Source organism: Streptomyces sp. NPDC031418, from assembly GCF_055581605.1.
The window spans coordinates 168,067-215,727 of sequence record NZ_JBVIJC010000016.1; the positions used below are offsets into that span (position 1 = coordinate 168,067).

At 73.4% G+C, this 47,661-nt stretch carries 39 protein-coding genes (1 of these 39 only partly in view); 16 read left to right on the forward strand and 23 right to left on the reverse strand.

Annotated features, from left to right (window positions below; all coding sequences use genetic code 11):
- Positions 1 to 4,054: the 5' portion of an SDR family NAD(P)-dependent oxidoreductase gene (locus ACZ5CZ_RS24430; RefSeq protein ID WP_468945936.1), read on the reverse strand. 3,713 nt of this gene lie to the left of the window's left edge; the window shows 4,054 of its 7,767 coding nt (coding positions 1-4,054); the start codon lies at positions 4,052 to 4,054; its stop codon lies beyond the left edge, outside the window.
- 210 nt (positions 4,055 to 4,264) lie between these two features.
- Positions 4,265 to 5,671, reverse strand: a complete 1,407-nt coding sequence (locus ACZ5CZ_RS24435) for a cytochrome P450 (protein WP_385845732.1) — start codon at positions 5,669 to 5,671, stop codon at positions 4,265 to 4,267.
- Positions 5,672 to 6,271: 600 nt separating this feature from the next.
- Here ACZ5CZ_RS24435 and ACZ5CZ_RS24440 point away from each other — a divergent pair.
- The 4 genes from ACZ5CZ_RS24440 (at position 6,272) to ACZ5CZ_RS24455 (ending at position 10,819) form a co-directional block, all read left to right on the forward strand.
- Positions 6,272 to 7,984, forward strand: a complete 1,713-nt coding sequence (locus ACZ5CZ_RS24440; protein WP_468945939.1) for an AfsR/SARP family transcriptional regulator — start codon at positions 6,272 to 6,274, stop codon at positions 7,982 to 7,984.
- Between the two features lie 89 nt (positions 7,985 to 8,073).
- The gene (locus ACZ5CZ_RS24445; protein WP_468945941.1) at positions 8,074 to 9,132 is read left to right on the forward strand and encodes an aromatic ring-hydroxylating oxygenase subunit alpha; all 1,059 of its coding nucleotides are present in this window, start codon (positions 8,074 to 8,076) and stop codon (positions 9,130 to 9,132) included.
- 71 nt (positions 9,133 to 9,203) lie between these two features.
- The gene (locus ACZ5CZ_RS24450; protein ID WP_468945943.1) at positions 9,204 to 9,386 is read left to right on the forward strand and encodes a hypothetical protein; all 183 of its coding nucleotides are present in this window, start codon (positions 9,204 to 9,206) and stop codon (positions 9,384 to 9,386) included.
- Complete coding sequence (locus tag ACZ5CZ_RS24455) at positions 9,383 to 10,819, forward strand: MFS transporter (RefSeq protein WP_468945946.1); 1,437 nt, start codon at positions 9,383 to 9,385, stop codon at positions 10,817 to 10,819. Before ACZ5CZ_RS24450 ends, ACZ5CZ_RS24455 begins: the two co-directional genes overlap by 4 nt.
- Positions 10,820 to 10,839: 20 nt before the next feature.
- Here ACZ5CZ_RS24455 and ACZ5CZ_RS24460 read toward each other — a convergent pair whose 3' ends face one another.
- Positions 10,840 to 11,511, reverse strand: a complete 672-nt coding sequence (locus tag ACZ5CZ_RS24460) for a hypothetical protein (protein ID WP_468945948.1) — start codon at positions 11,509 to 11,511, stop codon at positions 10,840 to 10,842.
- A 247-nt stretch (positions 11,512 to 11,758) separates the two neighbouring features.
- Between ACZ5CZ_RS24460 and ACZ5CZ_RS24465 the strand changes: the two genes are divergently transcribed.
- Positions 11,759 to 13,039, forward strand: coding sequence for a DUF1266 domain-containing protein (locus ACZ5CZ_RS24465; protein WP_385845724.1), 1,281 nt, complete (start codon positions 11,759 to 11,761; stop codon positions 13,037 to 13,039).
- Here the strand turns inward: ACZ5CZ_RS24465 and ACZ5CZ_RS24470 are convergent.
- From ACZ5CZ_RS24470 to ACZ5CZ_RS24490, 5 genes are read right to left on the reverse strand one after another with little or no spacing between them, the layout of a single operon-like run.
- Positions 13,032 to 14,810, reverse strand: a complete 1,779-nt coding sequence (locus ACZ5CZ_RS24470) for an ABC transporter ATP-binding protein (protein ID WP_468945951.1) — start codon at positions 14,808 to 14,810, stop codon at positions 13,032 to 13,034. The genes ACZ5CZ_RS24465 and ACZ5CZ_RS24470 overlap by 8 nt on opposite strands.
- Positions 14,807 to 15,232, reverse strand: a complete 426-nt coding sequence (locus tag ACZ5CZ_RS24475; RefSeq protein ID WP_468945954.1) for a lasso peptide biosynthesis B2 protein — start codon at positions 15,230 to 15,232, stop codon at positions 14,807 to 14,809. Before ACZ5CZ_RS24475 ends, ACZ5CZ_RS24470 begins: the two co-directional genes overlap by 4 nt.
- The gene (locus tag ACZ5CZ_RS24480) at positions 15,229 to 15,483 is read right to left on the reverse strand and encodes a lasso peptide biosynthesis PqqD family chaperone (RefSeq protein WP_385845720.1); all 255 of its coding nucleotides are present in this window, start codon (positions 15,481 to 15,483) and stop codon (positions 15,229 to 15,231) included. The genes ACZ5CZ_RS24475 and ACZ5CZ_RS24480 overlap by 4 nt, the downstream gene beginning before the upstream one ends.
- Positions 15,484 to 15,519: 36 nt before the next feature.
- A complete protein-coding gene (locus ACZ5CZ_RS24485) occupies positions 15,520 to 17,367 on the reverse strand; it encodes a lasso peptide isopeptide bond-forming cyclase (RefSeq protein WP_385845719.1) in 1,848 nt (615 codons plus the stop codon).
- Positions 17,368 to 17,401: 34 nt separating this feature from the next.
- Positions 17,402 to 17,512, reverse strand: a complete 111-nt coding sequence (locus ACZ5CZ_RS24490) for a keywimysin-related RiPP (RefSeq protein ID WP_184966700.1) — start codon at positions 17,510 to 17,512, stop codon at positions 17,402 to 17,404.
- A gap of 479 nt (positions 17,513 to 17,991) precedes the next feature.
- Between ACZ5CZ_RS24490 and ACZ5CZ_RS24495 the strand changes: the two genes are divergently transcribed.
- The gene (locus ACZ5CZ_RS24495) at positions 17,992 to 18,633 is read left to right on the forward strand and encodes a methyltransferase family protein (RefSeq protein ID WP_468945957.1); all 642 of its coding nucleotides are present in this window, start codon (positions 17,992 to 17,994) and stop codon (positions 18,631 to 18,633) included.
- A 28-nt stretch (positions 18,634 to 18,661) separates the two neighbouring features.
- Here ACZ5CZ_RS24495 and ACZ5CZ_RS24500 read toward each other — a convergent pair whose 3' ends face one another.
- From ACZ5CZ_RS24500 to absR1, 8 genes are all read right to left on the reverse strand, one after another.
- Positions 18,662 to 20,077, reverse strand: a complete 1,416-nt coding sequence (locus ACZ5CZ_RS24500) for an amino acid permease (protein WP_385845716.1) — start codon at positions 20,075 to 20,077, stop codon at positions 18,662 to 18,664.
- Between the two features lie 188 nt (positions 20,078 to 20,265).
- Positions 20,266 to 20,925 carry a GntR family transcriptional regulator gene (locus ACZ5CZ_RS24505; RefSeq protein ID WP_385845715.1) on the reverse strand — a complete coding sequence of 220 codons (660 nt, stop codon included), beginning with the start codon at positions 20,923 to 20,925 and terminating at the stop codon, positions 20,266 to 20,268.
- A 60-nt stretch (positions 20,926 to 20,985) separates the two neighbouring features.
- Positions 20,986 to 21,987 (reverse strand): proline racemase family protein, encoded by a 1,002-nt coding sequence (locus tag ACZ5CZ_RS24510; protein ID WP_468945961.1) that lies wholly within the window; start codon positions 21,985 to 21,987, stop codon positions 20,986 to 20,988.
- 15 nt (positions 21,988 to 22,002) lie between these two features.
- A complete protein-coding gene (locus ACZ5CZ_RS24515) occupies positions 22,003 to 22,914 on the reverse strand; it encodes a dihydrodipicolinate synthase family protein (protein WP_468945964.1) in 912 nt (303 codons plus the stop codon).
- Between the two features lie 33 nt (positions 22,915 to 22,947).
- Positions 22,948 to 24,360 (reverse strand): FAD-dependent oxidoreductase, encoded by a 1,413-nt coding sequence (locus ACZ5CZ_RS24520; RefSeq protein WP_468945966.1) that lies wholly within the window; start codon positions 24,358 to 24,360, stop codon positions 22,948 to 22,950.
- Complete coding sequence (locus ACZ5CZ_RS24525; protein WP_385845710.1) at positions 24,353 to 24,655, reverse strand: (2Fe-2S)-binding protein; 303 nt, start codon at positions 24,653 to 24,655, stop codon at positions 24,353 to 24,355. Before ACZ5CZ_RS24525 ends, ACZ5CZ_RS24520 begins: the two co-directional genes overlap by 8 nt.
- Positions 24,652 to 25,842: an NAD(P)/FAD-dependent oxidoreductase gene (locus tag ACZ5CZ_RS24530; RefSeq protein ID WP_385845708.1), complete on the reverse strand. Its 1,191-nt coding sequence runs from the start codon at positions 25,840 to 25,842 to the stop codon at positions 24,652 to 24,654. The genes ACZ5CZ_RS24525 and ACZ5CZ_RS24530 overlap by 4 nt, the downstream gene beginning before the upstream one ends.
- A gap of 226 nt (positions 25,843 to 26,068) precedes the next feature.
- Positions 26,069 to 27,154: a beta-glucuronidase AbsR1 gene (absR1, locus tag ACZ5CZ_RS24535; protein ID WP_468945970.1), complete on the reverse strand. Its 1,086-nt coding sequence runs from the start codon at positions 27,152 to 27,154 to the stop codon at positions 26,069 to 26,071.
- A 94-nt stretch (positions 27,155 to 27,248) separates the two neighbouring features.
- Here absR1 and ACZ5CZ_RS24540 point away from each other — a divergent pair, with 94 nt between their 5' ends.
- Together ACZ5CZ_RS24540 and ACZ5CZ_RS24545 are read left to right on the forward strand one after the other, a co-directional pair.
- The gene (locus ACZ5CZ_RS24540) at positions 27,249 to 28,970 is read left to right on the forward strand and encodes a LuxR family transcriptional regulator AbsR2 (RefSeq protein WP_468945973.1); all 1,722 of its coding nucleotides are present in this window, start codon (positions 27,249 to 27,251) and stop codon (positions 28,968 to 28,970) included.
- A 17-nt stretch (positions 28,971 to 28,987) separates the two neighbouring features.
- On the forward strand, positions 28,988 to 29,119 hold the full coding sequence (locus ACZ5CZ_RS24545) for a hypothetical protein (RefSeq protein ID WP_468945975.1): 132 nt from the start codon (positions 28,988 to 28,990) through the stop codon (positions 29,117 to 29,119).
- Positions 29,120 to 29,297: 178 nt separating this feature from the next.
- Here the strand turns inward: ACZ5CZ_RS24545 and ACZ5CZ_RS24550 are convergent, their stop codons facing one another.
- Positions 29,298 to 31,901: a CHAT domain-containing protein gene (locus ACZ5CZ_RS24550; RefSeq protein ID WP_468945978.1), complete on the reverse strand. Its 2,604-nt coding sequence runs from the start codon at positions 31,899 to 31,901 to the stop codon at positions 29,298 to 29,300.
- 85 nt (positions 31,902 to 31,986) lie between these two features.
- Between ACZ5CZ_RS24550 and ACZ5CZ_RS24555 the strand changes: the two genes are divergently transcribed.
- From ACZ5CZ_RS24555 to ACZ5CZ_RS24565, 3 genes are read left to right on the forward strand one after another with little or no spacing between them, the layout of a single operon-like run.
- Entirely contained in the window at positions 31,987 to 33,408 is a 1,422-nt protein-coding gene (locus ACZ5CZ_RS24555; protein ID WP_468945980.1) for a S8/S53 family peptidase, read from the forward strand.
- Positions 33,405 to 34,043, forward strand: coding sequence for an RNA polymerase sigma factor (locus tag ACZ5CZ_RS24560; protein ID WP_385846245.1), 639 nt, complete (start codon positions 33,405 to 33,407; stop codon positions 34,041 to 34,043). Before ACZ5CZ_RS24555 ends, ACZ5CZ_RS24560 begins: the two co-directional genes overlap by 4 nt.
- Positions 34,040 to 34,525, forward strand: coding sequence for a hypothetical protein (locus ACZ5CZ_RS24565; RefSeq protein WP_385846246.1), 486 nt, complete (start codon positions 34,040 to 34,042; stop codon positions 34,523 to 34,525). Before ACZ5CZ_RS24560 ends, ACZ5CZ_RS24565 begins: the two co-directional genes overlap by 4 nt.
- 6 nt (positions 34,526 to 34,531) lie before the next feature.
- Here ACZ5CZ_RS24565 and ACZ5CZ_RS24570 read toward each other — a convergent pair whose 3' ends face one another.
- From ACZ5CZ_RS24570 to ACZ5CZ_RS24595, 6 genes are all read right to left on the reverse strand, one after another.
- Complete coding sequence (locus tag ACZ5CZ_RS24570; protein ID WP_385846247.1) at positions 34,532 to 35,749, reverse strand: cytochrome P450; 1,218 nt, start codon at positions 35,747 to 35,749, stop codon at positions 34,532 to 34,534.
- A 56-nt stretch (positions 35,750 to 35,805) separates the two neighbouring features.
- Complete coding sequence (locus ACZ5CZ_RS24575) at positions 35,806 to 36,585, reverse strand: N-formylglutamate amidohydrolase (protein ID WP_468945985.1); 780 nt, start codon at positions 36,583 to 36,585, stop codon at positions 35,806 to 35,808.
- A gap of 139 nt (positions 36,586 to 36,724) precedes the next feature.
- Entirely contained in the window at positions 36,725 to 38,947 is a 2,223-nt protein-coding gene (locus tag ACZ5CZ_RS24580) for an NADP-dependent isocitrate dehydrogenase (protein ID WP_385846249.1), read from the reverse strand.
- A gap of 99 nt (positions 38,948 to 39,046) precedes the next feature.
- Positions 39,047 to 39,451, reverse strand: coding sequence for a DUF4186 domain-containing protein (locus tag ACZ5CZ_RS24585; protein ID WP_385846250.1), 405 nt, complete (start codon positions 39,449 to 39,451; stop codon positions 39,047 to 39,049).
- A complete protein-coding gene (locus ACZ5CZ_RS24590; RefSeq protein WP_468945989.1) occupies positions 39,451 to 39,765 on the reverse strand; it encodes an SHOCT domain-containing protein in 315 nt (104 codons plus the stop codon). The genes ACZ5CZ_RS24585 and ACZ5CZ_RS24590 overlap by 1 nt, the downstream gene beginning before the upstream one ends.
- Before the next feature lie 34 nt (positions 39,766 to 39,799).
- Complete coding sequence (locus ACZ5CZ_RS24595; protein ID WP_385846252.1) at positions 39,800 to 40,258, reverse strand: DUF6325 family protein; 459 nt, start codon at positions 40,256 to 40,258, stop codon at positions 39,800 to 39,802.
- A 436-nt stretch (positions 40,259 to 40,694) separates the two neighbouring features.
- On the opposite strand from ACZ5CZ_RS24595, the gene ACZ5CZ_RS24600 reads away from it, so the two are divergent.
- From ACZ5CZ_RS24600 to ACZ5CZ_RS24620, 5 genes are all read left to right on the forward strand, one after another.
- The gene (locus tag ACZ5CZ_RS24600; RefSeq protein ID WP_468945992.1) at positions 40,695 to 41,930 is read left to right on the forward strand and encodes a hypothetical protein; all 1,236 of its coding nucleotides are present in this window, start codon (positions 40,695 to 40,697) and stop codon (positions 41,928 to 41,930) included.
- A 247-nt stretch (positions 41,931 to 42,177) separates the two neighbouring features.
- Positions 42,178 to 44,790 carry a winged helix-turn-helix domain-containing protein gene (locus ACZ5CZ_RS24605; protein WP_468945994.1) on the forward strand — a complete coding sequence of 871 codons (2,613 nt, stop codon included), beginning with the start codon at positions 42,178 to 42,180 and terminating at the stop codon, positions 44,788 to 44,790.
- Between the two features lie 104 nt (positions 44,791 to 44,894).
- Complete coding sequence (locus ACZ5CZ_RS24610) at positions 44,895 to 46,523, forward strand: MFS transporter (RefSeq protein ID WP_468945996.1); 1,629 nt, start codon at positions 44,895 to 44,897, stop codon at positions 46,521 to 46,523.
- A 16-nt stretch (positions 46,524 to 46,539) separates the two neighbouring features.
- A complete protein-coding gene (locus ACZ5CZ_RS24615) occupies positions 46,540 to 46,737 on the forward strand; it encodes a hypothetical protein (protein WP_468945999.1) in 198 nt (65 codons plus the stop codon).
- 135 nt (positions 46,738 to 46,872) lie between these two features.
- Entirely contained in the window at positions 46,873 to 47,517 is a 645-nt protein-coding gene (locus tag ACZ5CZ_RS24620) for an HdeD family acid-resistance protein (RefSeq protein WP_468946002.1), read from the forward strand.
- The last annotated feature ends 144 nt before the right edge of the window (positions 47,518 to 47,661 follow it).

Here is a 47,661-nt window from a genome sequence, read left to right on the forward strand (position 1 = left end):
CGATGGCGCCTCGCGCCACCGCGGACTCCAGGATGCTGCTCACCGCGGCCGCCATGTAGTGCGCGCTCAGCTGCCGGGACCGTTCCATGTGGCCGTCGTAGCCACGGTCCCGGAACGCGTCGTCGAGCCGGGTGATGACCGGGCCGCACTCGTCGATGACGCGGGCGGGCGCGGGGAGCGGAGACGGGGTGCCGGGCAGCGCGGTCATCCGCGGGCGTGCCTTGAGCTCCTCGGTGTACAGCTCGGGCGCGGGAGAACCGCTGTTCTCGATGCGCCGCGCGTACACGTCCTTCAGGTCGAGCAGGACCGTTCCGTCGGTGTCGCACACGGTGATGTCGGCCATGAGCCCGGTCTCGGTGACGGACGTCAGCCGCAGGTACGCCATGACGGTGGCGGGCAGGGGACCCCAGACGCGGACGCTCCCCATCGACACCGGCAGGTGCGGGACGTAACGCTCCGCGGAGCCGGTGACCACGTGGGCGGAGAGCGGCAGCATCGCCTGGAGGCAGCCGTCGAGGAGGACGACACGGGCCTGGTGCTCGGCGTCGGCGAAGTGATCCGTACGAAGCTGCGCCAGGCCTTCGCCGTCCTGGACGGACAGCCCTGCCAGCACCTGGAACGCCGGCCCGTAGTGGAGCGACACCGCGGTGCAGGCCCGGTAGTGGTCGGACGTGTCCACGGTTTCGGTGAGGCGGCCGGCGAGAGCGGCCACGTCCACCGGGGCGGGCCTGGCATCGGCCAGGCCGCGCCACCGCCCGTTCACGTGCTGGACGGCCTCGATGTCCGCGCCGGTGTGCCCGGCGACGACGAAGGTTCCGTCGGGACGGACGGTAGTGGTGGTGCGTACCGGAGCCGAGCCGGGATCGCTGGGCAGGGCCAGCGACCTGATCAGCGACACGTCGAGCAGTTCCACGGGGCCGCCGGACACCTCGCGGGCCGCCGACAGCGCCATGTCGAGAAAGCCCGTGCCCGGCATGAGGACGGCCTCGCCGACCTTGTGATCGGAGATCCAGGCCGCGTTCTGCTCCCGGCCCCACGTCGGGTCGGCCCCGAGCAGGCGCCGGCCCAGCAGCGGATTGGACGGAGCCGGCTGCGTCACCGGCGCCATCTCGTGGTCGGCCCACCACGAGGGGTCGCCCAACTGGTAGCGCCGGCGCTGCCACGCGTAGGCCGGGACGTCCACGACGCGGCCGCCCTGCGGGAAGAACCGGTCCCAGTCCAGCTGCGCACCGGCCGCGACCGTGTGCAGCACGGTGCCGGTCAGAGCCTGCGGGCCGGCGTTGATCCGGGTCAGCGTCGGCGCCACCTCGACCGAGGCTCCCGCGTCGACGGCGATGCGGCGCAGGTAGCCGCTGAGCGCCGGGTGCGGGCCGACCTCGACCAGCACGTCACAGCCGTGCTCCGCGCCGATGAGCGCCTCGACCGCCGCGGCGAACTGGACCGGTTCGCGCACGTTGCGCCACCAGTAGTCGCCGTCCATCTCATGGTCCGCGAGCGCGCGGCCGGTGACGGTGGAGACCATCGGGATCTCGCCCTCGCGGGCCTCGAGCTGTCCGAGGCCCTCCAGCAGCGGGCCGCGGACGGCGTCCATGGCCGGGCTGTGGAAGGGGTAGTCCAGGCGCAGGAACCGGAAGGACACGCTGTCGCGAACGCAGCGCTCCTCGATGGCCTCCAGCGTGTCGCTGTCCCCGGCCAGGGTGACGTCGTTGCCGGAGTTGACGGCCGCGACCACCACACGCTCGCTCGCGCCCATCTCGTCGAGCATCCGCTGGGCCTGCGCGGGCGACAGCGCCACGGCCGCCATCCGCCCGGTGCCGAAGGTGGGTGCCTGGGCGAGGCTCCGGTACGCGATCACGCGACAGGCCTGGGTGCGGTCCAGGATCCCGGCGCAGTAGGCGGCCGCGACCTCACCGACGCTGTGGCCCGCGACCGCGTGCGGGAGCACGCCCCGCTCGCGCAGCGACATGATCAGGCCGGCCTGGAGGGCGAACAGCATCGGCTGCGCCACCTCCGTCAGCGCCCACCGGCCGTTGTCCGGCGTCGCCATCTCCGCCTCGACCGACCAGCCCAGCAGCGGTTCCAGTTCGCGGCTGACGGCCTGGATCTCGGCGGTGAAGGCAGCGTCCTGCCCCAGCAGTTCCGCACCCATCCGCGGCCACTGGGTACCGTTGCCGCTGAAGATGAACCCGACGCGGCCCCGGGCCGTGCTGGTGGCCGAAGCCGCCTCGTCCGAGGCGCCCTTCTCCGCCATCTCGCGCAGTGCCTGGGCGGCCGCTGCGCCGCTGGAGGCCAGCACGGCGGTGGACAGCTCACGGCGCTCGCGCCGCAGCGCCGTGGTGAACCCGACGTCCACCAGGGCGGAATCGTCCAGGCCCTCCAGGTAGGAGGCCATCGTCAGCGCCGACTCCCGCAGCGCCGCCTCGGTCCGGCCGGTGACCACCACCGGCACGGCCGTGGCCGGCCGCTCGGTACCCGAAGCCCCGTCCCCGACGGTCTCCGGGAACTCCAGCACCACGTGCGCGTTCGCGCCGCCGATACCGAAGGAGTTGACACCGGCGATGCGCCGCGCGCCGGGCTCGCCGTCCAGCGGCTGCATCTCCGTGACCGGGTTCAGCCCCAGTGCGTCGAAGTCGATCGCGTGGTTCAGGGGCTGCGCGTGCAGGGTGGCGGGCACCTGCTGCTTGCGCAGGACCAGCATGGCCTTGAACAGACCCGCCATGCCGGCTGCCGCCTCGAGGTGCCCCAGGTTCGACTTCACCGAGCCGATCGGCAGCGGCTTGCCCTGGCGCCGCCGTCCCAGAACCCGCCCGAGAGCCTCGCACTCCGTCGGGTCGCCCGCCGCCGTTCCGGTTCCGTGCGCCTCCACGTACGACACCTGGTCGGCGTGCACACCGGCCTCGGCGTACGCGCGCTCCAGCATCGCCGCCTGGGCGTCCGCGCCGGGCATGGACATACCGAGGGTGCGCCCGTCGGAATTGACCACCGACGACCTGATCACCGCGTGCACCCGGTCACCATCGGCCAGAGCACGGCTCAGGGGCTTCAGGAGCACCACGCCGGCGCCCTCCGACCGGACGAAGCCGTCGCCGTTGTCGGAGAAGGAGTGACAACGCCCCGTCGGGGAGAGCATCGACGCCTGGCTGGACATGACGTGTCCGCCCGGGCCGAGGACCAGGTTCACACCGCCGGCCAACGCGGCCTCGCAACGGCCCGAACGGACCAGCTCGGCCGCCAGGTGCAGGGCCGTCAAGGACGACGAACACGCCGTGTCCACCGTGTGGGAGGGCCCGTGGAAGTCGAACAGGTACGACATCCGGTTCGCCGCGCTGAACGCGCCCGTACCGGTGGGGGCGAACGAGTTCAGCACGCCGGGACGTCGGGTCAGCAGACCCCAGTAGTCCTGCACGGTCAGCCCCATGACGACACCGACGTCCGCACCGGCCAGCAGCCGCGGATCGATGCCTCCGTCGTCGAAGGCCTCCACCGCGCACTCCAGCAGCAGCCGTTGCTGCGGATCGATCTGACCGGCTTCCTTCGGCGATATACCGAAATACTCCGGGTCGAACCCCCACACGTCGCCGACAATGCCGGCCGCGTCGGTGTACGACTTCCCCGGTCGCGGCCCGCCCTCTGCAACAAAATCATCGGTGTTGAACCGGTCACCGGGTACCGACGTCACAAGATCCTGGCCACCGGACAAGGCCTCCCACAACCCGTCCAGTGTGGTGATTCCCCCGGGGAGACGGAGTCCCACGCCGACCACCGCAACAGGCTCGCCCGACCCCGGTGCCGTCTCCGCACTACTCATGTCGCCTCGTTCTTTACTCACCATTACTGCGTCTGCCTTTCGCGTATTTTTTTCCGCACGCGTGACCGCTCGCGATTTTTTGTATGGGTGATCGCTCGCGTTTCCGAACAGGGGGATCCTGTAGTTGTTTACGCGGCTGCCGGTATCTCGGACACTCGTATTGGTCCCCGTGCTGAGGGGACCGGTAACCACCGAAGAGTAAAATGATCCGGATGTGGCGAAACCCGATTCACCGCACGCAGTCATACCCGCAGTGCGGCTACGTGAACTAGTTCGCTATGGAATACAGCGTTGCCGGAATGGGGTCGATATTCCCCGGAAGCCGTGGAGGCTTTTGCGCCCCAGGGCACGGGCGAGCCGGGCGATCGGCTTGCCGGTCTCCCTGGGCGACAGGATCTGCCTCGCTCCGGGCGGCAGAACCTGTCTGGCTGTGTCGAACGGATCCGTGCGTTCGCGCTATGCCGTGCGCTGTGATGCGGTCCTGGCACGCAGGCGCATCTTGAGATGACGCGGTCCCATGGAGGGGGTGACGGCCGGGGGCTTCTGGCCGGGAATGGTTTCCAGCCGCCAGCGGGAGGCGATGTCCGTCAGCGCCAGTACGGCCTCGATGATGGCGAACTGGTCGCCGATGCACTTGCGTGCGCCGCCGCCGAAGGGCAGGTAGGCCTTGTTGCGCGGTGCCGCGTGCAGCGCTTCGGCGTCCCAGCGGTCGGGGTTGAAGACGTCGGGGTCGGTGTAGTAGCGCGCCTGGCGGTGGACGGCGTAGGAGCTGTACGCGATGGTCGTCCCGGCCGGGATGTCGTAGCCGCCCAGGTGGGTGTCCGCCGTGACGATCCGGGTCCAGATCATCCCGGCCGGCGGGTACAGCCGCAGCGTCTCGGTGATGATCTGGTGCGCGACCTTCAGGTCGGGCACGTGCTCGTAGGACACCGGCTTGCCGTCCAGGACCCGGTCGGTCTCGTCCCACAGCCGCTGCTGGATATCCGGGTTGGTGGCGACGAGGTAGAGCGCCCAGGACAGGGCGATCGCCGTGGTCTCCGAGCCCGCCACCAGGAAGGTGAGGACCTCGTTGCGGAGTTCGGCGCTGCTCAGACGCTCGCTCTGGCCGTCGGCCGGGCACTCGGTGTCGCGGGACGTCAGGAGCGCCGAGAGCAGGTCCCCGTGGTCCTCGGAGCTGACCTGGGCCTTGTCGATGATGTCGGCGACGGTGCTGTGGAGTCCGGCCACAGCCCGCTGATAGCGCCGGTTGCCGGGGGTCGGGATCTGGTTCAGCGCCGCCGGCATGAAGGTCTGCCGGTACGTCGCGTGCAGCACCTCGATGGCGTCGCTGACCGTCTGACGCAGGTCCTCCGCCGACACCATCCCGCCGAGCATCGCCTGCAACATGTTGTGCATCGTCAGGCTGAGCATTTCCGACGGCATGTCCAGGACCTGACCGTCACGCCACGGGCTGGTCCGCAGGGTTGTCCCCTCGGTCATGGCCTGGGTGTAGCCGGGAAGCCGGTTGCGGTGGAACGCGGGCTGTACCAGTCGGCGCTCGCGCCGGTGCATGGAATGCGGGCAGGTCACCAGACCGTCGCCGAACACCTCCCGGGCCTTGTCGAACAGCAGACCGCCCTTGTCGTAGACGCGGTCGTTGAGAAGTACCTGCGAGATCAGCTCGGGGTCACAGACGAACACCGCCTTGAGCGGGCCGACGTTGATGCGCATCATGTCGCCGTCCGCGACCAGCGAACGCAGGAATCCCCTTGGATCACGGAGTGCCTTCACTGCGTGACCCACGACCGGGAGGCCGCCGGGCGCCACAGGAACGCTGTTACTGGGATCTGTGGTGGTCCTCTTGTCCGCAACCACGTTGCGCATGCGATTCCCCCAGGTGCGTCAAGTCACATTCAGGCCCATCCGAAAAGAGGGCCGATAATGAACGATCGAGTGTTTTATTGATGCGACGTAAATGAGCGCCTTTCGCGGCCGTCAGACTATCAGCCTGCTCGCGACGGGGCCGTGACGCAAACGTGATCGCAGCGTGATCTCGCAGGTCAGCGCGGTTTTTGTGGGGCGGGTCCGGCCGATCGTTCAGTCCACGGCTCACCCCGGGATCGCCTGGGCGGCACCACGAAAATGACTCTCCGGTCACAATTACAGACAAAGATCACATACGTATCCCTAAATATGATCCCGGCCACAAAGCAGAAATCGCCGTCGGGACTTGACGGCAATCGCCAAAATAATGATTTAATAACATCGTGCGTCCGAGGGCTGAGACGCTTCATGGCTTCATGTCGGTGAGAGCTGCTACTCGGGCAAGGAGGGGACGTGCAGTTCGCAATCCTTGGTCCAGTCGCGATGCGTTGTGCGAACGGCGATCCCTGGCCCATTACGAGACCGCGCCAGCGGAGCACCTTGGGAATTCTTTTACTTAACAGCGGGCGTCGCGTTAATAAGGGATATCTCGCGGAGGCGTTGTGGGGCACCGACCTGCCCAGCGATCCGGGTGGCGCGCTGCGCAGCAACCTCTACGGTCTGCGCAAGGCGGCTCCGATCAGGGAGCGCCTGCACACGGGCCCTGACGGCTATGGTCTCGCGCTGCGCGAAGGCGACGTGCTGGACCTGCACTGCTTCCAGGGCCTGGCCCAGCAGGCGCGGGCGGCCCAGCTGCTGGGCGACGTGGACGACGCCGCCCGGCTCTTCCAGCGCGCCCTGGACGCCTGGGCCGACCCGCCGCTGGCCGACATCCCGGCCACGCCGATCATGCAGCCGGTCATCTCGGAACTGCTCGAGCACCGCCACACGGTCCAGGAACAGCTGGTGGACGCGCGACTGGCCCTCGGCCAGCACCATGAACTGCTGCCGCTCCTGATGTCACTCACCACCGCGCAGCCACTGCGCGAGCGACGGTGGGAGCAGCTCATCCTCGCCCTGTACCGGTGCGGCAGGCGGGCGGAGGCGCTGGACACGTTCACCCGGGCGCGCCGGCTTCTCGCCGAGGACTACGGCATCGACCCCGGCGGCCCGTTGCAGCACCTCCAGCAACTCATCCTGGCGGGCGACCCGATGCAGTCCCTGTCGCTGCCCGTTCCGCCGCAGCGGGTCCAGGCCGAGACCGCGCGGGAGCCGCGCCCGCAGAGCCACGAGGTCCCCCGGCCCCCGGTCGACATTCCCCATCAACTCCCCGCCGAACCCCGGCACTTCATCGGGCGCAAAACCGAACTCGGAGTGCTCACCGACCTGGCGAACGAGATGTCGCCGGTCGGCTCCTCCCCGGTGGTTTCCGTGCTGTGCGGCGCCCCGGGAATCGGCAAGACGGCCCTCGCCCTGCATTTCGCCCATAAAGTCGCCGACCGATTCCCCGATGGGCAACTGTACATAGATCTGGGTGCTTTCAGCCCGGCGGCCGATTCGGTGAGTATTCAACAAGCGATCCGGTCCGTCCTCGCCCCGCTGATCCCGTTGCCGGAGCCGGACACGATGACCCCGGCGGCCTATGTCAACCTGTACCGGACCGTCCTCGCACAGCGGCAGATGCTCATCCTGATCGACAACGCGTATGACAGCGCGCAGGTGCAGCCCCTGATCCCGGCCGCCCCGCAGGGCATGGTGGTCATCACCAGCCGCCGCAAACTCACCGGCCTGGTGACCTCGCACGGCGCCCATCTGACCACCCTGGACGTGCCCTCCAGGGCCGAGGCGGAGACCCTGCTCACCAGCAGGCTGGCCGCCGACGGCCTCACCGTCGACAGCGCCTCCCTGTCGGACGTGACCGAGGCCTGCGCACGGCTGCCCCTGGCGCTGGTGATAGCGGCCACGCGAGCGGTCGCACGGCCCATGGTCCCGCTGCGTCACCTGGCCGAGGAACTGGAGAGCGAGCAGAATCGGCTCGACGTGCTGCGCGGCGGCCGCACTTCGGGGGACATCCGGGCGGCCTTCTCGTGGTCGTACGAGCGTCTGACGAGCGCCGAGGCGCGCATGTTCCGCGTGCTCGGCGCACACCGGGTACGCGACATCACCGCCGCCGACGCGGGCCGGCTGGCCCACGTGCCGGCCTTGGAGGCGTTGCAGTCGCTCACCGGGCTCGCCTGCGCGCACCTGGTCCGGGAGTACGCCCCCAAGCGGTACCACTTCGACGACCTGATGCGTATCTACGCCGCGGAGAAGGCGAGGGAGACAGAAGACTGACCGCTGGACAGCACGACACCGAAGCGACTGCTACGAGCGCGGTCGCCGCCCGGGTGGCGGCCGTCGGCAAAGGGACTTGGAGGAAGACCGTGAACAGCCACACGCTGGCCAGGCTCCGAGAGCGAGTGTGGCCGGGAGCCGTTCCGTCGGGGACCGACCCGGTCAGGGGAGAGGCGGACGGGGCGCCGCTGCCGTACCCGTCGGGATGGTTCTCCCTGGCGCTGTCCCGTGAGGTGCCGGCCGGCGCGGTGGTGAAACGCCGCTTCATGGGCCGCGATGTCGTCCTCTACCGCACCAGGGCCGGCGTCCTGCGGGTCGTGGATGCCCACTGCCCCCACCTGGGCGCCCACCTCGGCGTCGGGGGAGTGGTCGAGGGCGAGCATCTCGTGTGCCCGTTCCACCACTTCGCCTTCGACGTCGAGGGATCCTGCGTCAAGGTCCCGGGCGGAACCCCGCCCCGGATGACGCTGGGGCAGTACACCGTGCGCGAGCGGGGCAAGGTCATCTATGTGTGGCACGGCCATGATGCCGCGCCGCCCGCCTGGGAGCCCTCGGAGATATTCGACGACAGGTTCACGCCCGTCGCCTCCTGGAGCACGCTCCTGGCCTCGCATCCCCAGGAGGTCATGGAGAGCTTCGTCGACTACGAGCACCAGGGGGTCGTACACAACGTCTCCCTTCAAGAGGCGGCCCCGCCGGTGGAGGAAGGGCCGTTGCTGCGCATCTCCTTCCGGGCGGACATCGCGCTCTCCGTCGGCCTGGCGACCATCAAGGTGGAGCAGGGCCTGGCGCTGTCCGGCCTCGGCCTGGCGTCGGGCGAGGTGACGCTGGATCAGGTCGGACTGAGACTGGGCGTCCTGCTCACGGCGACCCCCGTCGGGCCATGGCAGACGTACCTGCGTGTGGTCATCGTGACGAAGGACGCCGCGCACGCGGATTCCTCCCGGCTCTGGAAGGCCGCCTCCCTGTCCTGGTCCACGGTCGCGGGACAAGCGCTCGTGCGGACCATCGCCCACCAGATGCGCCAGGACGCCAGGATCTGGAACGCCAAGCGGTACGAGCCGGACCCCGTGCTCGCCCCCGGGGAGAGCGCCATCGGCCACTACCGCCGCTGGGTGCGCCAGTTCTACCCCCCGGACACCGTGTGACAGCCGACGGACACCGAGGCGGGTCCGATGATGCGTTGACGGCGGCTCGCTCCGGGACCTACGGTCCGCGCATGATCCCCATACCCACATTAGCGGCCGTGCCGCGTCCGGCTCCCCGTCAGGTGACGATGCCCTCACGGCCCCGCGTGGGCTCGCCGTCGCTCCGCCCCGGCTTCGCCGCCAGCGGCGACCCCGAGGTCCGCGACTCGGTACGGATCAACTTCCACCACATCACGACGGGGGCCGGCCGATGAACACGACCCGGGAGCGCTCCGAGGCACGGCTGCTGGTCCCGTCCCTGGTGTTCATCGCCCTGGTCGTGTCGGCAGTCGCCAGCCTCGGCGCACCGCTCATCACCAGCGTGGCGACCTCGTTCCGCGTCTCGCTCGACAGCGCGCAGTGGACCCTGACCATCGCGCTGCTGAGCGGCGCGATCGCCACGCCCGTCCTCGGCCGGCTCGGAGCCGGCCCGCACCGACGTGCCACGATCCTCGCCACGCTGGCGGTCGTCGTCGTCGGCAGTGCGCTCACCGTGCTGCCCCTGCCGTTCGCGTGGCTGCTCGTCGGCAGGGCCGCACACGGCATCGGGCTCGGTCTGACGGCGCTGATGATGGGCGTGGCCCGCGACCATCTCCCCGAGGAGCGCAGCGCGGGCACCATCGCCCTGGTCTCGGTGGTGTCCATCATCGGGGTCGGCGTCGGCTACCCGCTCGCCGGGCTGCTCACCGAGTGGGGCGGGGTGCGCGCCGCCTACGGCCTCGGTCTGGTGGTCACGATCGTCGCCTTCCTGGCCGCCTGGCGCTCCATACCCGAAGCACCTGAAGGCCGTGCGGCCCATGTGAACACAACGGGCGCGCTCCTCCTGGCGGGTGGACTGTTCCTCGTCCTGTTCCTGGCCGGCGAGAAGAGCCTGTGGAGCCATCACCTCGCCGTGGCGGTGGTCCTCGCGCTCGTCGCCGTGCTCCTGCTCTGCGTCTGGACCGTCTCCGAACTGCGCGCCGAGACGCCCCTGGTCGATGTGCGGGCGCTCCGGCACCCGGTGGTGGCCGGAGCGAACGCCGCCATGTTCGTCGGCGCGATCGGCATGTACATCCTGTTCACGCTCATCTCCCGGTACGCGCAGACGCCACACAGCGCCGGATACGGCTTCGGGCTCGACACCTTCGTCGCCGGGCTGGTGCTCGTGCCGTTCTCCGTGCTCGGGTTCGTCGCCGGCAAGCTCACGCCTCGGATGCGCGAACGGATCGACGACCCCTGGCTCCTGGCCGGCGGCGCTGTCGTCATCGCCGCCGGGTTCGTCCTCTTCGCCACGGCCCGGTCGCACCTGGCCGAGCTGTTCCTGGCGATGAGTGTGCTGGGCCTCGGCGTCGGCAGCTTCTCGGCCGCCACGCCCGGCGTCATCCTGGCCGTCACCCCCAAGAGCGAGACGTCCAGCGCCATGAGCATCAACTACGTCATGCGCAGCGTCGGGTACTCACTCGGCAGCGCCATCGGTGGCCTGGTCCTCGCCGCCGGCACCGACAGCGGCCGTGTCTTCCCCCACGACAGCGCCTACACCACGGCAGCGTGGGTCGGCATCGCCGCGATGGCGATCACGGCGATGGCCAGCCTCGTCCTAACCCGCCAGCGCTCGCCCGAGGCCGAACCGGCCGTCGCCCCGGCCGACGCGCCGAGCCGCAGCCGGTAGGGCCCATGACCCGCTCGTGGTTACGGCGTGTAGACCTGTTCCAGGGAGTGGATGGCGCCGTCGTCGCCCGTCGCGTACTTGAAGACCAGTCCGGAGTTCGGGTGCGCCTTGATCCAGTCGACCAGTTCCTGCACACCGATGCGCCGGTTCTTGCTGCCGGCGACGATGGGGTTGGTGGCGGTGACGTAGGCGGCCTGGTCGAGGGCCCAGCGGCTGTCCTCGCCGGTGACGACGAACGGCGTGCCGTCGGAGTCCTTGCCGGGGCATCCCCACGCCCCGTGCTGGATGACGAGGTTGACCTTGCCGGTGCCGGCGGGCAGTTCCTCGACGCGGTAGACGGCGATCTCGTCGGGGTCGACATGGTCCGGGTCCGGTGCCGTGCTCGCGCAGCCGGTTGCCGGTGCCGTGGGCGTGGCGGAGCCGGGTGTCTTGGCGGCGGGCTTCGCCGCGGGCGTTGCGGTACCGCCCGCACCCGGCGTCGCGGTCGACGTGGGAGCCGCGCTCCCCGGGCCGCCGGTGCCTCCTGTGGCCCCGCCCTTGTCGCCGCCGGGCGTCCGGCTCGCCGTGGCGGAGGTGCCCGGTGAGTGCTCTGCTCCCGCGGTGGAACCGTTCCCCTGGCAACCGGTGAGCGCCGCGGCCAGTGCGGCGACGGTGAGCGCGAGGGCGGCGGGTCTGAGGCGCTGCGTGTTCATGTCGGGACGTCCCCCCTGGTCAGAGGCGGCCATGTCGGCCGCGCAACGGTCGGACAGTAACAACGCCGCAGCTCAGGCCGCATCACCGGAACGTCTCGTGTCACGGACTCCGGACAATGCCGTCACCGGGCACGGACCATGTGACGTGCACCGACGTCCACCCCGCCGAGGCCGTCGGCGGTGCGTCTCCTAACATGACCACGCCAGTCAAGTCGCCTCAGCGCGCCGAGAGTTGAAAAGGGTGAACATGTCGTTCGGTCCGCCATCCGCCGGGTTCGGGCCCGCGAGGCCGCATCCGCCGACTCCACCCGCCCCCTCCCCGCAGGTCTGGACTCCGCCGACCGCTGTCGAACAGGCCCTCTTCGAGGCCAAGTCACGGGAGGACTGGGCGGCCTACTTCGACACACTCGCGGACAGCCGGCTGTACTTCGAGATACGGCGCGACGGCGCGGACGCCCGGCCGAGCCGGACCATCCCCGTCTTCGGACACGATCCCCGGGTCGCCGGCGGCCGGATCTGGCCCGTGTACACGGAGGGCATGCTGCCCGTGCCGGACCCGCAGCGGGTGCTCGACTGGCAGAGCCTCGACTGGTTCGCCCGGGTGTGGGAGCCCAGCGATCCGCCCGTGATCGTGGTCAACCCGGGCAGCCCCTGCGAGGCGTTCCTGCCCTCCGCGCCGCCGCACTCGGCCGCCTGGGCGCAGCACACGGCCGAGGGCCCGCTGAACCGCGCGAGGGTGCGCACACTCCGGTTCGGCGGGCCCCTGGAGGGCCCCGTCGCTCAGGGGCTCGCCTGCGGCGCGCTGCTGGTCGTGCGGTACGGCTTCCCCTGGAACGCGATGGCGTATCACGGCAACGGCTATCCCCAGGAACGCCGGACCCTCCAGGAGTGGTGGGGCGTCACCAGCCGGGAGGAGTGGCAGGAACAGCAGCGCGCCCTGCTCGACCCGGACGGCGCCAACCCCGTCTGGGAGTTCGCCCTCGGGCTGCGCCGTACGATCGCCCGCGACTTCGGCGGCCATGTCGACACCGCCTACTGGCGGGACGCGGTCGCCAGGGTGCTGCGGGCCCGTACGGGCGGCGAGACCGTCCTCACTCCGGACGGCGTCACCACCACGCCCGCCGTCCCCGAGGCGGAGACGGAGGCACGGATCAAGGGGGTTCAGCATCTCGTCGGGCGCATCACCCGCTACGAGGCACGCTTCCGGGCCGACGGGATCCTCGACGAGAACCGGTTCGTCACCTCCGTGGACGCCTGGAACTTCGGGCGGGCCTCGGGCATGGCCCGCTGGGGACTGGGCTCCCGGTACTGCTCCCTCCAGGAGGCCGAGGCCGCCGTCATCGAGGCGGGCCGGGCCTCCGCGCGGTCGTACAAGTCCTGGCGGGACTTCGCCGCCGGCTACATCCTGGGCCGCTGCCTGCACTTCGACGACGAGGAGTTCGGGGAGTGGTACACCGACATGGTCGACCTGCACCGGCTCCTGATGTCCGACCCGGACAGTCCGTGGCTCACCGTTCCCTTCAAGTGACGGGGGCCGGGCGCAGCATCTGGGCTCTGGCCAGGCTGCGGTAGACCGGGCTGGTGGTCAGCAGGTCCTCGTGGCGTCCGCAGGCCGTGACGCGGCCCTCGTCCAGGACGACGATCCGGTCCGCGTGCTGGACCGTGGAGAGCCGGTGGGCGATGACGAGGACCGCGCATTCCTCGGTGACGTCCCGCAGGGCGGCCGTGAGCGCGGCCTCGTTGAGGGCGTCGAGATGCGAGGTGGGCTCGTCCAGGAGCAGCAGGGCCGGGCGGGTGAGCAGGGCGCGGGCCAGGGCGACGCGCTGGCGTTCACCGCCGGACAGGGTGGCCCCGTGCTCGCCGACGGCGCCGTGCAGTCCGCCGGGCAGCCGCTCGGCCAGCTGCTCCAGCCGGGCCAGCCGGACCACCCGGCGCACCTCGTCGTCCGTGGCGTCCGGGCGGCCGTAGGCGATGTTGTCGTACAGCGTGCCCTGGACGACCTGGCTGCCCTGGTCGACCAGGGCGAGCTGGTTCCGGCAGGCGGCGCGGCCGAGGTCCGGCGCCGGGTGCCCGTGGAAGCGCAGCAGCCCGCTGTCGGGCTCGTAGAACCGGGCGATCAGCGCGAACACCGTGCTCTTGCCCGCCCCGGAGAGGCCGACGAGCGCGACCTGGTGCCGCTGCGGCACGGTGAAGGAGACACCGCGCAGCACCGGCCGGCCCGGCCGGTAGCTGAAGTGCACGTCCTCCAGCGTGAGGGCGGGGACGTCGGCCTGGGGCCGGGAGAAGGGCGGGGCTGCGGGCCCGGTGGGCTCCACCGGCAGCTCCAGGGTCTCCTCGATCCGCAGCTGGGCGCCCATGCCCCGCTGGATCAGACCGACCGCGCGGAACACCGACGACAGGGGCACCACGAGGTAGGACGCGTACAGCAGGAACGCGACCAGGTCGCCCAGCGAGTGCCCGCTGCCGTGCACGCGCAGCCCGCCGATGACGAGGACCAGCAAAAAGGAGCCCTGTACGGCGAGTTCCACCGCGCTGCTCATCACCGCCGCGAACCGCGCGGCGCGCACCCCGGCCGCGCAGGCGTCGTCGACCCGGGCCCCGATGCGGGCCGCCTCGCGCGATTCCGCGCGGTACACCCGGACCATGGGCAGGGCGCCCAGGGCCCGTTCGAGGTCGGCGGCGACCGCGCCCACGGACGTCTGCATCCGCTCGGCCGCGCTGCGGATGCCCTGGAGCAGCAGGGTGACCACGGCCGCGGCGGTGGCCACGGTCGCGGCGACCAGCAGGAGCAGCAGCGGGTCGAGCCACGCCATCAGGGCGAGCGCGCCGGCCGCGACCAGAGCCCCGGTGACCAGGTCGACCAGGGCCTGGGCGACGACCTCGCGCAGCAGGGTGGTGTCGGCGGTCACCCGCGCGATCAGATCACCGCCGCGCTGGTGGTCGTACTCCCGCATCTCCAGCCGCAGCAACCGCCCCACCAAGGTGTGGCGCAGCTGGCGTACGACGCCTTCGCCCGTCCGCTCCAGCAGGAACCGGCCGACGGCGCCGGTCGCGGCCTCCGCGGCGAACAGGGCGGCGAGCAGCAGCAGCGGCGGCCACAGCGGCTGCCGCCCGCCGCTCGCGTCCACCACCCGCTTGGCCAGCAGCGGCTGGGCGAGCCCGAGCGCCGACGCCGCCAGCGTCAGCACGGTGGCGGCGGCGATCGCCCCGCGGTGCCGGCCGGCCAGCCGCCAGACGGCGAGGACCGCGGCCCGCGTGGACCGGCCGGTGGTGGCACCGCGCTCGGCGCTCGCCGTCATCGGGGGACCGGGCCGACGGAGATCATCCGGGCGAAGTAGTCGTCGGGCAGGTCCTCGCCGACCGGCCGGCCCTCCGCCTCGATCCAGGCGTGGGCGGTGAAGGGCGGGACCACGCTCGCCCCCGTGCACCAGGTCGGCCAGCTGCCGCCCAGCCGGCACAGCAGGGCGGCGCCGAGGGAGCGCGGCAGACAGCCCTTGGGGCTCGCACAGCGCAGGCTCACCGCGCACAGGGCGTCCCGGGCGCCCTGTGCCTGGTCCGCGGTGGCGGGCCCGGCGCCCCGGCGCAGCAGCTGGAGGGCGGCGCGGATGCGGCGGGGCGGCAACAGGGCCAGCAGCAGGGCCGGGAGGAGGACCAGGCGGGCGGCGAGCCGCCGGCCGAGCGGAACGTCGTACGGCCGTTGCAGGGCGCTGGGCGTGCTCATGCGGCCAGCCCGCCGGCGCGCAGCTGCTGCACCAGCGCGAAGACGTCGGCCCGCGCCCGGTCGGCGTCGACGTCGAACGCCTCGGTGACCGCCGCGGCCGCGGCCGCCTCGTCACCGCCCGCCATGAGGGTGTCCACGACCAGGGTCGCGGTCGGGTTCAACTCCCAGTACTCTCCGGTGCGTTGGTCGAGGAGGACGGTGCCGTAGTCGGTCTTCGCGGTGCAGACGTCGGCTCCGAACCGCAGTGCCATGGCGGTGCTCCCTTTCGTTCGGCTTCACGTCACGGTTCATGCGAGGGCGCTGCGGCCCGTACGGTCCAGCGCGCGCAGCCACACCTCCACGGCGATGGTCGAGTAGAGGACGGCCTCCCGCAGCTGACGGGTGGCGGGCCGTTCCGCCAGGCGGCGCAGCGCGGCGGCGTCGACCAGCCCCAGTTGGGCCAGCCGCGAGTCCTCCCACAGCGCCATGAGGTCGCCGCGGTGGCGGCGCAGCCCGTCGGCCGCGTCCATGGCGGCGGCCGCCTTGGTGGTCCGGCGCAGGCACTCCTCGGGTACGACACCGTGCATGGCCTCGGTCAGCAGCGGCTTGTACCGCCAGGGCGAGACGCGTTCCTCGGGACGCACGGCGAGGCAGGTCTCGATGACCCGGTCGTCCAGGAACGGTGAGGCCATGGGGAGCCCGTGGCGGGCGGCCATGTGGTCCCACTGCCGGACGATGCGGGTGCAGTCGCGGATCTGCTCCAGGTCGGTGTGCAGTCCGCGGTCCGGGTGCAGGGGCTGTGCCTGCCGGGCGGCCGTCCGCAGCGCGGTGCGGGCCAGCTGCTCGGCCTCGGGGGTGACCCAGCCGAACAGCCGCGGGCTCATACCCCAGCCCAGGCTGGTGGTCACCGTCGGGGGCAGCGGGTCGCGCAGCCGGTGCTCGGCGTCCGCGAGCCAGGTGCCGTACGGCCGGGAGTCGGCCAGGGCGCCGAGCAGCGGGCCGAGCGGCCACTGCCACAGGGCCCGGAAGCCGCGCAGCTGCCGCAGGGCGAACAGCGGGCGGCGGCGCGCCAGCCGGTGGTAGTACGCCTCGGAGCACCAGGCCACGTGGTCGCCGCCGATGCCGGTCAGATGCACCCGGCTGCCCCGCTCGGCCAGTGCGGGCAGATGGTGCAGGACCCGGGCGCGGTCCATGACACCGATGGTGGGCTCGTCCAGTACGTCGTCGATGCCGAGCAGTCCGGTGTAGACGAGGGGGGACTCCTCGGGGTCCCAGACCACGTGCTCGACGTCCGGCAGGGCGGCGGCGGCCCGCCGCGCCCAGTGCAGATCGGTGTCGGCCGGGTCGCGGCCCGGCCAGGTGGACGCGATGACGCGGGCCGGCGAGCGGTCGGCGAGGAAGCAGACGGAGGTGGAGTCCAGCCCGCCGGAGAGGTCGCAGCTGACGGTGGAGCCGGGCCGGGTGCGGGCGCCGACGGCCGCGGTGAGGGCCTCGCGGACCCGGGGTGCGGCGGTGCGCAGGGGGACGACGGGCTCCGGCGGGGTCCACCAGCGGGAGTGGCGGAAACCGGTCCCGTCCGGGTCGAGGATGAGTGCGTCGTGCGGGGCGACCGGGGTGACACCGGGCCACAGCGGCGCGTCGGACAGGGGGTGCGGGACCGGCCACAGCAGTCGTACGGCCAGCTGTTCCCGGTCGGGTTCGGCGCCGAGGGCGCGGGCCAGCAGGTCGGCGCGGGTCGCTGCCACCCGGGTTCCGGCGAGCCGGGCGTGCCAGACCAGCCGGAGGCCGGAGGCCGTGCCCTGCACCCGGATCCGGCCGTCGAGGGCGGCCACCAGGTGACAGCTGCCGGACAGCGAGCGTGCCCACGCGTCCAGGGCGGCGAGGTCCCGCAGGGAGCGCGCCACCCGCTCCAGTTCGGTGGCGGTGGCGGAGACACAGCCGACGAGGGCGAGGGTGGCGGGACCGACCCGCGCGCTGACGATCTCCTGGTCGTCCCAGTGGCCGACCAGCCAAGGCCGGCCCGAGGGGTGGTCGAGGGTGCGGGTGCCGGGGCGGGCGAGCGAGCGGGCCACGGCGGCCGCGTCCGCGCGGTCTGCGAAGACCGCGAAGTGCGTGGCGCCGGGGCCCGTTCCCGCCGTTACGTGCGGATCAGCCATGAGGTCGGTTCAGGACCGTCGTCCGGCTGCCGGTTCAGTTCTTGCTCAGGATGAGACGGTCGTTGCCGGAGCGCTGGAGCAGTCCGGTCTCCTTGCGGAAGGAGCCCAGTCGGACAAGGGTCGGCGCTTCGTATGCCTTCTTCATGCCTTGTTCTCCTAACGGGGTGTGGTCCGCCCGCCGAGGGGCGGCTCCTCACCAGGTAGCCGGGGTTCGGGGTGGCGTCGCAAGGCGGAGAAGAACAGTCATATTGTCGGGAAATGGCGGCTCTTGAGGCTCTGTTCGAGTGCCGAGCGCATGCCCTGTGCCGACTCGGGAGCGGCAGCGGGCGAGGGACGGGGCGTGGCGGAACGTTTCCAGGTGGGCCGGACGCCGGCGGCGCGCCCGGGCTTCCGGCGGAGCGGCGGGGGAGCCGCCGGGGGCGCTCCGGGGCCGGGACGCAAATCCGGACGGCCCGGTTCCGGCGGGTGTCGCCTGGTGCGCCCCACTGCCGGCCGGCCCGGGCCGCCCGGTCCTCGTCGTTCGCCCGCCGCGTCCTCTCCACCCGTGGGTGGAGTCGGACGGCAGGTTCTCCATCGACCCGTGGGTGCTGGTGATCCACTGCGGCCGAGGAGCAGTCTTGACGCATGGCCTCTCTGCACACGGCACTCGCCGTGACCATCAGTGTCTGCGCCGCGGTCTTCGTCGTGGCGTGGATCGTCGGCGCCGTCTACTTCGGTGGGCGGCGGTCCCGTGCCCCCGACCGGTGGCGCGGCCTGGGGCGCGAGCTGCCGCGCCGGCTGCTGCTGATCGCGGGAGTCTTCGCGTTCTCGGTGCTGGTCAGACATACCCAGGGCTTCTGGCGCCGGCTGGAGTACTGGCAGCCGGGGCTGGCGGTGTTCGGGGCCCTGCTCGCGATCGCCTCCACCGCCCTGCTGCTGTGGGCCCGCTGGGTCCTCGGCACCATGTGGGCCAGCGTGCCGACGGTCCAGGAACACCACGAGCTGCGGACCGACGGCCCCTATCGGCTGGTCCGCCATCCCATCTACACCGGGCTGCTCGGCCTGATCACCGGCGCCATGCTCGGCTTCGGCTTCGGCGTATGGGCGGGCGCCCTGGCGGTCGCCGTGCCCTGGCTGCTGCGGCGGGTCCGGGTCGAGGACGCCCTGATGGCCGGCCGGTTCGGCGCCTCCTACGACGCCTACCGCGCCGAGGTCCCGGCCCTGTTCCCCCATATACGCATGGGCTCCGGGACCGGCCCCGGCCACGCCGGCACCGGGGCGCGGTAGCCCGGCGCCGGCGTGGCCGGGGAGGCGGCTACGACTGCTGGAGCTGCTGCTGCCGCTGCCGTCGGGCGGCCAGCACCGCGTAGACGATCACCCCGACGAACAGGAACAGCACACCCTGGTACACCGCCGCATAGCCGGCCCCGGCCATCAGCCAGATCGAGAAGGCCGCGGCCACCGCCGTGATCACCGAGTCCCGCAGCAGCCGGCCCCGGTCGACGGAGCCGGGGCGGCCCGAGACCAGATGGAAGATCTGGGCGGCGGTGGCCAGCAGGTACGGCACGGTCGCGGTGAACGTGGTCACGAGGACCAGGACGTCGAAGACCTTCGCCGACCCCGAGAAGTAGTTGTAGGCGGTGAGCAGGGAGGAGAGGACCACCGTGACGGTGACACCGACGATCGGCACGCCCCGGCTGCGGCGCGCGAAGGCGGCCGGGAAGAGACCGTCCCGGGCGGCCGCGTACGGCGTCTGGGCGCTCAGCAGGGTCCAGCCGTTGAGGCAGCCGGTCATGGACACCAGCGCGGCCAGCGCCACGGCCGTACCGCCCCAGGCGCCGCCGACCATGGTGTTCACGGCGTCGGAGAACGGCGCGGTGGAGGACACCAGACGGTCGTGCGGGACCGTGCCGAACACGGACAGCGTGCCCAGCAGATACACCAGCGCGGCGCCGGCGGTGCCGATGACGGTGGCGCGCCCCACGTTCCGGCGGGCGTCCCTGACCTCGCCCGCGCTGACCGCGGCGGACTCCACCCCGAGGTAGGAGAAGAGCAGCAGGGCGGCGGAGGCGGACACCGCGCCGACCGCGCTGTGTCCGCTGGAGTTGAACGGGCCGAGCCGGGAGGGGTCGAAGAAGAACAGTCCGCCGACGGCGACGAGCAGCAGCGGCACGAACTTCAGCACCGTGGACACCAGCTGCACGGCGCCCACATAGCGGGTCCCGGCGAAGTTGGCGAGCGCGGGCAGCCATTGCAGGGCCAGCGCGGCCAGGCACGCGGTCCACCGGTGGTGGTTGACCGGGATCAGCACGTCCAGATAGCCGACGGCGGCCACGGCCAGCGCGGCGTTGGACACCCAGGTGGTGATCCAGTACGCCCAGGCGGCGAGGAATCCGGCGAAGTCGCCGAACGCCTCGCGGGCGTAGACGTAGGGCCCGCCGGTGCGCGGGTCGCGGGCCGCGAGGCGGCCGAAGACCAGGGCGAGGGCGATGGCCCCGACGGTCAGCACGCCGAAGGCGACCAGGCTGACCGTGCCGAAGGGGGCGATGGAGGCAGGGAGGAGGAAGATGCCACCGCCGATGATGTTGCCCATGACCAGGGCGGTGGCGACGGGCAGCCCGAACCGGCGGGCATGGCGGCTGGCGGTGGTGCCGTGGGGGTCCCCGGCGGAGGCCGTGGGGAGCTCCGTAGGGGCCGGAGCCGACTGCGGGACGGTTCCCGTGCTGTGCATGGGTGCTGCGCCTCTCATGGAACTGACGTTCCCGGGATCGCCGGGACGCGCCCATGGTCGGGGATGCCCCGGTCTGGCTCAAAATCGCCGCTTCTTGTCCCGCGAAGCCCGCTCGACCAGGGAAAAAACGTGGTGGGGCAGGTCCCGGGCCGCGAGATGTCCTGCGGCGCCGCGCGGTGGCCCGTCCGTCACTCCGACGCTGCCCACAGGCTCCTGACGTGCCCGAGATGCCGGGTCATGACCGCCTGCACGGCCTGCTCGTCGCGGTCCAGCAGGGCGTCGAGGAGTTCCAGGTGCTCCTCGGCCGAGGCGAGCAGCCGGCCCGCCTCGACCAGCGCGGTCAGACCGTAGAGCCGGGAGCGCCCCCGCAGATCGGCGACGACCTCGACCAGATGGGCGTTGCCCGCCAGGGCGAGCAGGCCCAGGTGGAAGCGGGTGTCGGCCTCGACATAGGCGATCAGATCGCCGGCCGCCGCCGCGGCGACGATCTCCCGGGCCGCCGGGCGGAGCGCCTCCAGCGAGACCCGGTCCGCGGTGCGGGCCAGCCCGGCCACGGTCGGGATCTCGATCAGGGCGCGGATCTGGGTGTACTCGTCCAGCTGCTGGTCGGAGACGGCGGTCACCCGGAAGCCCTTGTTGGGCACCGTGTCGACCAGCCCCTCCTTGGCCAGGTCCAGCATCGCCTCGCGCACCGGGGTCGCCGAGACACCGAAGCGGGCGGCGAGCGAGGGTGCCGAGTAGACCTCGCCCGGCCGCAGCTCGCCCGCGATCAGCGCGGCGCGCAGCGCGTCGGCGACCCGCTCCCGGTAGCTGCTCCGCCGGCCGCCCAGCCGGGGGAGCGCGGGCATCCCGGCATCCCGCCCCTGTTGTGCCATGTCACGCATCACCCGGTGAGTCTAGAGGACACCTCAGAGCACGAACCCCTGCGGAAACGGGTCGGTCGGGTCCAGGAGGTACTGGGCGGTGCCGGTGATCCAGGCGCGGCCGGTGAAGCTGGGCAGTACCGCCGGGATGCCGGCCACCTCGGTCGTCCCGAGCAGCCGGCCGGTGAACCGGGTGCCGATGAAGGACTCGTTCACGAACTCGGTGTCCAGCGGGAGTTCGCCGCGTGCGTGGAGCTGCGCCATGCGTGCGCTGGTGCCGGTGCCGCACGGGGAGCGGTCGAACCAGCCCGGGTGGATGACCATGGCGTGCCGGGAGTGCCGCGCGGTGGCCCCGGGGGCGTAGAGGTGGACATGGTGGCAGCCGCGGATGGAGGCGTCCTGCGGATGCACCGGCTCCGCCGCCGAGTTGATCGCCTCCATCAGGGAGAGCCCGGCCGCGAGGATGTCGTCCTTGCGCGCCCGGTCGAAGGGCAGCCCGAAGGAGTCGAGCGGCAGGATGGCGTAGAAGTTGCCGCCGTAGGCCAGGTCGTAGCGGACCGTGCGGCCGTCGGACAGGGTGATCTCGCGGTCCAGGCCCGCGGCGAACGACGGGACGTTGCGCAGGGTGACATGCCGGGCGGCGCCGTCCTCCACGGCCACCTCGGCGACCACGACACCCGCCGGGGTGTCGAGCCGGATCGTGGTCACCGGTTCCACGACCTCCACCATGCCGGTCTCCACCAGCACGGTGGCCACACCGATCGTGCCGTGTCCGCACATCGGCAGATAGCCGGAGACCTCGATGTAGATGACGCCCCAGTCGCAGTCGGGCCGGCTCGGCGGCTGGAGGATCGCACCGCTCATCGCGGAGTGGCCGCGCGGTTCGTTCATCAGCAACTGCTTGATGTGATCGCGGTGTTCCCGGAAGTACAGCCGCCGTTCGTTCATCGTCGCACCGGGCACGGTGCCGATGCCGCCGGTGATCACCCGGGTCGGCATGCCCTCGGTGTGGGAGTCGACGGCGTGCAGGACGAGTCTGCTGCGCACTCTGTGGCCTCCTGGTCAGACGAGCCCTGCGGCGACGGCCTTCTCGGTGGCCGCGCGGACCGCGGCCTGCTGCTCCGGCAGCAGCGGGACGCGCGGCGGGCGCACCGGTCCGCCGTACCGCCCGACGACGTCCATCGACAGCTTGATCGCCTGCACGAACTCCACCCGGGAGTCCCAGCGCAGCAGCGGGTGCAACTGCCGGTAGAGGGGGAGCGCGGTGCCGAGGTCGCCGGAGACCGCGGCCCGGTACAGCTCGGCCGAGGCCCGGGGGAGCGCGTTGGGGTAGCCGGCCACCCAGCCCTTGGCGCCCGCCACGGCCAGCTCCAGCAGGACGTCGTCGGCGCCGATCAGCAGATCGAGTTCCGGGGCGAGTTCGGCGATGCGGTAGGCGCGGCGGACGTCGCCGGAGAACTCCTTCACCGCATGGATGTGTCCCTCGCCGTGCAGCCGGGCGAGGAGTTCGGGCACCAGGTCGACCTTGGTGTCGATCGGGTTGTTGTACGCCACCACCGGCAGCCCCGACCTGGCCACCTCCGCGTAGTGGGCGAGTACGGCACGCTCGTCGGCGCGGTAGGCGTTGGGCGGCAGCAGCATCACCGCCGCACAGCCGGCCTCGCCCGCCTGGTCGGCCCAGCGGCGCGCCTCCGCCGAGCCGTACGCGGCGACGCCCGGCATCACCCGCTCGCCGCCGATCGCGGCCACGGCGGTATGCACCACGCGGGCGCGCTCCTCGGCGGTGAGCACCTGGTACTCGCCGAGGGAGCCGTTCGGTACGACGCCGTCGCAGCCGTTCGCCACCAGCCAGGCGCAGTGCTCGGCGTAGTGGTCCAGGTCGACGGAGAGGTCGGCGCGCAGGGGGAGCGCGGTGGCGACGAGGATGCCGCGCCAGGGGCGGTGCTCGGCGCGGAGGGCAGGTGAGTCCGTCATGGGATCCCTCACTCAGTAGTGTGTGACATATTACTAGTTGGTCTCGTCGGGCTGCTGTTCCGGCAGGTCGGCCAGGACGCCGAGCGGTACCGGGCGGGTGAACGGCCGCCGCCCCGGGGTGAGCGGGCAGCCGGTCAGCCCGGCCACGCCAGGTCCGCACACCCGGCCCTGGCACCAGCCCATCCCGGCCCGGGTGAGCAGCTTGACGGTACGCAGGTCACCGGCGCCGAGGGTGCTCGTGGCCGTACGGACCTCGCCGGCGGTGACCTCCTCGCAGCGGCACACCACGGTGTCGTCGGTGACCTGCTCCGCCCAGCCCGCCGGCGGCGTGTACACCGGCTCGAGCGCCGCGAAGAAGGCGCGCAGCCGGGTCCGGGCGCGGGCGGCGGCGGCCCAGCGCCGCGGGTCGGGCGCGGTGCCGTGCAGCCGGGCCGCGATCGAGCGCCCGGCGATGTGCCCCTCGGCGAGCGCGAGGGCCGCGCCGCCGACGCCGGTGGTCTCCCCGGCGGCCCAGACCCCCGGCACATCGGTGCGCTGTTCGTCGTCCACCCGGACGTCCGTGCCGGTCAGGGTGCAGCCGAGGGTCTCGGCGAGGTCGGTGTGCGGCAGCATGCCGTGGCCGACGGCGAGGGTGTCGCAGGCGATGCGCCGGGCGCTGCCGGGCCGGATCCGCCCGGTGCGGTCCAGGGCGGCCACGGTGACCGCCGTCAGCCGCTCGGTGCCGTGCGCCTCCACCACCGTGTGCCGGGGCAGTACGCGCACCCCGTGCCGCAGCAGCCGTCCCGCGTATCCGGCGCCCTCGGCGAGTTTGCCGGGCTGGGCGGCCAGGGCCGGTGCCCGGCGCAGCAGGGCCGTGGGATCGGCGGACTCCACCAGCGCCGCCACCCGCGCGCCCGCCGCGGCGAGTCCGGTGGCCACCGGCAGCAGCAGCGGTCCGGTGCCGGCGACCACGGCCCTGCGGCCGGGCAGCACCAGGCCGCCCTTGAGCATGGCCTGGGCGCCGCCCGCGGTGACCACCCCGGGCAGGGTCCATCCCGGGAAGGGCAGCACCCGCTCGTAGCCGCCGGTGGCGAGCAGGACGGCGTCGGCGTGCACGGTGACGCCCTCCTCCTGATCCGGGCCGCGCAGCGCGTGCACGGCGACGGATCCGGTCCCGGACGACAGCTCCGCACACCACACATGGTGATCGCTCAGATGGGTGATCCGCCCTGCCGCGCACTGCCGTTCCAGCCCGTCCCGCAGCCGCTCCCAGGTGCGCCACTGGTGGTGCAGGGCCTGCGGTCGGTGGGCGCCGAGCGCGGCGGCGGGCTGCCGGTAGAACTGCCCGCCGGCCCGGTCGGCGGCGTCGACGAGCGTGACCTGCACGCCCCGGGCGGCCGCCGCCAGCGCCCCGGCGAGACCCGCCGGGCCCGCCCCGACCACGGCGAGGCGCGGTGGTTCAGTCATCGTCCCGGCCCGTCCCCTCCTGGCTGCGGATCTCGTCGCCCGGCCGTGCCGGGACCAGACAAGCACGTTGGTTGGGGCGGCCGTTGACCGTCACCAGGCAGTCGAAGCACACGCCGATCCCGCAGAACACCCCGCGGGGCCGGCCCGTGCGCCGCGTGCTGCGCCAGGACGTCACGCCCGCCGCCCACAGGGCCGCCGCGACCGTCTGGCCGGGCAGCGCCGTGATGAGCCGCCCGTCGAAGGTGAGGGTGCAGGGCTCGCCCGGCCGGGCCTTCGCCAACCGCAGGGGATTCACCGGGTCTCGCCTCCGTCCGTCGGACGCACCGGGCGCCGCCTTCCGTCCGTGTCGAACCGCTCCGGCCGGAACGGCGCCGGGTCCAGCCCGGGTGCGGTGCCGGTGAGGGACCGGGCGATCAACTGCCCGGTCCCGGTGGCCAGTCCGATGCCCGCGCCCTCGTGCCCGCACGCGTGGTACAGCCCGGGCGCCCGGGGATCCGGGCCGATCGCCGGGAGGTGGTCGGGCAGATACGGCCGGAATCCCGCGTACGTCCGCAGTGCCCGCACCCGCCGCAGGAACGGGAAGAGTCCGACCGCCCCGGCCGCCAGCGCCCGTACCGCCGGGAGCGACAACGAGCGGTCGAAGCCGACCCGTTCCCGGGTGGCGCCGATCAGCACCGGCCCGGCGGCCGTGCCCTCCACGACCGGCGAGGTGCGCAGTGCGGCCGAGTCGCTCGCCACGTCCGCCACATAGTCCGCGGCGTACACCTTGTGCCGCACCATCCGCGGCAGCGGCTCGGTGACCAGGACGAAGCCGCGCCGTGGCAGCACCGGCAGCCGGACGCCCGCGAGCGCGGCCAGCTCGCCGCCCCAGGTGCCGGCCGCGTTCACCACCGCCGGGGCGTGCAGGTCGCCGCGGTCGGTGCGGACGCCGCGGACCGAGCCGTCCGCCGCGCGCAGTACGCCGGTCACGGTCCGCCCGGTGTGCAGTGCGGCGCCGGATGCGCGCAGCAGCCGGGCGGCGGCCAGCGCGGGCATCACCTGGGCGTCCTGCGGATAGTGCACGCCGCCCGCCATGCCGGGGGCCAGATGGGGCTCCAGTGCGCGGAGTTCGTCCGGGCCGACCGGATCGGCCACGACCCCGGCGGCCCGTTGCCCCGCGGTGAAGTCCCGCAGTGCGTCCAGGGTCTCGGGGGACGAGGCGACGACGAGACCGCCCTTGGCCTCGTACTCGATCGCCGCCCCCAGCTCCTCGGCCAGCTCCGCCCACAACCGGGCCGACAGCAGGGCGAGTTCGAGTTCGGGGCCGGGTTCCTTGTCGGAGACGAGCAGGTTGCCCTCGCCCGCGCCGGTGGTGCCGCCGGCCACCGGGCCCCGGTCCACCACCGCCACGTCGAGGCCGGCCCGCGCGGCGTACAACGCACAGGCCGCGCCCACCATTCCGGCTCCGACGACCACGACATCGCAGGTCAGTCGCTTCGCCACGGCAGTACTATGTCACATGCCGCTGTTCTTGAGGAGAGGTCCGCTCAAGGAGACGTCGGTTCTTGAGGGGGCGTCGGTTCTTTGAGAGGGCGTCTTCAGTGCGGCCTCGCGCACGCCGCGAAGACCCCGGACACGCCGACGCGGCCGCGGACATCACCTCCCCCGTAGGTGATGTCCGCGGCCGCTCCCCCGGCGTCGGACTGTGGTGCTGGTCGCCCGTGTGCCGTCACCAGCACATGACGGCTGTCTCCCCCGGCCCCCACGCGGAGTAGAGACGGACCCGGACGACATAGCGGCGGCCCATGACGAGCCGGACGCGGACGGCGGCGTTGTCCGGTACGCCGCCGTCGTCGTGGCCGGCGAGGAAGCGCGGCTCCCCCTCCCGCTCCTCGAAGACCACGAGCACACGGTCCGCGTCGCCGAAGGTGCCCACGGTGTAGTCGCGGGTCTCCGGCGGTTCGATGACGAAGTCGGCCTGCTCACCCGGCCCGAGGGCCAGCGGAACCGACCGGAACGGCACCAGCGGGGCCGGCCCGGCCGGCTCCGCCGGCGGATACCAGCGGAGCACGAACTCCTTGTCCGCCGCCGACGGTGTGCCGGCCGGCCGCAGCCCCCCGCGGTACTGCTCCGGCTCCAGCACCAGCCCCGGCCCGATCGGCAACGTCATGACCGACTGCGGATCCCACACCGCGCCGCCCGCCTCACCGGCGTCCAGCGCGCGCAGCACGTTCGTGTACGTCGTCTCCCGGCTCCAGAAGTTCGGCGGGCCCGCCAGCTCGGCGTACACGGCCTCGTCGTCCCAGTGGATCCCGGCGAACGGGCTCTGGTGCTCGTGCACCATCCCGAGCGCATGCCCGATCTGGTGCAGCACCGCCCCTCGCTCCCCGGGCAGGGTCACGTCCCAGCCCAGGTTCATGGTGCGTTCCCCCCGGCCGACCGACAGCGCCTCCCGGCCGACCGCGGACCAGGAACCCCCGCCGGCCTGGAAGCCGATCCGCAGCTCCGCCTCGCCCCGGTCGCCGACCTCGGCGAAGGTGACGCCGATGCCGAGGTCCCGCCACTCGGCGAAGCACTCGCGGACCACGTCCCGCTGCTCCTTGCCGCCGGCCCACGGCACCCGGCGCAGCTCCCCGGTCCCGGGGACCGGGATCACCGAGGCGTCGGAGTCGGCGTCGAGGAAGCAGTAGTGCAGGACCGTGCCGTTGACCCACATCCGCCGCCCGGTGAGCAGGGCACCCAGCCGCCCGGCCGTCAGCCCCGGTCCGAAGGACGGGGCCGGCTGCCGCGGCAGCGAGCAGAGGCGTCGGGTCATGCGGCCAGCGTGCCCGGCCGCCGCGCCCGGCGCCTGAGTCGGCGGCTACTCAAGTCCCCCTGTATCAAATCCGAGTAGGCGGACTCCGGATGATGTGACGACTTACGAACCGGACGCGAGGACGCTGGAGCTGCCCTGGCCCTTCACCGGCCGGGACGACGAACTGGAGCTGGTGCGCGGCGCGACGGCCGCCGGCCGGCCCGGCATCGTGGTGACCGGGCCCGCCGGCCGCGGCAAGACCCGGCTGATCAGGGAGGCGGTCCGGGGCCTGGACCACGCCCTGGTCACCGGCACCCCCCAGGCCCGGCACCTGCCCTTCGCGGCGTTCGCCCACCTGCTGCCCGATCCGGTCTCGCCGCACCGCGCGGTGCGGATCCTGTCGGGCGTACGGCTGCTCGTGGTGGACGACGCCCATCTGCTGGACGAGGCCTCCGCCGCGCTGGTCCACCAGCTCGCCGCGCACGGCCGTACCCGGCTGGTCGTCGCCGCCACGGACGGCGTGCCCGCCCCGGGCGCGGTGTCCCGGCTGTGGACCGGGGAGCTGCTGCCCCGGCTGGAGCTGGCGCCGCTGTCCCGCGAGGACACCGCCCGGCTGCTGGCCGGTGCCGCGCTGGAACCGCTCACCGTGCGCCGCCTGCACCTCGGCTGCCGGGGCGATCTGCGGCTGCTGCGCGACCTCGTCGCCGCGCTCGGCGCGGCCGGGCGGCTGGTGGCGCTCCCCGGCACCGGCGAGCGGGCCTGGCGCGGAGCGCTGCCGGTCACCCCCGCGCTGCGGGAGCACCTGGCGGCGGCCCTGGAGCGGTCCGGCCCCGGCGAGCGCGAGACCCTCGAACGCCTCGCCTTCGCCGAGCCGTTGCCGCTGCCGCTGGACGGCCTCGACCTGGACGTCCTGGAACGGCTGGAGGCGGACGGCCTGGTCGAGGCCGCCGACGACGGCACCGTCACCCTCGCCCACCCCCTGCACGGCCCGGCCCTGCGCGCCACCACCGGGCCGCTCCGGGCCCGCCGGCTGTCCCGCGCGCCGGTCGCGCACGGCCCGGCCCTGGAGGTGGAACGGCGGCTGCTGGTACGGCGGATGGAGCAGCTGGACGTCCGTCCGGTGCCGGCGCCGGTGGGGGAGTGGCTGGTGGCGGAGGGCCGCCCGGTCCCGGCCGGGTACGCCGCCGTCCGCGCCCGGTTCGCCCGCCTGCGCGGGGAGCTGCGGGAGGCGGCGGCCTGGGCCCGGGAGGGGCTGCGGGAGGCCCCGAAGGACACCGGGTGCCACATGGAACTGCGGCTGTCCGAAGGTCAGTTGAGCGAGTCCCGGGGGGACGACGTGTACGCCCGCTACGACGCCGTACGCCTCGGTGCGCCCGAGCGGGCCGCGGGGCGGCTGCCGACGGGCAGCGTGTTCGCCCGGCACGCCGAGGCGCTGGCCCGCGGGGACGCCGCCGCGCTGGAGCGGGTCGCCGAGGGGCTGGCGGAGCGGGGGTTCGCGCTGTTCGCCGCGGAGGCGTACGCACAGGCCGTACGGGTGCATCGCGATCCCCGGGCGGTGCGGCGGTCGCGCACCCGGGCGGTCGCGCTCGCCCGGTGCTGCCAGGGCGTGCGCACGCCGGCCCTGGACGGGCTGGTGCTCGGTGAACTCACCGCCCGGCAGCGGCAGATCGTACGGCTGGCCGCGGAGGGGCTCAGCAACCGGGAGATCGCCGAGCGGCTGACGCTGTCGGTACGGACGGTGGGGAACCATCTCTACGGCGCGTACACCCGGCTCGGCACGGGGGACCGGGCGGCACTGGCCTGGCTGGTGGACACACCGGTGGGGGAGCCGGCGTAGGGCCAGGGGCGTGCGGGGTGCTGGGCGCAGGATCCCGGGTGCGGGTGCGGGTGCGGGTGTGGTGGTGGTTGCTCGCGCAGTTCCCCGCGCCCCTGAAGGGCGCGTCCCAGGCGGAGACGGTGCGGCACACGGTGCCGAGGGCCGCCTAGGCCACTGTCCGGCGTGGCCGGTGGGGGAGTCGGCGTAGGGGCCGGGTGCGGGTGTGTTGTGGTTGCTCGCGCAGTTCCCCGCGCCCCCGGGGGGGGGCGCAGCCCTGGCTGAGACGGTGCGGCATGTGGTGCCGAAGGGCGCGAAGGCCACTGTCGTCAGCCCTGACAGGAAGGGGCCCTATGCCGCTCCGAATGCTGCGAAGGCCCAGCCCGTGGCCTGGTGGAGGGGGTCGTCCGGCAGGGTCGTGCGGGCGTCGCGGAGGGCCTCGGCCAGGCTGAGGCCGGTGTCGAGGCCCTTGTGCAGGGCGAGCATCAGCGGGATCACCGCCGCGTCGTTGACCGGTGCGCTGGCCGCCACCACCCCGGCCGTGCCCAGCGGCAGCAACGCGGTGACCAGGCCGAGGAGTTCGTCGGCGCCGACCGAGGCCAGCCGGGCGGTGTCGCAGCTGGAGAGGATGATCCGGTACGGGCTGCGGGCCAGACGCTCGAAGTCGTGCACGATCAGCGGGCCGTCGGCCATCCGCAGGGCGGAGAACAGCGGGCTGTCGGCGCGGAACGTGCCATGGGCGGCGAGATGGGCGAGACCCGCGCCGTCCAGCTCCGCCAGCACCCGGGGGACCTGGGCGTCCTCGCCCTCCAGGACCGTCGCGGTGCCGTACCGGTCCGCCAGCGCGGGCACCTCGGCGCCGCCCGTGGCCAGGCCCGGGCCGCGCACCAGCACCGGGCGGCCGGCCGGCGGGGGTGACGTCTCGCGGGCGCGCAGCCAGCTGCCCGCCGACGGCGACACGCTCAGCACCCGCTCGCGCAGCGCGGGCAGCAGCGCCCACGGCACCCGGTGCAGCGCCCCGGGCGGCACGATCACCACCGGGCCGGGGCCCAGATGCGGTACGGCGCCCGCGAGCAGCAGTTCCTCCAGCCGCCGGCCCCCCGCCTCCACCAGCGGCAGCCGCGCCTCCGCGCCGGGATGGGCGAGCCGTCGCAGCCCCGCCTGGACGTGCTCGGCCTCGGCCACCGCCTCGGCCAGCGCCCCGCCGGCGAACCGCCGTACCCGCCCCCGGCCGCACAGCAGGATGTGCACCCGGCCCCGCACCACGGCGAGTTCGACCAGCGTGGCCTCGCCCAGCCGGTCCAGCAGCCGGGCCACGTCCAGGCGGTTGCCCGCGTGCGGGGCGGCGCCGCGGATGTGATGGGTGCGGGAGCGGATCTCCCGCTCCAGGCGCCGCTGTTCCCGGTCGAGCGCGGGGACCGGCCGCCCGTCCATCCGGGCGCCCTCCGCCCGGGCCGCGATCTCCCGGTAGGCGGTCAGGCTGCTCAGCAGCGCCGGATCCGCGGGCGGCCGGGTCGGCGGCGCGGACAGCACGGTCGCCCGCCACCGTTCGCTCCACCCCAGCAGCCGCCGCGGGTCGCCCTGGTCCAGGGTCACCTCCTGGGCCAGCGCGGCCAGTTCGGCGCCCTTGGCGGTCACATGGGCGCGCAGCTCGGAGGCGCCGAGCGTCATCCGGTGGTCGTCGAGGACGTCGAGGCCGCGCCGGCAGGCCTCCAGCACCCCGCGCCGGGACCCGGCCGCCCGGGCCCGCAGCGCCTCGGCCACCCAGCCCGTCATCCGGGCGAGCGGCGGACCCGAGCGCCGGCCGCGGGCCGCCACCGCCAGGTGCCGTTCGGCGTCCGCCGTCCAGCCCAGTGCCAGCGCGATCCGGCCCGCGAGCAACGACGCCTCCGGCGCGGCCGGCGAGTCGAAGGCGGCCAGCCGCTCCGCGACCGCCGCCGCGTCGCCGACCAGCCGCCCGGACCGCCGCCCGGCCGCCACCCGGGCCTCGATCAGCACCAGCCGGGCGTGCGTCTCCCACCACAGCCGCCGCTGCGCCGTGAACAGCCGTACGGCGACGGCGGCCCGGGCGACGGCCGTCTGCGCGTCCCCGGCCGACCGGGCGGCCCGCGCGGCGGCCAGCAGCAGCTCGGCCCGGCGCGTGGACTGACCGCCGATCCGCTCCAGCACCGCGATCGCCGCGTCCGCCTCGGCCTGTGCCTCCGGCGCCAGACCCGCCGCCATCAGCACCTCGCAGCGCCGGATGGACAGGTTGTACGTCGGCGTGCCCAGCTTGGCGTACCGCTCCTCGGCCTCGTCCAGCAGGCGCAGCGCCACCGGGATGTCCCCGGACCGGAACGCCGCCAGGCCCCGGCTCTCCACCGCGTCCGCCTTGTCGTGCTCCTGGCCGGTGGTGTCCCACAGCCGCTCCGCCGCCGTGAAGTCGGCGGCCGCCCGGTCCACCGCGCCCAGCGCCAGATGCACCGTCGCCCGCAGGGTCAGCGCCCGTGCCGTCCAGATGTCGTCGGCGACCTGGCGCAGCACCGGCAGCGCCCGCCGGACGTCCTCCAGCGCCTCCCGGTGATGTCCCAGCACCCACCACACATAGGCCCGCCGGTACAGCACCCGGGCCCGGGTGTGTCCGGTGCCCCGGGCGACCCCCCGCTCGAAGGAGGCGAGCCCCTGTCGCGTGCGCCCCGCGTGCACCAGTGCGACCCCCAGTGTGGCGAGGACATCCGCCTCCCGGTCGGCGGAGTCGGCGCGCGCGGCCAGATCGCGGGCCCGCCGCAGATGGGTGAGCGCGACCCGGAGATCCCCGAAGTCCCGCTGCCAGATGCCCAGCACCTGGTGGGCGACGCTGGCGTGCAGCGGCGGCGGATTCTCCCGCAGCACCTGTTCGGCGCGTGCCCGGGCCTCGCCCGGGTCGGCGAACACCATGGGCAGCAGCTCCGCCACCGCCGCGCTTCCCGCTGTCACGTCTCGCATGGTAGTGGCCTGCTGTATCAGACGGTGGTCCCACGGCTCTCACTGTCGAACACCGTCGTCGAGGGGGAGACACACCATGGCACCACAGCGATTCCACGAGCAGTTCGCACACATCCAGCGCTCCATGCCCGACGTCCCGCTCGCCATGGGACCGGACGACGACGCCCACTTCCTTTACGAGAAGGGTGTCGTCCTCGCCCGCACCGGCCAGGAGGCACAGGTCGTCGAGGACACCGTGCGTGCCCACTTCACCGAGGCCCCGGGGCTGTCCCCCGAGCATGTGCGCCGCGCCGGCCCGGAGTCCGACCGCACCGGTGTCACCCGCATCCGGGTCGGCGACCCGGCCCTCGCCGACGACCAGGTGCCGCACGCCCTGCGCGCCCTGCGGGAGGCCGAGGAGCGCCAGGGGCGCCGGCTGGCCGGCCGCAACCATGTGGTGCACATCGCGGTCAACGCCTGCCCCGGCGACGAACCGGTGCCCGTCGCCCGCACCGGGCGGGCCAACCCCGCGGCCGATCCCACCGGTTACGACCCGGAGCGCGCCGTACGCGTCCTGGTGATCGACACCGGGCTGGTGCACGACCACCGCGCCTACCCGCTGCTGGCCCACACCACGGGCGACCCCCAGCGGCACGAGACCGACGCCGACGGGGTGCTCCACCAGTACGTCGGACACGGCACGTTCATCGCCGGGCTGCTCGCGGCCGTCGCCCCCGACACCGACCTCACCGTCCGCGGCACCCTCGACGACGCCGGTGCCGTGCTGGAGTCCGAGTTCGGCGGCAGGCTCTTCGACGCGGTGGAGGGGAGCGGCTGGCCCGACATCCTCAGCCTCTCCGCGGGCACCCCCGCGGACACCACGGACGGCCTGCTCGGCCTGGACGCCTTCATGCGCGCACTGCGCGAGCAGCGCACCCTGCTGGTGGCCGCCGCCGGCAACAACGGCAGCGACGTGCCGTTCTGGCCGGCCGCCTACGCCGCGCTGCCCGAGTACGCCGACAGCGTGCTCTCGGTCGGCGCCCTGCGCTCCGACGGCGACGGCCCGGCCTGCTTCAGCAACCACGGCCCCTGGGTCGGCGTCTACGCCCCCGGCGAGCGGCTCACCAGCGCCCTCACCGGCTTCGGCACACCGGTGCCGTACCGCTACCAGCACTCCACCTACGACGCCTGCCGGTACGGCTTCGACTACGCCTGCACCTGCCAGTTCCCGCGCCACACCGGTGTGTTGAGCGAGGGACGGGAGAGCACCGGGGGCAAGCCGGACCAGGTGATGTTCGACGGCCTGGCGCAGTGGAGCGGCACCTCCTTCGCCACTCCGGTCGCCGCGGGCCTCGTCGCGGCGCAGATGACGGCGCTGGGGGAGCGCGATCCGCGCGTGGCCCGCGACCGGCTGCTGGCGGCCGCCGACCGGGCCGAGGTGCGCGGGGCGCACGTCCCGGTGCTCCGGCCGGCCACCTGGCGCCCGGTCCCGCTGGCGACCCCCGCGCTGCCCGCATGAGCGCCGGAACCCTCCGCTCCACGGCGTACGATGACGTGCCGTACACAAGGGGTGGAGACGTGGACCGAACAGAGGTCGGCGCGTTGGTCCGGTCCGCCGTCGACGGAGACGCCGCGGCCTGGAAAGCGCTCGTGGAAGGTTTGAGCCCGCTGGTGTGGTCGGTGGTGCGCGCGCACCGGCTGTCCGACGCCGACGGTCACGAGGTCTTCCAGACCGTGTGGTTCCGCTTCGCCCAGCACCTGGGCCGGATCCGCGAACCCGACAAGGCCGGCTCCTGGCTGGCCGCCACGGCCCGGCACGAGTGCGTGAAGGTGCTCAAGGGCCTGAACCGGCTGACCCTCACGGACGATCCACGGGTCCTGGACCGGGCCAGCGAGGAGCGCACCCCGGAACAGACCCTGATCGACTCGGAAGAGGCGGCGGACCGCGCCGAGCGGATCCGCCGGCTGCGGCAGGAACTGGACGGACTGGGAGAGCGCTGCCGTCAGCTGCTGCGGGTCCTGGTGGCCTCACCGCCGCCCAGTTACCTGGAGATCTCGGCCGCGCTCGGTATCGCGGTCGGCAGTATCGGCCCCCTCCGCCAGCGCTGTCTGCGCCGGCTGCGGGCCCGGATGGACGCACGGGGAGCGGCATGAGCGGCGAGGACCAGAACCGGATGCCCGAACACGACGCAGCGGACGGCGGGTTCGAGGACGGACTGCTGGAGGAGGAGCTGCGCCGGGCGATCGCCGTCCTCGACCCCGTCCCGGAGCAGTTGTGCCAACTCGCCCTGGACGCCTATGCCCTGCACGACCTGGACGCCCGCGTCGCCGAGCTGACCTTCGACTCGCTCGTGGACGCCCTGCCGGTCAGGGGGGCCGTGGACGCGCCGCGGATGCTGACCTTCCGCGCGGGCGGGGTGACCGTCGACGTCGAGGTCACCGAGGACGGCCTGATCGGGCAGCTGCTGCCGCCCCGGGCGGCCGACGTCGAGGTGCTCGGCGGTCCGGGGAGCGCCCGCCCGGTCGCCGTCGACACCCTCGGCCGCTTCACCAGTGACACCCCGCCGGCCGGCCCGTTCGCCCTCAGGCTGCGGACCGGCGGCGAGGTGATCGTCACGGAGTGGCTGCGGGCCTGACCGCCCTCACCAGGTGACCGGCAGCGTCAGCGGGCCGCGGATCATCGTCCGGTGCCGCCACCGCACCTCCTGCGGCGGCACCGCGAGCCGCAGTCCGGGCAGCCGGTCCAGCACCGTGTCCACCAGCAGCTCCAGCTGGAGCCGGGCCAGCACCGCGCCGGTGCAGTGGTGCGGGCCGTTGCCGAACGCCAGGTGCGGGTTGGGCTCGCGGTCGGGGTGGATGCGGTCCGGGTCGGGAAAGACGTCCGGGTCGCGGTTGGCGGCGAGATAGGAGACGTAGACCGGGTCGCCCGCCGCGATCCGGTGGCCCGCGATCTCCACGTCCTCCAGCGCGATCCGGGCGAGCCCCACCGAGCTGCGGTGCGAGATCCAGCGCAGCAGCTCGTCCAGCACCGGCCCGCGTTCCCCGGGCCGCGCCCGCATCCGCTCCATCAGCTCCGGGCGGGTCAGCAGCAGATACAGCATCTGCCCGCAGTTGTGCGTGACCGCCTCACCGCCGATCTGGAGCGGACCGGCCAGTCCGACGGCCTCCTCCTCACGGATCTCACCGGCCGCCACGGCCCGGCCCAGCAGCGAGTAGACGTCCTCGTCCGTGCTGTTCGCGCGGGCCCGCACGGTCGCGGTGATCCAGCCGTACAGCCCGTTCTTGGCCTCGCCGGCCGCCTCCGCCCCGGTGGTGCAGATGATCTCCCGGGTCCATGCGTGCACCCGGTCCCGGTCGGCGGCCGGCACCCCCATCACCTCGCTGACCACGATGATCGGGAACGGCTCCAGCACCCGCTCGACCAGGTCGGCCGGGGGACCGTCCCGTACGACGCCGTCCATCAGCTCGTCCAGGATCGCCTGGGCGCGCGGCCGCAGCCGTTTCATCCCGGACACGGTGAAGGCCGCCGCGACCGGCTTGCGCAGCCGGTTGTGGTCGGGCTGGTCGACCCAGGCCAGAGAGCCCGGCCGGGGCGCGAAGTTGGGCGCCATCCGGGTCACCTGACGGCGGGTGACCTCCGCGCGGCTGAACCGCGGGTCGTTGGTGATCAGCCGTACGTCGTGATAGCGGGTCGCCAGCCATGCCCAGCCCTCGCCGAACGGCAGCCTGATCCGGGTCAGCGGACCTTCGCGCATGAGGTCGGCGAGGACCGGGTCGAAGTCCGGGCCGTCCAGGTCGAGGGCGGGCCAGACCCGTTCGGGCGGCGGGGCCTGGCCGGCCAGCGTGATCTCCTCGGTCATGCCCACCACCCTGGTACGGGCCCCGCTCGCTGTCCTGCGGACGTGCTCCACCCGGGCTACAGTGCGTCCACCAGCGCGGCCAGTGCGCCGGCGAGCCGCTCCAGCCCCGGCCCGGCCGCGCCGCCCGGCTCGGTCATGTAGAGGTCCCGGCGGATCTCCACCATCAGGGCGCCGACCCGGGCGTCCGTGCCGTAGAACTCCAGCGGTACGTAGGTCCCGGCGAACGGGCTGTCCAGCCCGGTGCCGCCGCAGCCGGCGAACGCCGTGCGGGCGGCCTCGACCAGTTCCGGCGGGGTGTGGAAGGCGTCCGTGCCCAGGCAGACGGGCGGGCGCGGACCGGTGCCGTGCAGCTCGTAGGGGAGCGGCCGGCTGGGGTAGGAGTGCACGTCGACGATGACGGCCCGCCCAGTGGCGGCCAGCCGGTCCGCGACCGCCTCGGTCATGGCCCGGGCGTACGGCCGGAAGTACCGGGCGAGCAGCGGCTCCGGATCGGTGTCGGCGGGCCGCAGCTCCGCCCGGTGCGTGGTGCGCGTGTAGACCGCCCCCATCCCGGCCGCGAGCATCTCCTCACGCTCGTCCGGGAACCGCTCGGGGTCCACGACCAGCCGCGACAGCCGGTTCACGAACCGCCAGGGCGTCACCCCGGCCAGCCCGGCCGCCCGCTCGGCGAGCTGTGCGGTGTGCGCGTCGGTGATGTGGTCCAGCTCCCGCTCCAGTTCCGCGTCGCTCAGCACGATCCCGGCCCGCACCTCTGCGGGCACCGTCCGTGCCGAGTGCGGTATGTGCAGCAGGACCGGCGAGTCGGGGGCGCCGGGAAGGAGTTCGTACGAGGACACGGGCGGCTCCGGGGGCGGCGGGGGCGTACTGCTGGACGGCGGTGCGGGACCGAGGGGCCGGCATGCCTCCGCCCCCGGCCTAAGACACCGGCCGGGGGCGGAGTACGGGCTCAGGCGGGCAGCCGGAGCGCCGCGGGCGTCAGCTGCTCAGGGACGCCAGCGCAGCGTTCCAGGTGGCCGACGGGCGCATGACCGCGTCCGCCTTGGCCTTGTCCACCTGGTAGTAGCCGCCGATGTCGGCCGGCGAGCCCTGGACGGCGATCAGCTCGTCCACGATCTTCTGCTCGTCGGCGGCGAGGGACTCGGCGAGCGGCGCGAACGCCTTGGCCAGGTCGGCGTCGTCGGTCTGCCGGGCCAGCTCCTGCGCCCAGTACAGGGACAGGTAGAAGTGGCTGCCGCGGTTGTCGATGCCGCCGACGCGACGGGTCGGGGACTTGTCCTCGTTGAGGAAGGTCGCCGTGGCGCGGTCGAGGGTGTCGGCGAGCACCTTGGCGCGGGTGTTGCCGGTGGCCGCCGCGTACTGCTCGAAGGCCGGGACGAGCGCGAAGAACTCACCGAGCGAGTCCCAGCGCAGGTAGTTCTCCTTGACCAGCTGCTGGACGTGCTTCGGCGCGGAACCGCCGGCACCCGTCTCGAACAGGCCGCCGCCCGCCATCAGCGGGACGACCGACAGCATCTTGGCGCTGGTGCCCAGCTCCAGGATCGGGAACAGGTCGGTCAGGTAGTCACGCAGCACGTTGCCGGTCACCGAGATGGTGTTCTCGCCGCGGCGGATGCGCTCCACCGACAGCTTGGTGGCCTCGACGGGGGGCAGGATGCGGATGTCCAGGCCCTCGGTGTCGTGCTCCGTCAGGTACTGGCGGACCTTGGCGATCAGCTGCGCGTCGTGGGCGCGGTCCTCGTCCAGCCAGAACACGGCCGGGTCGCCGGTGGCGCGGGCGCGGGTGACGGCCAGCTTCACCCAGTCGCGGATCGGGGCGTCCTTGGTCTGGCAGGCGCGGAAGATGTCGCCGGCGGAGACCGGCTGCTCCAGGACGACGTCGCCGTTCTGGTCGACCAGGCGGACCGTGCCCGCGGCCGGGACCTCGAAGGTCTTGTCGTGGGAGCCGTACTCCTCGGCCTTCTGCGCCATCAGGCCGACGTTCGGCACCGAGCCCATGGTGGACGGGTCGTAGGCGCCGTGGGCGCGGCAGTCCTCGATCACGGCCTGGTAGACACCGGCGTAGGAGGAGTCCGGCAGCACCGCGAGGGTGTCGTGCTCCTGGCCGTCCGGGCCCCACATGTGGCCGGAGGTGCGGATCATCGCCGGCATGGAGGCGTCGACGATGACGTCCGAGGGGACGTGCAGGTTGGTGATGCCCTTGTCGGAGTCGACCATCGCCAGGGCCGGGCCCTCGGCCAGCTCGGCGTCGAAGGAGGCCTTGATCTCGGCGCCCTCGGGCAGGTTCTCCAGGCCCTTCAGGATGCCGCCGAGGCCGTCGTTCGGGGTGAGGCCGGCGGCCTTGAGGGTCTCGCCGTACTTCGCGAACGTCTTCGGGAAGAAGACGCGCACCACATGGCCGAAGACGATCGGGTCGGAGACCTTCATCATCGTGGCCTTCAGGTGCACGGAGAACAGGACGCCCTCCTCCTTGGCGCGCGCGACCTGCGCGGCGAGGAAGCGGTTCAGGGCGGCGACGCGCATCACGGAGGCGTCGACGACCTCGTCCTTCAGGACCGGCACGGACTCGCGCAGCACGGTGGTGGTGCCGTCCTCGCCGACCAGCTCGATCCGCAGCGTGCCGTCCTCGGCGATGACGGTCGACTTCTCGGTGGAGCGGAAGTCGTTCTCGCCCATGGTCGCCACGTTCGTCTTGGACTCGGCGGTCCAGGCGCCCATGCGGTGCGGGTGGGTCTTGGCGTAGTTCTTCACCGACGCCGGGGCACGGCGGTCGGAGTTGCCCTCGCGCAGGACCGGGTTGACGGCGGAGCCCTTGACCTTGTCGTAGCGGGCGCGGATCTCGCGCTCCTCGTCGGTCTTCGGGTCGTCCGGGTAGTCCGGCAGCGCGTAGCCCTTGCCCTGGAGCTCGGCGACGGCGGCGCGCAGCTGCGGGATGGACGCCGAGATGTTCGGCAGCTTGACGATGTTCGCGGCGGGCGTCTTGGCCAGGTCACCCAGCTCGGCCAGGGCGTCCGGGATGCGCTGGTCCTCGTTCAGGTACTCCGGGAAGTGGGCGATGATGCGTCCGGCCAGCGAGATGTCCCGGGTCTCCACGGGCACACCGGCCTGCGCGGCATAGGCCTGGATCACCGGCAGGAACGAATGCGTCGCCAGGGCCGGGGCCTCGTCAGTGTAGGTGTAGATGATGGTCGAGTCAGTCACCGGGTGCTCCGCTCCACGTCTGCAACATTGCTCGACATCAAGATATCTCGTGATCGGGTCCGACTCGACAGGGGTCCGCTCACGGGCGTCTGTTTTCGATCAGCCGGGCCCGGCTGTCATCTCCCGCTCGATCCACCGGCAGATCACGGCCACCACGTAGTCCCGCTCCGCGTGGCTCAGCTCCCGCCCCTTCGGGATGCCGTGCCAGCGCTCCAGGCAGCTCCGGCAGCAGGTGGCGGTCGCATGCTGCGCGACGAAGACCGGGTGGCCGCGGTACGGGGTCTGCCGGCCGTCCTTGTGCGGCTCGGCCGGTGCCAGACGCCTGGCGATCAGGTCGTACGCGTGCCGGCGCACCGTGGCCGGTCCCTTCAGCTCCGCGGTCGCCCGGTCCCGGCCGCGCAGCCGGAACCGGGCCCGGAACGGCTGGCGGGCGAGGGCGTCCAGACGCCGGTCCAGAAAGCCCGGCTCCGGGACGGGCGGGTGCGGGGAGTTCGGCTCGGGCATCAGCCCAGCAGCAGGCGCTTCTGCTGCTCGAACTCCTCCTGGGTCAGAATTCCCTGGCTTCGCATGTCGCCCAGCTGCTTGAGCTGGTCGATCTTCTGGCTCATGTCGTCGTCGGCGGCGGGCGCAGCCGGCGGCGGTGGGGGCGGGGGCGGTTGCTGCTGTGCGTACTGCGGTGCAGCCTGGCTCTGCTGCTGCTGCTCGTCGTCCTGCTGCGCCCAGCGGCCCGCCTGCCGCCGCGAGACGCGGTTGGACACGGCGGTCGCCGTTCCGGCGACGACGGCGGTGCGCGCTACTCCCCGAAGCAGTCCGGGCATGTGCGGTCATCTCCCTGTGTCGATGCGTGGATGCTCAGGCGGCCGCGGAGCCACCGGGCGGCACCGGCTCCTCCGTGGCGTCCAGGGCCGCCAGCAGGGCCTGGACGGGGATGCGGCCGCTGGCCACGAGCTGTGCCCCGCTGCGCCTCAGCGCGGCGGCCAGCGGTGCGGCCCACAGGTTCTCGTACACCAGTACGGCGGCCGAGTTGCCGGGTTCCAGGGCGTTGGCGGCCTCCTCGAGGTCGCCCTGGTCCAGCACGCCGGCCGAGGCTCCCTCGAAGAGGGACACATCGATCGTGTCGCCGAGGTCCCGCAGCTCCAGACCGGTCGTCGTGCCGTCGGTCTCCTTGCGGACGAAGGCGAGGTCGATGATCCGGATGATGCCGCGTTCGGCGAGATCGACCAGGAGCGGGAACGCCTCCCCCGTCATGCGGTTGCCGACGAATTCGATGACCAGGTAGTCGACGGGTCCCATCTCTTCGACGCTGTCCATGGCCTCTCCTCACGAGAAGGATCGGAGTCGGTACGGCCGACACTCGTCAGAACGCCGTTTCCCCCAGTCCAGCACGCGCGGGAGGGGCCCGCACTTCTGCGGGCGGAGCGGTGACCAGGGATGCGCGGACGGTGAACGGACTCGCCCGTGCGGGCCACTCCGGCGCGCGGAGCGGCCGCGGGACTGACGGAATGGAGGGTGTCCAGCCATCGCCCCGCCGGAGGGTCCCGTGACCGAGCCACCCGCCCCGAACCCGCAGGAGCCCGACCGGGACCGGCCCGCCCCGAACCCGCAGGACGCCGACCGGGACCGGAACCGTGCGGAGGCGGCGGGCCCCGCAGCCGGGGGAGCTGGTGCTAGTTTCGGGGCCGGAGGCGGAGGCGGACGGCCGGGGACGCCCGGGGGGCGGTCGGGGGGCGGCGGCGCCGGACGTGCCGTGCGGAGCACCGCCTCCGCCGTGCTCATCGTGCTCACCTGCATCCTCGTCCCGGTCGCGCTCCTCGCCACCTGGGTGCACGACATCGCGCTCGACACCGACCGCTACGTGGCCACGGTGGCACCGCTGGCCACCGAGCCCGCCGTCCAGGACGCGGCGGTCCACCGGATCACCGAGGCCGTGGGCACCCGCGTGGACGGCAAGCAGGTCGCCGGGGACATCGCCTCCTGGCTCCAGTCCCAGGGACTGCCGCCGCTGGCCGCCGACGCGGTCAGCCGGCTCGGGCCGCAGATCGACTCCGCCGTGGACGCGTCGGTGACCAAGATCGCCACCCGTGTCGTCCACAGCGACGTCTTCGTCACGGTGTGGCGCAACGCCAACCGCGCCGCTCACAACGCCGTCGTCCACGCGTTGACCGGTGAGGGACGCGGTGCGGTCGGGGTCAGCGACGGCACCGTCACCCTGGACGTCGGCACGGCCGTCGACCGGGTCAAGACGGAGCTGGTGGACGTCGGTCTGAAGCCCGCCGCCAAGATCCCGCAGGTGAACAAGCAGCTGGTGCTGTTCCACTCCGACCAGCTCGCCAAGCTCCGCAAGGGCGCCCACCTCCTGGATGTCGTGGGGAACTGGCTGCCGGTGCTGGTCGTCCTGCTGGGCGTCGCCGGAGTGTTCCTGGCCCGCCACCGGCGCCGGGCCCTCGCGCGCACCGCGCTGGGCGCCGCCTTCGCCTGCCTGGTGGTGGCCCTCGCGCTGGTCGTGGCCCGCCGCTACTACCTCGACCATCTGCCGCCGCAGGTGCAGTCCAAGGCGGCGGCCGCCGCCGTCTTCGACACCCTCCTCAGGTTCCTCCGGGTCAGCCTGCGTACGGCCGTCGTCCTGGGCGTGGTCATCGCTCTCGGCGCCTATCTCGTCGGACCGGGCCGGCTGCCCGTGGCCGTGCGCGGCTACTCCGACCACACGGCGGACTCCGCGGCGCGCTGGGCGGCCGGCCACCACATCCACGCCGGGCGCGTCGGCGCCTGGGCACTGGCCTACCGCCGGGCCATCGCCCTCGCCGGCCTGCTGATCATCGCGCTCGTCTTCGCGCTGTGGAACCATCCGACGGCGCTCACGGTGCTGCTGCTGGTCCTGGTGCTGCTCGGCATCCTGGCGCTGCTCGCGCTGCTGGCGGCCGGGGGCCGGGTGCAGCTGGAGGCGGCACGGACCAAGCCGGAACCGCCCGCGGACGAGCACTGACGGCGGCCGCGCGGGACGGACCGGGGTACACCGGGGGCCGCTGCGCCCGGTGTACCCCGGGACGGATGGGCGGACGAAAGGGCCCGACCGGTCCATGTGCGCGCCGCGGCCGGACCGGCAAACTGGGTATGACAGACGAAAGCCTCTCCACGGGCCCGAGGGACAGGGTGGTGACCCTGTGGCTACCAGGCACGAGCACACGAGGGGATCGGCCGGAGAGCACGTCGATCCGCTGGGAGAGCCGTTCTTGCGGACCCGGTTCGCGCTGCCGGCCAGGCCCGCCACCTTTCTGCTCCGCCGACGGCTCACCGACCACCTCGACCAGGCCTTCGGGACACCGCTGACGATGGTCAACGGCTCGGCGGGCGCGGGCAAGACCCTCCTGGTCGCGGACTGGGCCGCCCGGCTCGGACAGCCCGTCGCCTGGTTCACCGTCGAAGCGGGCGACCAGGGCAGCGGAATGTTCTGGGCCTATGTGCTCCAGTCCCTGCGCGCCGCCGGCGTACCGCTGACGGCCGCCGTCGGCTGCCCGGCGGACGCGGGCCGGGTGGACCGCAACCTGCTGGCCCGGCTCGCCGGTGAACTGAGCGCGCGCGAGCGGCCCGTCGTCCTCGTGCTCGACGAGTTCGACCGGGTGGTCTCCGCGCGGATCGCGGAGGAGCTGGAGTTCGTCCTGCACCACGCCGGGCAGGGGCTGCGCCTGGTCCTCGTCACCCGCACCGAGCCGCTGCTTCCGCTGCACCGCTACCGGGCGGCCGGGACCGTGACCGAGATCCGCGACGCCGAGCTGGCCTTCACCGCGGAGGAGGCCGCCGCGCTGCTGGAGCTGCACGGGCTGCGGCTGCCCGCACAGGCCGTCCAGGCCCTGCTGGCGCGCACCCGGGGCTGGGCCGCCGGGCTGCGGCTGTGCGCCCTGGCGGCCCGGCAGAGCCCGGACCCCGACACGTATCTGACGGATTTCGAGGCGGACCGCAGCACGATCGCCGACTTCCTGCTGGCCGAGGTGCTGAAACGGCAGCCGGCCCGCACCCAGGAGCTGCTGCTGCGCGTCAGTGTCGTGGAGCGGTTCTCCCCGGCGCTGGTGGCGGAGCTGACCGGGCGCGGCGGCGCCGAGCGGACCCTGGCCGAACTGCACGGCCAGAACGCGTTCGTGGAGGACCTGGGGCACTCGTGGTACCGGCTGCACCCGCTGTTCGGCGAGATCCTCCGGGCCCATCTGAGGGCGCGTTCGCCGGGGCTCGAAACAGAACTCCACCGGCGCGCCGCGCGCTGGCTGCGCGCCGCCGGCGCCCTGCCCGAGGCGCTGACGCACGGCGCCGCGGCGGGGGACTGGAACTTCGCCGCCCAGGCCCTCGTCGACGACCTGGCGATCGGCCAGCTCTTCACCGGGCTGCGCGCGGACGACCTCGCCGAGCTGTTCTCGCGGATGGGCCCCGAGCCGACGAGCGCGGCGGCGGAGCTGGTGCGCGCCGCGCACGACCTGTCCGTGGGCGACGCCGACCGCGGCCTGGTCCGGCTGCGCCGGGTGGAGGGCCGGCTGGCCGCGGGGCCGGCCGATGCCGCGGGCCGGCTGAGCTGTGTGCTGCTGGAATCCCTGGCGGCCCGGCTCACCGGTTCGCCGGGCATGGCGGAGCGGGCCGTGGCCACGGCCGAGGAACTGCGCGGCGAGGTCTCCGCCCGACTCCTGGAGAACCACCCCGAGTTCCAGGCCCTGCTGCTGACCCATCTGGGCTCGGCCCGGCTGTGGGCCGGGCGCTTCGACGACGCGCGGGCCGCCCTGTCCGAGGCCGCCGGCTTCCCGAGCGGTGTCTCCACCGCACTGCCGCGGCAGGACTCCCTGGGGCAGCTGGCGCTGATCGACTACCTGAACGGCCGGCTGTGCCGGGCGGAGCGCACGGCGCAGGCGGCGCTGCGCGAGACGGAGAAGTTCGGCCTGTGCCGCCCCCGCTGCTCCGGCGCTGACCTGGGGCAGCTGGTCCTCGCGGCGGTCGCCGTCGACCGCGGCGAACTCCGGCACGCCGAGACGCTCCTGGGCGAGGCGGACGGCTGCGCCTGCCCGGCCGACCCCGTCACCGCCGCCGGCCGCTCGCTGGTCACCGCCCGGCTGCTGCTGGCGCGCGGCGAACCGCAGGCGGCCGCGGCGGCCGCCGGCCTCACGGTCCCGGCCATGGTGGCCTCCCCCTGGGCCGAGGCCCAGACGGCGCTGGTCGCCTCCGCGGCCCAGCTGGCCGAGGGCCGCCCGGACAGCGCCGTGAAGGTCCTGGACGACGTCTCCTGCGACGGTGAACCCGTGTGCACGGCGGAGCTGGCCTGGGCCCAGTTCGCCGCCGGAAACCAGCGGGCGGCGATCGACCTGCTCGACCACATGCCGGCGGGCAGCACCGGCCCGCGGGCGACCGTACAGGCGGCCCTGGTGCGCGCCGGAGCCGCGCAGGAGACGGACGTCGACACCACCCGCAGACTGCTCGCCCGGGCCCTGCGGGAGGCCCGCCGGGAGCGGCTGCGCCGGCCCTTCCTCGAAGCCGGACCGCGGATCCGGCGGCTGCTGGACACCCCGCCCCTGCAAGGCCTGGCCGCCGGGTGGCTCGTCCCGGACCGCCCCGCGGCGGATGCCGGGCGGGAGGCGGCCGGGGACGCCCCGCCCCTGGTCGTCGAGGAGCTGAGCGGGCGCGAGCGCGACGTCGTGGACCGGCTGGCCCAGCTGATGTCCACCGAGGAGATCGCCGCCGACCTGTACGTCTCCGTCAACACGGTGAAGACCCACCTGAAGAGCGTCTACCGGAAGCTCGACGTGAACGGGCGCCGCGCCGCGGTGCGCCGGGCCCGCGACCGCGGGCTGATCCGGCCTCCCGCCGGATGATTCCCCCGCGACGGGTGAGGCGCGGCCCGCGCGCCTGACGCTGCGATGAGGGGGGCGGCCGAGTTCCCGGCCGCCGGCCGGCAGGACTCGGCGAGGTGGACACCATGGGACACTGGCGCGCTCTGATGGTGCTCGGGACGGCCCAGTTCCTGATGGTCCTGGACACCTCCGTGATGAACGTCTCGATCAGCCAGCTGGTCGAGGACTTCCACACCGAGGTCACCGCCATCCAGGGCGTCATCACGCTGTACGCGCTGGTCATGGCGGCATTCATGATCATAGGAGGCAGGCTCGGCGACATCCACGGCCGTCGCCGCCTCTTCGTCGTCGGCCTGGTCGTCTACGGCATCGGCTCGGCCCTCACCGCGCTGGCCCCGACCCTCTGGGTGCTCGCGCTGGGCTGGTCGGTGATCGAGGGGCTCGGCGCCGCGATGGTGCTGCCCGCCATGGCTGCCCTGGTCGCCGAGTCCTACCAGGGCAGGGACCGGGCGGTCGCCTACGGTGTGATCGGCGGACTGGCGGGGGCCGGAATCGCGGTCGGCCCGCTGCTGGGCGGCTGGGTGACGACGTATCTGACCTGGCGGCTCGTGTTCGCGGGCGAGGTCGTGGTCGTCGCCGTCGTGCTGCTGTTCCACCGGGTGGTCAAGGAGGTCGCGCGGACCGGACCGCCGCCCCGGCTGGACCTGCCCGGCGCGGCCCTCTCGGCGGCCGGACTCGCGCTGGGCGTCCTCGGGGTGCTCCAGAGCAGCACCTGGGGCTGGGTGCACCCGCGCAACCCGCCCTTCACCGTCTTCGGGTTCGCCCCCACCCTGTTCGTGGTCGGCGCCGGGGTGGCCGTACTGGCCCTCTTCGTGCACGCGGAGCGGCGGCGGGAGGCAGCGGCGGCCGACCCCCTGGTGCACCTGTCCCTGTTCCGGGTGGCGCCGCTGCGCTCGGGCCTGCTCACCCTGCTCTGCCAGAACCTCATCCTGCTGGGCCTGTTCTTCACCATCCCCCTGTACCTCCAGGTCGTGCAGGGCTACGACGCCTTCCAGACCGGGCTGCGGCTGGTGCCGGTGTCCGTCACGATGCTCGTCACCTCCCTCGGCGCCGCCCGGCTCGGCCGGATCCTGGGCCCGCGCAGGGTCGTCCGGCTGGGGCTGCTGACCCTGGCCGCGGCCGTGCTGTGGCTGCTCGCCACGATCGATCCGGTGATCGACAACGCCCAGTTCGCCGGGGCGATGGCGGTGCTCGGCATCGGCATGGGGCTGCTCGCCTCCCAACTGGGCAACGTCGTCCAGTCGAGCGTGGGCGAGGAGCAGCGCAGCGAGGTCGGCGGCCTCCAGTTCACGGCGCAGAACCTGGGCTCGGCCCTGGGCACCGCACTCATCGGGTCGCTGCTCATCGGCGCGCTGGTGCACGCCTTCACGGCCGACGTGGACAGCAACCCCCAGCTGTCGTCCGAGGCCAAGCACCAGACCGGCGTCGCCCTGGAGGCCGGGGTCAGCTTCGTGCCCACCAGCCAGGTGCGCACGGCCGCCCAGGACGCCGGACTGCCGCCGTCCGAGGTGGACGCCGTCACCTCCTCGTACGCCTCCGCCCAGCTGGAGGGCCTGAAGGCGGCGATCCTCGCCACCGGCGGGATCACCCTGGCGGCCTTCCTGGTCACCGGCCATCTGCCGGGGGCGCCGGCCCGTGGGCCGAAGGAGTCCATAAGCGGCGCCTCGGCGGGTGCGGCCGGTGCCCGGGAGTGAGGGGGGAGAACGGCCCATGCACTACGAGATCCGCGTCGACGGACACATGTCGGAGACCCTCGTCCAGGCGTTCCCGGAGCTGGACCATGTGCGGATGTCCGGTCAGACGGTGCTGTTCGGTCCCGTCATCGACGAGGCGCACCTGTACGGCCTGCTGAACCGCTGCCAGTCGCTGGGGCTGCGGGTCGTGGAACTGCGGCAGCTGCCCGAGTGACCGCGGTGGCCGGCCGGGGATCACTCGCCGCGGGTGATGCGCGGCGCGGGCCGCGCACGGACGCTGGTCGGGTGAGGGATCACAAGCCGCCCCGCCGGTGCTCCGCTGGCGGGCCGGATCGCGCGAGGAGGAGCCATGACCGAGTCGCGTGGACAGGCGCCGCGCAGCGGCCTGTCGTATCTGCCCGGCGAGGCGGCCACCGACCCCGACGGGACGCTCACGGCGATCGGGCGCTCGTGGACCTGGATCCTCGGGTCGGCGATCGCGACGCTCGTACCGGGCGTGCTGGTCCTCGTCTGGCCGGACGAGACCCTGCACGTCCTCGCCGTGCTCATCGGCCTCTATCTGCTGCTCACGGGCGCCTTCCGGTTCGTGACGGCGTTCGCGCGGGAGCACGGCGAGCGGATTCCGGGACTGCTGGTGGCCGTGCTCTTCGTGCTGGCCGGCGTGCTCTGCCTGCGCCACCCCATGCAGACGGTCGCGGCGCTGTCGCTGATCGTCGGGCTCACCTGGCTGGTGTCCGGCATCCTCACGCTGTATGCCGCGCTCGCCGCCCCGGATCTGCCGCACCGCGGGGTCGTGGTCGGTGTCGCGCTGCTCGGCATCGTCGCCGGGATCGTGGTGCTGGCCATGCCCACGGCCTCGGCGCGGGCGCTGACCAGGCTGCTCGGTCTGTGGCTGGTGCTGCTGGGCATCGGCGAACTCGTGTTCGCCTTCGCATGGCGGGCGGCGCTGCGCAGGGGCGACGCGCTGCCGGGCGCGGCCGGGCCCATGGACTGAGCGGGCCGGGGGGGGGGGGGGGGGGGGGGGGGGGGGGGGAGGGGGGAGGGGGGGGGGGGGTGGGGGGGGGGGAGTTGATCGCCGAGCCGCGCAGGGGGGTTTCTCCCCCCCCCCCCCCCACGCCGTGCCGCCCTCGCCGAGCTG

Coding starts and splice junctions, on each gene's coding strand:
- ACZ5CZ_RS24435 (WP_385845732.1), bottom strand. CDS start 5,671: ATGCGCAACGTGGTTGCGGACAAGAGGACCACCACAGATCCCAGTAAC.
- ACZ5CZ_RS24450 (WP_468945943.1), top strand. CDS start 9,204: ATGATCCCCATACCCACATTAGCGGCCGTGCCGCGTCCGGCTCCCCGT.
- ACZ5CZ_RS24455 (WP_468945946.1), top strand. CDS start 9,383: ATGAACACGACCCGGGAGCGCTCCGAGGCACGGCTGCTGGTCCCGTCC.
- ACZ5CZ_RS24460 (WP_468945948.1), bottom strand. CDS start 11,511: ATGAACACGCAGCGCCTCAGACCCGCCGCCCTCGCGCTCACCGTCGCC.
- ACZ5CZ_RS24465 (WP_385845724.1), top strand. CDS start 11,759: ATGTCGTTCGGTCCGCCATCCGCCGGGTTCGGGCCCGCGAGGCCGCAT.
- ACZ5CZ_RS24470 (WP_468945951.1), bottom strand. CDS start 14,810: ATGACGGCGAGCGCCGAGCGCGGTGCCACCACCGGCCGGTCCACGCGG.
- ACZ5CZ_RS24475 (WP_468945954.1), bottom strand. CDS start 15,232: ATGAGCACGCCCAGCGCCCTGCAACGGCCGTACGACGTTCCGCTCGGC.
- ACZ5CZ_RS24480 (WP_385845720.1), bottom strand. CDS start 15,483: ATGGCACTGCGGTTCGGAGCCGACGTCTGCACCGCGAAGACCGACTAC.
- ACZ5CZ_RS24485 (WP_385845719.1), bottom strand. CDS start 17,367: ATGGCTGATCCGCACGTAACGGCGGGAACGGGCCCCGGCGCCACGCAC.
- ACZ5CZ_RS24490 (WP_184966700.1), bottom strand. CDS start 17,512: ATGAAGAAGGCATACGAAGCGCCGACCCTTGTCCGACTGGGCTCCTTC.
- ACZ5CZ_RS24495 (WP_468945957.1), top strand. CDS start 17,992: ATGGCCTCTCTGCACACGGCACTCGCCGTGACCATCAGTGTCTGCGCC.
- ACZ5CZ_RS24500 (WP_385845716.1), bottom strand. CDS start 20,077: ATGCACAGCACGGGAACCGTCCCGCAGTCGGCTCCGGCCCCTACGGAG.
- ACZ5CZ_RS24505 (WP_385845715.1), bottom strand. CDS start 20,925: ATGCCCGCGCTCCCCCGGCTGGGCGGCCGGCGGAGCAGCTACCGGGAG.
- ACZ5CZ_RS24515 (WP_468945964.1), bottom strand. CDS start 22,914: ATGACGGACTCACCTGCCCTCCGCGCCGAGCACCGCCCCTGGCGCGGC.
- ACZ5CZ_RS24520 (WP_468945966.1), bottom strand. CDS start 24,360: ATGACTGAACCACCGCGCCTCGCCGTGGTCGGGGCGGGCCCGGCGGGT.
- absR1 (WP_468945970.1), bottom strand. CDS start 27,154: ATGACCCGACGCCTCTGCTCGCTGCCGCGGCAGCCGGCCCCGTCCTTC.
- ACZ5CZ_RS24555 (WP_468945980.1), top strand. CDS start 31,987: ATGGCACCACAGCGATTCCACGAGCAGTTCGCACACATCCAGCGCTCC.
- ACZ5CZ_RS24560 (WP_385846245.1), top strand. CDS start 33,405: ATGAGCGCCGGAACCCTCCGCTCCACGGCGTACGATGACGTGCCGTAC.
- ACZ5CZ_RS24565 (WP_385846246.1), top strand. CDS start 34,040: ATGAGCGGCGAGGACCAGAACCGGATGCCCGAACACGACGCAGCGGAC.
- ACZ5CZ_RS24570 (WP_385846247.1), bottom strand. CDS start 35,749: ATGACCGAGGAGATCACGCTGGCCGGCCAGGCCCCGCCGCCCGAACGG.
- ACZ5CZ_RS24585 (WP_385846250.1), bottom strand. CDS start 39,451: ATGCCCGAGCCGAACTCCCCGCACCCGCCCGTCCCGGAGCCGGGCTTT.
- ACZ5CZ_RS24590 (WP_468945989.1), bottom strand. CDS start 39,765: ATGCCCGGACTGCTTCGGGGAGTAGCGCGCACCGCCGTCGTCGCCGGA.
- ACZ5CZ_RS24595 (WP_385846252.1), bottom strand. CDS start 40,258: ATGGACAGCGTCGAAGAGATGGGACCCGTCGACTACCTGGTCATCGAA.
- ACZ5CZ_RS24610 (WP_468945996.1), top strand. CDS start 44,895: ATGGGACACTGGCGCGCTCTGATGGTGCTCGGGACGGCCCAGTTCCTG.
- ACZ5CZ_RS24615 (WP_468945999.1), top strand. CDS start 46,540: ATGCACTACGAGATCCGCGTCGACGGACACATGTCGGAGACCCTCGTC.
- ACZ5CZ_RS24620 (WP_468946002.1), top strand. CDS start 46,873: ATGACCGAGTCGCGTGGACAGGCGCCGCGCAGCGGCCTGTCGTATCTG.